Origin of the sequence: Bradyrhizobium neotropicale (assembly GCF_001641695.1) — a bacterium.
In the GTDB taxonomy this organism is placed as follows: domain Bacteria; phylum Pseudomonadota; class Alphaproteobacteria; order Rhizobiales; family Xanthobacteraceae; genus Bradyrhizobium; species Bradyrhizobium neotropicale.
This window is the reverse complement of record NZ_LSEF01000049.1, coordinates 1-53398: the sequence shown is the minus strand read 5'-3', so window position 1 is coordinate 53398 and position 53398 is coordinate 1. Positions and strand designations below refer to the sequence as shown.

50 protein-coding genes and 2 pseudogenes are annotated in these 53398 nt (G+C 61.9%); 37 read left to right on the top strand and 15 right to left on the bottom strand.

Features of this window, described 5'->3' with window-relative positions; genetic code table 11:
* From AXW67_RS16605 to AXW67_RS16590, 4 genes are all read left to right on the top strand, one after another.
* The coding region (locus tag AXW67_RS16605; RefSeq protein ID WP_063678744.1) for a DUF7146 domain-containing protein at positions 1-963 on the top strand (963 nt) is incomplete at its 5' end.
* Between the two features lie 335 nt (positions 964-1298).
* Entirely contained in the window at positions 1299-2222 is a 924-nt protein-coding gene (locus tag AXW67_RS16600) for a DUF2493 domain-containing protein (RefSeq protein ID WP_063678743.1), read from the top strand.
* A 139-nt stretch (positions 2223-2361) separates the two neighbouring features.
* Entirely contained in the window at positions 2362-2838 is a 477-nt protein-coding gene (locus AXW67_RS16595; RefSeq protein WP_063678742.1) for a hypothetical protein, read from the top strand.
* Between the two features lie 562 nt (positions 2839-3400).
* Complete coding sequence (locus tag AXW67_RS16590; RefSeq protein ID WP_063678741.1) at positions 3401-3721, top strand: DUF736 domain-containing protein; 321 nt, start codon at positions 3401-3403, stop codon at positions 3719-3721.
* 274 nt (positions 3722-3995) lie between these two features.
* Here the strand turns inward: AXW67_RS16590 and AXW67_RS16585 are convergent, their stop codons facing one another.
* The gene (locus AXW67_RS16585) at positions 3996-5111 is read right to left on the bottom strand and encodes a LysR family transcriptional regulator (protein ID WP_145927665.1); all 1116 of its coding nucleotides are present in this window, start codon (positions 5109-5111) and stop codon (positions 3996-3998) included.
* Positions 5112-5132: 21 nt separating this feature from the next.
* On the opposite strand from AXW67_RS16585, the gene AXW67_RS16580 reads away from it, so the two are divergent.
* Together AXW67_RS16580 and AXW67_RS16575 are read left to right on the top strand one after the other, a co-directional pair.
* Entirely contained in the window at positions 5133-6206 is a 1074-nt protein-coding gene (locus tag AXW67_RS16580; RefSeq protein ID WP_063678739.1) for an aromatic ring-hydroxylating dioxygenase subunit alpha, read from the top strand.
* Between the two features lie 9 nt (positions 6207-6215).
* Complete coding sequence (locus AXW67_RS16575) at positions 6216-7229, top strand: PDR/VanB family oxidoreductase (RefSeq protein WP_063678738.1); 1014 nt, start codon at positions 6216-6218, stop codon at positions 7227-7229.
* Positions 7230-7641: 412 nt separating this feature from the next.
* Here AXW67_RS16575 and AXW67_RS16570 read toward each other — a convergent pair whose 3' ends face one another.
* A complete protein-coding gene (locus tag AXW67_RS16570; protein ID WP_063678737.1) occupies positions 7642-7893 on the bottom strand; it encodes a helix-turn-helix domain-containing protein in 252 nt (83 codons plus the stop codon).
* 156 nt (positions 7894-8049) lie between these two features.
* Here AXW67_RS16570 and AXW67_RS40555 point away from each other — a divergent pair, with 156 nt between their 5' ends.
* The 6 genes from AXW67_RS40555 to AXW67_RS16545 all read left to right on the top strand — a co-directional run bounded on the left by AXW67_RS40555 (position 8050) and on the right by AXW67_RS16545 (position 10769).
* Positions 8050-8325 carry a DNA -binding domain-containing protein gene (locus tag AXW67_RS40555; RefSeq protein ID WP_082907918.1) on the top strand — a complete coding sequence of 92 codons (276 nt, stop codon included), beginning with the start codon at positions 8050-8052 and terminating at the stop codon, positions 8323-8325.
* Between the two features lie 163 nt (positions 8326-8488).
* Positions 8489-8677, top strand: coding sequence for a transcriptional regulator domain-containing protein (locus AXW67_RS44095; protein WP_082907916.1), 189 nt, complete (start codon positions 8489-8491; stop codon positions 8675-8677).
* A 127-nt stretch (positions 8678-8804) separates the two neighbouring features.
* Positions 8805-9260 carry a DUF2285 domain-containing protein gene (locus AXW67_RS16560; RefSeq protein WP_347336752.1) on the top strand — a complete coding sequence of 152 codons (456 nt, stop codon included), beginning with the start codon at positions 8805-8807 and terminating at the stop codon, positions 9258-9260.
* A 122-nt stretch (positions 9261-9382) separates the two neighbouring features.
* On the top strand, positions 9383-9661 hold the full coding sequence (locus AXW67_RS16555) for a helix-turn-helix transcriptional regulator (RefSeq protein WP_063678734.1): 279 nt from the start codon (positions 9383-9385) through the stop codon (positions 9659-9661).
* Between the two features lie 137 nt (positions 9662-9798).
* Positions 9799-10263, top strand: coding sequence for a DUF2840 domain-containing protein (locus tag AXW67_RS16550; RefSeq protein ID WP_063678760.1), 465 nt, complete (start codon positions 9799-9801; stop codon positions 10261-10263).
* Positions 10260-10769: a S26 family signal peptidase gene (locus AXW67_RS16545; RefSeq protein WP_201723676.1), complete on the top strand. Its 510-nt coding sequence runs from the start codon at positions 10260-10262 to the stop codon at positions 10767-10769. The genes AXW67_RS16550 and AXW67_RS16545 overlap by 4 nt, the downstream gene beginning before the upstream one ends.
* Positions 10770-11085: 316 nt before the next feature.
* Here the strand turns inward: AXW67_RS16545 and AXW67_RS16540 are convergent, their stop codons facing one another.
* Entirely contained in the window at positions 11086-11319 is a 234-nt protein-coding gene (locus tag AXW67_RS16540) for a hypothetical protein (protein ID WP_063678733.1), read from the bottom strand.
* A 355-nt stretch (positions 11320-11674) separates the two neighbouring features.
* A complete protein-coding gene (locus AXW67_RS43175; protein WP_201723675.1) occupies positions 11675-11833 on the bottom strand; it encodes a hypothetical protein in 159 nt (52 codons plus the stop codon).
* A 316-nt stretch (positions 11834-12149) separates the two neighbouring features.
* On the opposite strand from AXW67_RS43175, the gene AXW67_RS16535 reads away from it, so the two are divergent.
* The 3 genes from AXW67_RS16535 (at position 12150) to AXW67_RS16525 (ending at position 13968) form a co-directional block, all read left to right on the top strand.
* Positions 12150-12938 (top strand): hypothetical protein, encoded by a 789-nt coding sequence (locus AXW67_RS16535; RefSeq protein ID WP_063678732.1) that lies wholly within the window; start codon positions 12150-12152, stop codon positions 12936-12938.
* 84 nt (positions 12939-13022) lie between these two features.
* Positions 13023-13538: a hypothetical protein gene (locus AXW67_RS16530; protein WP_063678731.1), complete on the top strand. Its 516-nt coding sequence runs from the start codon at positions 13023-13025 to the stop codon at positions 13536-13538.
* A gap of 160 nt (positions 13539-13698) precedes the next feature.
* Entirely contained in the window at positions 13699-13968 is a 270-nt protein-coding gene (locus AXW67_RS16525) for a hypothetical protein (protein ID WP_063678730.1), read from the top strand.
* A 343-nt stretch (positions 13969-14311) separates the two neighbouring features.
* Here the strand turns inward: AXW67_RS16525 and AXW67_RS16520 are convergent, their stop codons facing one another.
* Positions 14312-16012, bottom strand: coding sequence for an outer membrane beta-barrel protein (locus AXW67_RS16520; RefSeq protein WP_082907913.1), 1701 nt, complete (start codon positions 16010-16012; stop codon positions 14312-14314).
* A 1690-nt stretch (positions 16013-17702) separates the two neighbouring features.
* On the opposite strand from AXW67_RS16520, the gene AXW67_RS16515 reads away from it, so the two are divergent.
* From AXW67_RS16515 to AXW67_RS16505, 3 genes are all read left to right on the top strand, one after another.
* Positions 17703-19430, top strand: coding sequence for a relaxase/mobilization nuclease domain-containing protein (locus AXW67_RS16515; protein WP_063678728.1), 1728 nt, complete (start codon positions 17703-17705; stop codon positions 19428-19430).
* A gap of 90 nt (positions 19431-19520) precedes the next feature.
* Positions 19521-21497, top strand: a complete 1977-nt coding sequence (locus AXW67_RS16510; protein WP_063678727.1) for a conjugal transfer protein TraG — start codon at positions 19521-19523, stop codon at positions 21495-21497.
* 10 nt (positions 21498-21507) lie between these two features.
* The gene (locus AXW67_RS16505; protein WP_063678726.1) at positions 21508-21957 is read left to right on the top strand and encodes a hypothetical protein; all 450 of its coding nucleotides are present in this window, start codon (positions 21508-21510) and stop codon (positions 21955-21957) included.
* A 201-nt stretch (positions 21958-22158) separates the two neighbouring features.
* Here the strand turns inward: AXW67_RS16505 and AXW67_RS16500 are convergent, their stop codons facing one another.
* The 7 genes and pseudogenes from AXW67_RS16500 to AXW67_RS16475 all read right to left on the bottom strand — a co-directional run bounded on the left by AXW67_RS16500 (position 22159) and on the right by AXW67_RS16475 (position 28817).
* A complete protein-coding gene (locus tag AXW67_RS16500; protein ID WP_063678725.1) occupies positions 22159-22773 on the bottom strand; it encodes an SGNH/GDSL hydrolase family protein in 615 nt (204 codons plus the stop codon).
* 24 nt (positions 22774-22797) lie between these two features.
* The gene (locus AXW67_RS16495; RefSeq protein ID WP_063678724.1) at positions 22798-23826 is read right to left on the bottom strand and encodes a TauD/TfdA family dioxygenase; all 1029 of its coding nucleotides are present in this window, start codon (positions 23824-23826) and stop codon (positions 22798-22800) included.
* 16 nt (positions 23827-23842) lie between these two features.
* Positions 23843-24603 (bottom strand): annotated as a pseudogene (locus AXW67_RS16490) (class II aldolase/adducin family protein).
* 503 nt (positions 24604-25106) lie between these two features.
* A complete protein-coding gene (locus tag AXW67_RS41895; RefSeq protein ID WP_145927663.1) occupies positions 25107-25316 on the bottom strand; it encodes a hypothetical protein in 210 nt (69 codons plus the stop codon).
* A 635-nt stretch (positions 25317-25951) separates the two neighbouring features.
* Positions 25952-26725, bottom strand: coding sequence for a phytanoyl-CoA dioxygenase family protein (locus AXW67_RS16485; RefSeq protein ID WP_063678723.1), 774 nt, complete (start codon positions 26723-26725; stop codon positions 25952-25954).
* Complete coding sequence (locus tag AXW67_RS16480) at positions 26715-27509, bottom strand: phosphocholine cytidylyltransferase family protein (protein ID WP_063678722.1); 795 nt, start codon at positions 27507-27509, stop codon at positions 26715-26717. Before AXW67_RS16480 ends, AXW67_RS16485 begins: the two co-directional genes overlap by 11 nt.
* 189 nt (positions 27510-27698) lie before the next feature.
* The gene (locus AXW67_RS16475) at positions 27699-28817 is read right to left on the bottom strand and encodes a 2-aminoethylphosphonate--pyruvate transaminase (protein ID WP_063678721.1); all 1119 of its coding nucleotides are present in this window, start codon (positions 28815-28817) and stop codon (positions 27699-27701) included.
* Positions 28818-29226: 409 nt separating this feature from the next.
* Between AXW67_RS16475 and AXW67_RS16470 the strand changes: the two genes are divergently transcribed.
* Complete coding sequence (locus AXW67_RS16470; RefSeq protein WP_063678720.1) at positions 29227-29907, top strand: class I SAM-dependent methyltransferase; 681 nt, start codon at positions 29227-29229, stop codon at positions 29905-29907.
* Positions 29908-30297: 390 nt separating this feature from the next.
* On the opposite strand, the gene AXW67_RS16465 is transcribed toward AXW67_RS16470, so the two are convergent.
* Positions 30298-30885, bottom strand: coding sequence for a recombinase family protein (locus AXW67_RS16465; RefSeq protein WP_430648719.1), 588 nt, complete (start codon positions 30883-30885; stop codon positions 30298-30300).
* A 269-nt stretch (positions 30886-31154) separates the two neighbouring features.
* Here AXW67_RS16465 and AXW67_RS16460 point away from each other — a divergent pair, with 269 nt between their 5' ends.
* The 10 genes and pseudogenes from AXW67_RS16460 (at position 31155) to AXW67_RS16420 (ending at position 41068) form a co-directional block, all read left to right on the top strand.
* Positions 31155-32357, top strand: a complete 1203-nt coding sequence (locus AXW67_RS16460; RefSeq protein ID WP_063678718.1) for a cytochrome P450 — start codon at positions 31155-31157, stop codon at positions 32355-32357.
* A 93-nt stretch (positions 32358-32450) separates the two neighbouring features.
* Positions 32451-33740: a cytochrome P450 gene (locus AXW67_RS16455; RefSeq protein ID WP_063678717.1), complete on the top strand. Its 1290-nt coding sequence runs from the start codon at positions 32451-32453 to the stop codon at positions 33738-33740.
* Position 33741: 1 nt separating this feature from the next.
* Positions 33742-34050 (top strand): ferredoxin, encoded by a 309-nt coding sequence (locus tag AXW67_RS16450; protein ID WP_027554676.1) that lies wholly within the window; start codon positions 33742-33744, stop codon positions 34048-34050.
* The gene (locus AXW67_RS16445; RefSeq protein WP_027554677.1) at positions 34037-34870 is read left to right on the top strand and encodes an SDR family oxidoreductase; all 834 of its coding nucleotides are present in this window, start codon (positions 34037-34039) and stop codon (positions 34868-34870) included. Before AXW67_RS16450 ends, AXW67_RS16445 begins: the two co-directional genes overlap by 14 nt.
* On the top strand, positions 34870-36213 hold the full coding sequence (locus tag AXW67_RS16440) for a cytochrome P450 (protein WP_063678716.1): 1344 nt from the start codon (positions 34870-34872) through the stop codon (positions 36211-36213). The genes AXW67_RS16445 and AXW67_RS16440 overlap by 1 nt, the downstream gene beginning before the upstream one ends.
* 153 nt (positions 36214-36366) lie before the next feature.
* Positions 36367-37365 (top strand): polyprenyl synthetase family protein, encoded by a 999-nt coding sequence (locus AXW67_RS16435; protein WP_063678758.1) that lies wholly within the window; start codon positions 36367-36369, stop codon positions 37363-37365.
* Between the two features lie 297 nt (positions 37366-37662).
* Positions 37663-39213: a hypothetical protein gene (locus AXW67_RS16430; protein WP_063678715.1), complete on the top strand. Its 1551-nt coding sequence runs from the start codon at positions 37663-37665 to the stop codon at positions 39211-39213.
* Positions 39210-40112 (top strand): terpene synthase family protein, encoded by a 903-nt coding sequence (locus tag AXW67_RS16425; RefSeq protein ID WP_063678714.1) that lies wholly within the window; start codon positions 39210-39212, stop codon positions 40110-40112. Before AXW67_RS16430 ends, AXW67_RS16425 begins: the two co-directional genes overlap by 4 nt.
* Positions 40113-40140: 28 nt before the next feature.
* Positions 40141-40298, top strand: a pseudogene (locus AXW67_RS44085) (type 2 isopentenyl-diphosphate Delta-isomerase); the annotation flags it as partial.
* A 179-nt stretch (positions 40299-40477) separates the two neighbouring features.
* Positions 40478-41068 (top strand): hypothetical protein, encoded by a 591-nt coding sequence (locus AXW67_RS16420; RefSeq protein WP_063678713.1) that lies wholly within the window; start codon positions 40478-40480, stop codon positions 41066-41068.
* 178 nt (positions 41069-41246) lie between these two features.
* Here AXW67_RS16420 and AXW67_RS16415 read toward each other — a convergent pair whose 3' ends face one another.
* Positions 41247-42044, bottom strand: a complete 798-nt coding sequence (locus tag AXW67_RS16415) for an IclR family transcriptional regulator (RefSeq protein ID WP_063678712.1) — start codon at positions 42042-42044, stop codon at positions 41247-41249.
* Between the two features lie 189 nt (positions 42045-42233).
* Between AXW67_RS16415 and AXW67_RS16410 the strand changes: the two genes are divergently transcribed.
* The 8 genes from AXW67_RS16410 (at position 42234) to AXW67_RS16375 (ending at position 51947) form a co-directional block, all read left to right on the top strand.
* The gene (locus AXW67_RS16410) at positions 42234-43385 is read left to right on the top strand and encodes an ABC transporter substrate-binding protein (RefSeq protein ID WP_063678711.1); all 1152 of its coding nucleotides are present in this window, start codon (positions 42234-42236) and stop codon (positions 43383-43385) included.
* 112 nt (positions 43386-43497) lie between these two features.
* Complete coding sequence (locus AXW67_RS16405; RefSeq protein ID WP_082907908.1) at positions 43498-44502, top strand: branched-chain amino acid ABC transporter permease; 1005 nt, start codon at positions 43498-43500, stop codon at positions 44500-44502.
* Positions 44429-45352, top strand: a complete 924-nt coding sequence (locus tag AXW67_RS16400; RefSeq protein WP_161491262.1) for a branched-chain amino acid ABC transporter permease — start codon at positions 44429-44431, stop codon at positions 45350-45352. Before AXW67_RS16405 ends, AXW67_RS16400 begins: the two co-directional genes overlap by 74 nt.
* Entirely contained in the window at positions 45349-46086 is a 738-nt protein-coding gene (locus AXW67_RS16395) for an ABC transporter ATP-binding protein (RefSeq protein ID WP_063678709.1), read from the top strand. Before AXW67_RS16400 ends, AXW67_RS16395 begins: the two co-directional genes overlap by 4 nt.
* Positions 46073-46780: an ABC transporter ATP-binding protein gene (locus AXW67_RS16390; RefSeq protein WP_027554684.1), complete on the top strand. Its 708-nt coding sequence runs from the start codon at positions 46073-46075 to the stop codon at positions 46778-46780. The genes AXW67_RS16395 and AXW67_RS16390 overlap by 14 nt, the downstream gene beginning before the upstream one ends.
* Positions 46781-46816: 36 nt before the next feature.
* Positions 46817-48121 (top strand): aspartate aminotransferase family protein, encoded by a 1305-nt coding sequence (locus AXW67_RS16385; protein ID WP_245315579.1) that lies wholly within the window; start codon positions 46817-46819, stop codon positions 48119-48121.
* A 92-nt stretch (positions 48122-48213) separates the two neighbouring features.
* Positions 48214-49881 (top strand): hydantoinase B/oxoprolinase family protein, encoded by a 1668-nt coding sequence (locus AXW67_RS16380; RefSeq protein WP_063678707.1) that lies wholly within the window; start codon positions 48214-48216, stop codon positions 49879-49881.
* Between the two features lie 5 nt (positions 49882-49886).
* Positions 49887-51947, top strand: coding sequence for a hydantoinase/oxoprolinase family protein (locus tag AXW67_RS16375; protein ID WP_063678706.1), 2061 nt, complete (start codon positions 49887-49889; stop codon positions 51945-51947).
* A gap of 36 nt (positions 51948-51983) precedes the next feature.
* Here AXW67_RS16375 and AXW67_RS16370 read toward each other — a convergent pair whose 3' ends face one another.
* A complete protein-coding gene (locus AXW67_RS16370; protein ID WP_063676182.1) occupies positions 51984-53333 on the bottom strand; it encodes an IS701 family transposase in 1350 nt (449 codons plus the stop codon).
* Between the last annotated feature and the right edge of the window lie 65 nt (positions 53334-53398).

Below are 53398 nucleotides of genomic sequence, written 5' to 3'. Positions count from 1 at the left end.
TGGCTGGTCGGCGACGTCCATAACACACCGGGGCGTTCGCTGTTCGTGCGGCTCGAGGAATCGCCGCAGAGGCCCGCGGGCAAGTGGACTGATGCGGCGACCGGCCAGCATGGCGATCTCCTCGACATCATCCGGGAATGTCGGGGTTTGCGCGACTTTCGCGAGGTTGCCGAGGAAGCGAGGCGTTTTCTGAAGCTACCTCGTGTCGAGCCGGACTTCGTCTCGAAACCCGAGCGTCGAGCTGTGCCAGCCGGATCGCAAGGGGCCGCCCGTCGGCTCTATGCGATGTCGGGCCCGATGGAGGGAACAGTGGTCGAGGCCTATTTGCAGCGCCGCGGGATCGCCCATGTGCACCATGGTGGCAGCCTGCGTTTCCATCCCCGCTGCTACTATCGGCCGGACGAGCACCTGCCGACCGAGACCTGGCCCGCGATGATCGCTTGCGTCACGGATCTCGATGGCAGGATCACTGGCGTACATCGCACCTGGCTCGACCCGAACGGCTTTGATCGCATTCGTCTCGGCAAGGCTCCGATCGATTCGCCACGACGGGCCATGGGCGAGCTCCTCGGCAATGCCGTTCGCTTCGGCGTGGTGGACGACGTGCTCGCCGCCGGCGAGGGCATCGAGACCATGCTGTCGCTGCGCTACGTGTTGCCGATGATGCCGATGGCCGCTGCACTTTCGGCCAATCACCTCTCGGCGATGTTGCTACCGTCTGGCCTGCGTCGGCTCTACATCGCTCGCGATGCCGATGCCGCCGGAGATGCGGTCCAGGCCATTCTCACCCAACGCGCAGAAGACTCCGGCATTGAAGCGATCGCACTGTCGCCTCGGCTCGGCGATTTCAACGAGGATCTGCACATTTTCGGTGGCGATGCCGTGCGGGCAGCCTTGCGGATTCAGCTCGCACCCGAGGATATCGCCCGTTTCCTGCATGCGTCGACCTCGGCCACGGAGTAAGTCGCAGTCGTTCGATTGCGGCGACAGGTCGATCATAGAAAAGGCGCCAATACCGGAAGAGGACGCGACCACGGCCTTCTAGAGGGCGATCGGACGGCAAGCGGAGCGGGCCGGCAATGGCTGCGTCCGGCTATTTTCCGCCGCGCGCCGGCCATGCGAGACACATTGTCGATGTCCGAATGGCGCGCTTTGCATCGCGAAGCAAAATAGCCGGCCTTCGCCATCCTCCGCTGCCGCTTCGGCCCGTTCGGGTTCTGGCCCGCTCCGCCCGCCGCCTGAGTGATCGCCACGAAGGCCGCGATGGGCGCGGCCGATCCGGCAAAGGACCTCTTCCCATGACCGACCATGACGACATCGAGCCGCCGCACGCCTCATCTCCGACCGAGCACATCCTCACCGAACTGCAACTCTTCGGCTACCGTCCGTTCGACGACCAGCCCGATGCCAGGCCCCTTCCCGAGAGCAAAATGATCACCGGCGCCGTGGCCGACATCTTCGACGCCCTCGTTGCGACGTTGGGCGACACCCGGCTAGAGCCGGATCTTGACGATCTGCTTTGGTCGACCGTCAACCTGTTCCATCGTGCTGTCGGCCGCATTGAACGCCAGCTCGACGATAACGAACAGGCGCAGCAGAAGAGCCAGCGTGAGCAGAACGGCTCGGAAGTGCGATCGGTTGAACTGGAGCGCCTGACCGTCGAGGGCATCACGCTCCTCGAGCGTCGCAACTGCCTGGAGCTCTTCCGAGATTTGGCCATCGAGCGCTTTGAGGTCCACAGTGGCGCGCCCTGGCGACCCCGGTCGGGATCATTGGTCAATCACCGCACACTGACCGCAGCGATGATCGACTCCCGCGACTTCATCGCCGCCAAGCGCCGCGCCGAGACCGAGGTCATGCTGCCGAAAGGACCGAAGGTCGCGCTCACCGGTGGGCTCGACTTCAACGACCATAAGCTCATCTGGGATCGTCTCGACAGGGTTCATGCCAAGCACCCCGACATGGTCCTGCTCCATGGCGGCTCGCCAAAGGGCGCCGAATTGATCGCCTCCAAATGGGCAAACAATCGCAAGGTGCCACAGATCGCCTTCAAGCCCGATTGGGCGAAACACGTCAAGGCAGCGCCCTTCAAGCGCAACGACGCCATGCTTGAACTCCTGCCGATCGGCGTCATGCACTTCCCCGGCACGGGGATCCAGGACAACCTCGCAGACAAGGCGAAACGGCTCGGTATCCCCGTCTGGAAGTTCGGCGGCGCGTGAGCGCCGTCCTCTCGCCTCCGACGAACGAGGCGGAGTTGCAGGTGCCGCAACTCCGCCTCGTTTCGATATTACGTCAAAGCTGCGCCGCGGTGGTGGTGGAAGGCGCGACCCGTACACCTTTGCACCGGGAGCCACCACCATGCTCACCCTTGGGCTTGTCCTCAACACCGTTGGCATCGGCTTGCTCTGCTGGCTGATCGTTGCGCTGGCGATCTACGCTTTGCCGTTTTTTGTCGCGCTGAACATCGGAGTCTTGGCGCTTCATGGCGGTGCCGGCATCGTCGGCGCCCTCCTTGTCGCAGTCGCCTCTGGCGCGCTGACGCTTGCCGCCGCTCAGTTTGCGGTCGCCTTCAGTCGGTCCCCGACCCTGCGCATCGCGATCACAACAGCATTCGCCGTTCCGGCCACCGTTGCTGGCTATCATGTGGCGCTCGCCCTATCGCAGATCGGGGGGCCTTCGCCGGTTTGGAGCGAGGTTTTCGCTTGCCTGGGCGCGGTTTGCATTGGCGGATCGGCTTGGACGCGATTGACGGTTTTCGCAGAGACACGCCGGTTGGAGCCGGCCGGGGGTGGCGGAGACTATGGCTCGACGGGTTCTCACCGCCGCATTGCATGAGAGCGTGGCTTCGTCGACACCATCTGCCGAACAAGCTCGTATTGAGCGCCACCTTGAACCGGGGATCGCCACGATCAGAAGCGGGCGGGACGCGGGGCCCTCATCCAGCGTGCTTTGACCAAGCCGCGCCAAATGCGGCCCGACCGACATAGCTGCATGGTAACGCGCGATGCTCTGGATCGTGCTTTTGCCGACGATACCGCCCCTTGCCGCCGATTGTTTCTGTTTCTGCGCCGTATCGTTTCAACCTCTTGTGCAGCCCATCCGAGAGGCGCCAACTTCTCCCGAGATTGCGGTTCAGCACGCGGACGCACGTGGCCTCTGTGATGGCTCGATCTGGCCGAAGACCGGCTGCGCCTCGATCGTCTGAGCCGCAACGCCGTTGATGCGACTTTCTTCCCCTGGGCTTACGCCCATTCCTCGCGAGACAAGAAAGTCGCTTCAACGGCGTCCTCCGCGTGCGCTCCGGCCCGAACCGGGTGCGTCGCCGATCGTCCTCGGCCTTCAGGTCGCCATCGAGGCCGCGGTGGTCGCGGGCTCGAAACACAACAGGAGAAGTGACATGGCTAACATCGGTTCTTTCAAGAAGGTCGGAAGCGATTTCCAGGGCGAGATCATCACCCTGAGCCTGCAAGCCAGGGGCGTCCGCATCGTCGCCGAGACGAACCGCACCAGCGAAAACGCTCCGAGCCACCGCGTCTATGTGGGTCGGGCCGAGATCGGGGCGGCCTGGTCGAAGCGCTCGGAAGAGGGCCGCGATTACCTCTCGCTCAAGCTCGACGATCCCTCCTTCACCGCGCCGATCTACGCCAACCTGTTCGACGATGAAGGCGGCGAGGGTTACACCCTGCTCTGGTCGCGGCCGCGCAGGAACGGCGAGTAAGCCTCGCTCCGCAAAGGCCCCGCCCGATCACTCGGGCGGGGCGCTTCTGCTCCAGTCGCCAGCAAGGTGACGCAACCGGGGCCGGCTCGGTCCCACCGGCACGACCCCGGCAACCAGAACTCGTCCGACTGCAACTGGTGAAGCCACCTCGTCCCAGCGGCTTGCCGGGAGCTGACCATCGTGAGCGGCTGTCGGCAAGCCGCCGGATCGATAACGCTCTCGAGGTCGCGAAATCCGGCAGAGACCGACCCGACCCTGTGCCGCCGGCGGAGAGTCAAGCTCTGGCCTTGGCGCTACCGCGCCTGCGATCTTGCGCTGTGGCGAGAGCCGCCTTGTACGGCAGAGTGCCGGCAAGGCGACCCATAAGTTGCCGCAGCCAGCGATGAGCGGCGGAATGATGCGTCCGAGACGTCCAGGTCATGCCGATTTGAAACGGCTCCGGGAACGGACACGCTCTGGCCACGAGGGATTTGGCGATGTTTGGTGCGATGCGGCTTGGCACCGTCGAGACCAGGTCCGTGCCGGGGAGAATGTGCGCAAGGTCGGAGATGCTCGGTATCGCGACCACCTGGTTGAGCGAGAGGCCGCGTTCATCGAGCCCCCTGAGATAGCCTGAACGCCAGGTGCCGCCATAGGTGACGACCGCGTGACTCGCTTTGACATAGTCGTCGACGCGCAGCCGCCTGCCGGCAAGTAAATGGCTTTTGTGCATCACGCACACATAGTGATCGTCCAAGAGATGACGATGATAGAAGCTCTCCTCCCGCACATCATAGGGGCCAACGAGCAGATCGGCTTCGCCCCGTTTGAGGTGCGCGACGCCCTCGGCGCCCGCCGTTCTGATATCGAGGACCAGTCGTGGGGCCCGTCGTCTGACCTCAGCAATGGCGCGCGGCAGAATGATCGATCGTTCGTAATAGTTGCAGGCGATCGTAACCGGCCCCGATGCGCTTGCCGGATCGAAATCCACAGGCTGCACGAGACCTTCGAAGACTTCGAGCAAACGGCCGGCACAGGCGACGATCTCGGCGCAGCGTGGCGTTGGCGCGATGCCGCCGCGCTGGCGTACGAATAGCTTGTCATGGAACGCGGCGCGCAGCCGGTCCATCGTGTAGCTGATCGTCGATTGATTGGTGCCGAGCGCGTCGGCAGCCTTCGAAAACGAGCCAAGCTCCGACACAAGGCGCAAGATACGGATCGCGGCAAAATCGATCGCGAACGGATCCCATTCCTTTGCCATCTTTTCAGCTCCTCCGCGGGCAAAAGCTGCATCACCTTTATCGAAAATGTAGATAGCCAATATCAGCTCTGTCCAATTGTCCGATAAGCATTGCCAATGCAATCTGCTCGAAAATGGGAGGCAAGACGGCAAGTCTGCGACGATCGACAAGCGATGGAGATACGCTGCCCCATGAACGCACTAACTTCTTTTCCGCTTAACGCCTGGTACGCAGCTGCATGGTGTCACGAGATCGGACGCGAGCTTTCGGCGCGCACCATCTGCGGCAAGAACGTTGTGCTGTACCGGCGCACTGATGGCGCTGTGGCCGCGCTGGAGGATGCCTGCTGGCACCGGCTGTTGCCGTTGTCGCTCGGACATCTCAGGGGCGACGAGGTCATGTGCGGTTATCACGGGCTTGTATTCAATTCGGCCGGTCGCTGCTCCCACATGCCGGCACAGAAAACGATCAATCCGTCAGCCTGCGTCCGCGCCTATCCCGTCGCCGAGAGGCATCGCCTCGTCTGGCTGTGGCCCGGCGATCCAGCGCTGGCAGACCTTACCAAGATTCCGGATTTTCAATGGAACGACGGTACGCAATGGGTCGGCGAGGGCGGGACGTTCTATCAACTGAAATGCAACTATCGTCTGGTGATCGACAACCTGATGGACCTCACGCACGAGACCTACGTGCACGCCGGCAGCATCGGCGACGAGGCGATCACGGCTGCACCCTTCGATGTGACCCATACCGGCGACACGGCGACGATGACGCGCTGGATGATCGACATCGAGCCGCCGCCGTTCTGGGCGCGCCAGCTCGGTCAGGCAGGCCATGTCGATCGCTGGCAGATCGTGACGTTCCTGGCGCCATCGATCGTCGTCGGCGATGTCGGCGTGGCGCTGACAAATACAGGCGCGCCGCAAGGCGATCGCTCGCATGGGGTCAACGGCGCGTTCCTGGCGGCGATCACGCCCGAGACCGAGACGACCTGCCACTATTTCTGGAACTTCGTCCGAAACTATCGCACAAACGATGCGCAGCTCACGAGGGAGCTCCAACTCGCCCACGTGAATGGCGGGGCAGGCGTCTACGATCAGGATCATCGGGTCCTGGAAGCGCAGCAGGCCGCCATCGACAAGAACCCGCGTTCGCCCTTCTACGATCTCAACATCGACGCGGGCGCGCTCTGGGCGCGACGGTTGGTCGACCGGATGCTGACCGACGAACACGCCCGTATGATGGCAAACCTTGCCGCCGAGTGACCTGAAGTCATGGCCAAGCCGATCGAATGGTTTAGCGCACGCCTTCACGCCACGCGCGAGCTTACGCCTGACGTCCGTCTCTTCGAGATCGCGCCGGAGCGCCCGCTCGCCAAGGCAACGCCGGGCAGCCACATCGACGTTCTCGCTCCCATCGACGGCCGGTTGCGGTTTCGCAGCTATTCGTTGGTCGGATCTTGCGCGGACGGACTCTATCGCATCGCGGTCAAGCGGCTCGCATCTAGCCAAGGCGGATCTTTGGGCATGTGGCGCCTCAAGGCGGGCGAACAGCTCACGATCTCGCAGCCGCGCAACAACTTCGAACTAAGCTACGGCCGGCCCGAATATTTGCTGATCGCCGGTGGCATTGGAATCACGCCGATCTACACGATGGCCCTGGCGCTGAATCAGGCGGATGCGAACTTTCGTCTACTCTACGCCGCGCGCAGCCGCCGCGACCTGGCGTTCGCGGACGAGCTTGCCAGCCACATCGGCGAACGGCTTCAGCTCTTCGTCAGTGAAGAGGGACAGCGCATCGATCTCGCCGGCGAGATCGCTCAGCTCGACCGGCGTGGCGAGCTCTATGTGTGCGGCCCTTTCGGCATGTTGGATACCGCCAAACGCCTGTGGCGCGAAGGGGGTAGGCCCGCGGCGCTCCTGCGCTACGAGACGTTTGGCAATGCCGGCAGTCTTGCAGATGCGCCCTTCACGATCAGGATTCCCCGACTGGGCCTGGAAATCGACGTCCCCGCCAACCGGTCGATGCTGGAGGCACTTGAAGATGCCGGCGTCGACATGATCTTCGGTTGCAGGCGCGGAGAATGTGGCTTGTGCGTCCTGCCGATCCTGGAGGCGTCGGCCCGGGTCGATCATCGGGACGTGTTTTTCAGCAGTGAGGAGCGGGCCAGCAATGAGAAGCTTTGCACCTGCGTGTCACGCGCGGCGTGCGGTTCACTTACCGTCGATACGCCCGATCGAACGCTGACACCCGCTCATTCTTCCACCGGTCCTGGTGCCCGGGTTTGAGCGACGCTTCCGTCGCGCGCATCGCTATTGGCCACCTCGAGGTTATTGGCGGCTCATCGCTTGATCGACTTGACGACAAGGTCCGCTGGACCGGGCGTTAAGGTTTCGGTTGGTAGGCGCCATCCGCTCTCGGCATCATGATCACCTGACCCGTGCACGTGCTCACGACAAATCCAGTCCGCCAACTTGGCTGTGATAGCTCTTCCGCAAAGCTGCCTTGAGTCCAGCAGGGCCATTCATCGGACTTCAGCCGGCTGTGCTCTCGAAGCTTTCAGATCGAACAATATTTCTGCGTGTTCAAGTCGAGCAGAAGCGCTGTCCTGGGCGGTTCGTGTTTTGGCCATCGTCGCTCGCCAGCCTGGGCCCGTTCGCCAAGGTCACCGCTTATTTGGAGCTTGATGCTTCGCCCTAGTCACTTCCGTTTGTCAGATTTCGGGCGCTCGCCTCGTTCCTCTTCGTCCGGCAGAACGAGATCGACGTGACTAACGCCTAAAGCGCTCGCAAGCTCAAAAAGAGTAACGATAGTTGGATTGCGAAGGCCTCGTTCCAAGTCGCTAATGTATTGTTGGGTGAAGCCGGACACCTCGGCGAATTTCTCCTGCGTGAAGCGCTTTCGCTTCCGCAGTTTTGCGAAATTCCGCCCGACCAACTTGCGCATGTCCATGTGCGCAAATTGCGTCTTTACATACTATCGGGTTTATCTCCTATAATGTGTATTCGAGGTCTGTCCCCCAGCCGTGAATGAGATTAAAAGTAAGACGATTGGACAGTCTCGGCCTTCAGAGAGATCAGAGCCATTTGCTGTTTTGTTGAGATGCCCATGACGAAACTGAACCTACCTGTCGTTGCGGATGTCGCTCCGAATGAGCCGACACTTACATCCTATGACGAGCAGCATCTGGTGACCTATTGGCGTCTCCTCGACGCCGAAGCCGACGGTGCCGATTGGAAAGAGGTTGTTCGGATCGTGTTGCACATAGATCCGGATCGCGAATCCACGCGCGCGCGCGATGCGTTCGACAGCCATTTGGCCCGCGCAAAATGGATGGCAGACCAGGGGTATCGTCACTTGCTTCGTGGTGGCGCTAACAAATAGCAAAGAACTATCTTCATAACTCGCAATTGCGAAAAGGAATTCTCCGGCTGATAGGGTGATCGCCTATCTGGATCACGTGATGCACAATTAGTGACTACCCCTCACAACCGGCGGCTTTATAGACGTTGGGCCGCAATCGTTGCTAACAGAGGGAATCACAGCAGTGTCCGATTTCGACTGGCGTTCACCGGAGACCTACCAGCAGGCCAAGTCTGGAGACATCACGGATTTCGCTTGGGAATGTCTCCGGCGCAATCCCTCTTATCAAGCAGACTACAGGGATGCTTTGTCGAAAGACGGCCAGGTGACGCCTGAATTCCGGAGGAGATGGGGCGTTTGCTTTCGCTCATGACCCGCAAGGGTCCTTTCACCAACAAACGATCTTTTGGGCGCCAGAGGCCTTGCCATCAGTGGTGCCGTTCGCTCGGGCTTCGGCCTCGGAAAGCGCTGCTCCAACCTTAGATTTGGTGCTCGCTGACTTGGCGTCAGGCGCCATCAGACAGGCGGATGACGGCTGGCATGCCGTATTGCGTATTGACGGAGCGCAACATCATCTGTGGTTCAGAGAGGAACCGCAGTGCGCTACGTCCTATGCAGTCGAACTGCTGCTGGATGCGGATTTTGAGATTCGCGTCCACGCTGCGTATCGGCTGTGGCGCGCAATCAATGGCCAGCCACCAGGGCCGCCGTTCCAACCGTTCTCGGCACAGCGTCGGGAGCGGCTGCGCTTTGTGCTGCGGGCGCTCGATGGCCACAGCAGCGGCGCGTCCTACCGGGCTATCGCGGAAGCGTTGTTCGGCCGGAAGCGCATTTCTGAGCGCGTCTGGAAGACCCACGAGCTGCGCAGCCGGACGATCCGCCTGGTGCAGGCCGGCTTGGAGCTGATCCACGGCGGCTATCGAGCATTGCTCCGCCCGCCATCTCGTAAGGACTAGCGTCGGGGGTGCCGAAAGTCACCTCCGCATCTTCGGCATCCCCCCAGCCGCTTCTACTCCGCCATCCTGTCCGTCGACTCGCGACAATACTCGGTCGCGCTCCAGACGACGGAGCTTCTCACATGTCCGACCCGAAGGCGGATTCGCCGCCGCGATACCTGCGTACATCCGAGGCGGCACGCTTCTTGAGTTTGTCTGGCCGTACATTGGAGAAACACCGAACATACGGCACCGGTCCGGAATATCATAAGATCGGCGGGCGCGTGGTCTATTCAGTCGCGGACCTGATGGCGTGGGCCAAACGTGGCAAAAAGAAATCGACGTCCGATCCTGGTGTCGGCACCGTCCTGCCTGCCAAGCGCCATACCCCCATTCCCTATGCGGGCAAGGAGCGACGCTGAGCCATGTCGGACGGAAAAACCTCTCGCCATGGCGGGCGTCAGTTCGCGCGCGGTCAGCGGCCTCTACTTCCTCCTCTTTCCGGGCGATCTTGCCTCGCCCGATCGGCAAGATCTTTCAACGTTTGCGGAGCATCCAGGTGAGCGATCTCACAACGGTGGAGCTCTTGTGGCTCGAAGGGCGTATTGAGAACCGGATTCGGTTCGGCCAGCCCGTCTCGGAGAAGATCATCGATGGCCAGCGTCGCGTTCTTTCCTTCGCGAGCGGCAGCATTTTTGCGTTCGTGCGCTGGACATCTAATGACTTCGGAACCGTCCTGTCTCGCGTCGATATTTTGCGCGCCGTCGGCGCAGGCCAGCGATACTCAACCGTCCCTTGCGTCAGTCCGGGCGGTGAGAGCCTGCTGCGATTGTCGGGGTGGCAGAAGGTCGAGCGCGTTCTGCAATTCGTCGATGCCGTGGAAGCCCTCGATATCAATCCTGCCGATGCAGCGCCCGATTACTGGCATCACGTTCACAACCGTCTCTCTGTCAACGAAACCCCGCGACCCTACACCCGCGCGCGCCACCAGGCATGGCTCCTCCGCAGAAGACGAGGTCTATGATGGGGCGGCTGACGATCATCCTTGCTATGTGCGGAGCGACAGCTCTCGCGCTCTCCCCGGTCGGAGACACGCCGCCGTCATACATCTGGAACCCCTCGGCGAGCGTTCCTATCGGCCTCTATCGCCTGCAACCGGCGCGGCGATTGATGGTCACTGAGCTCGTCGCCGTTCGGCCGCCCGAGCCGCTTGCGAACTTCCTGGACCTGAATGGCTATCTGCCAATCGGTGTTCCCATGCTCAAGCGCGTCCTGGCACTGCCTGGGCAAACCGTCTGCAGAAATGGTCGCGTCATTTCTGTCGACGGCATAGAGATGGGAGCAGCGCAGGAGCGCGATGGGCGCGGTCGACCATTGCCGGTCTGGCTTGGATGCCGTGTGGTAAGGGCAGATGAAGTCTTTCTCATGAACTGGCAGTCGCCGGACTCCCTCGATGGCCGCTACTTCGGGTCAATTCCGAGATGGGCCGTCATCGGACAAGCGTTACCCCTCTGGACAGAGGGAGAGTGACATTGCTCTGCCAGCCCTCCTGGACATCCATCCGCCGTCCGATCGATGGCAGTACCCTTCCTCCGTTCCGGCCAGATTTATGAACGCGCGTATCGCCTTTCGGCGACAAACTCGCCGTTAGCGACCGCATCCTCGCATCCTGAACCCGGGTGCCGACCTGCCGAATGGCGGCGGCATTTCGATTGTCGGACACACACCAGCCGCGACAGTGGAGCCGGAGTGTGCCCCGGCGAATGACATGCGGGCCCTTATCCATGAAGGGTATCTACATCTAGTTAGATTCACTCCCTTTGAAGTTGCGATACCTACCTCGATTTTAGGTCTGGGGAGGAAGCGAATGCGTGAACACGAATATGCGTTGCGGGGCGATGATCAGGCGAGCCAGATGATCGTAGAACCAGCCGACGATCCGGTTCAGTTTGGACGCGATCAGCTTGGGCGGACAGCGCACGGCGTCCATGAGAATGAGTATCTTCGCTGCTTCCTCTTTCGCAAATCCTTCGAGCACCTTCGCTTCCCGCCCGTGCGACTGGCGAAGCTGCTCCGACAACTGCCAGAACCTCTGTGCGCTCTGGGAGTATGATGGGCAGTCCTTCCGCGAGGAATTCGAGGCGCCGGATGTGACTGAGCCGGCAAAGCATTCGTGCTGAGCAGACTTCGCATTGCGCGCGCCGCCGGCGTGAACGCCTTGTTGTACGAAAACGCATACCAATCGATGTTCTCCCGGGCGCCCAAGCGATCCCGGTGAAGCTTGTCCCTGACGCTCTTCACGCTTTAGCCGTCAGCGCCGAGACCGAGCTTCGCCTCGGGATCGAATTTCTTCAAAGTTGACTTCTGCTGTTCGATGGCGATTCGATGGGCAGCGGAGCTGTCCAGATCGTTTTCCTTCAGCCAGATCGCGGAGCCTAAGCCTTCGCATATCCGACGCAGAATTCGAAGTTGAGTATGTGGACGTAGGACTCGAACAGGAGTTTGCCCCGCTTTGCGTGGGGAACGAACAGCGCGGCCTTCATCTCCAGCCCGACGAGAACGTATTTGAGATTGGAGATCAGTCGTGGCTGCACTTTCTTGATGGAGACCCGCCGGGAGACATCTCCGGATCCAGGCCTCCAATCGGACGCGGTGGAGAGATTGACGTACCTGAGGGCTGCTTGGCCAGCTCGATGAGGAAGAACAAATTCGGTCTCGGTCTCGTCGTGTCCCGCAACCGTCAGCGGAGCGCGCCTTGAGATTGCGGTCAATCTGCTTCGTGCGTCCGGTTCGCTATGCCACCGCCGCGGGATCTTCCTTCCGATGGGAACATGGTTTATCGATAAGCTTGCAGCAAGCATTTAAGTTTTGGCGGGGCGGTTCTGGTTCATAGCCTGTGGATGCCTTGGAATGATAGACACGACTGCGCAGCCTCCTGAAGCGCGCATCACTCCCTACGACGATGTTGTTAATGCCTACAACCTGACCATCCTGAAGGAGATAGGTGATTGGTCGCTGGACAGTACTGGTGATCTCGTTATGACCAGGGATGGCGATCCTCAACATGGGGACATCGCCTACAACGGTTTATTCCGGCTCGTGCAGATGTGGCGTTACAGCGAGCCCCACCTTCGCTACCTGTTTGCGACCATGGGCGGTATGCTGTCCCAGCGCAACGCGCTTGATGACGCCCTAAACGCCGTGGGGGATAAAGCGCATGAGGAAATGGTGCGTGGGCATGGGATGCCTTCTAGCGCGTTTGGCGAAGCCTTGCACAATGTGCTGGATCGACAGGCTGCAGCTGTCTTCGGCGCGGGTATCTATGCCGGTTCGCTGATGCTGATGCTGAGCACCGTACTTCTTCGCCTTAAGGACGATATCCAAGGGAAAGAGCAATGGACCACGGTGGGGCCGTTCTTCAACGGTCATTCCGTTGGGGCGATCATTGAAGCTGGCGCGAATGGCTTTCGGCACGCAGATGAGTGGGCCAAAACTCGACCGCCGACGACGCAACAGAAACGATCTCAGGACATTATAGAAGCAGCGCTATACGGGCGGCCTCCGCCTGACGACAGCAGTCCAGGAGCGTGTGTGGAACTTCTGGCCGTGCTTGGTGGCGGTACCTTTGAAGGCCTAGCCTCGAATGTATTTGCGTTCGCGCACAATCTAGCGACCGAGGCTCGCGCGAAGGTTCCATAGCCAAACCCGCAGATGGCTGGAGACGGAATCACTTTGTTTCGGCTAAACGAACCACGTTACCGAAAACCCGCATTGGAGGGCCGAATGGCGCTGAGCGAACGAATGAAGGTCTTGCAGGATGCGATGTCCCTGTACAGTGACATGACGGTCAAGAACTTCCAAACCATCCACGCGCTTGGCGATGCTGTTGTTCAACATCTGCCGATCTATCTAGGTGAGGGATCACAAGTATGGGGTGTTCCGCCTACGGGGGAGTATCGAACCGACGCAGGCGACTACAGAGATGCGAAGTTCAGCACCTACCATGAAGGCACGCTGACCTTGGCTCCCATCCAGATGGGTGTCGCTGTCGGAATCCCACATACGAAGGACGAAGGAAAGTTCTGGCCTCGCGTCGTTCTGGAGTTCGAGATGATCGGGAACGCCATAACGGTCAGGATAGGCGATAGCCCGCGCGCAATACGAGGCATCCCGCTCGAATTCGACAAGCAGGACATAGAGCAGATTTGCGAAGGGATGCACGAGTACATCCGGTCTGTGTTGGAGAACCCTGTCAAGGTCGCGACGGCGGTGGGCAAGGGCAAGTTGGGCTTCATCTAGAGCCGATGCGCGCGCAGTTGAACTGCAATAGCATGCATACCACAGCTGAACGTCGGACATCCTACTACCCAAATAGGACAAATTCCGGCGCATATTGGCCGATTAACGCCGATAATCGTCATGGCTGCAGTGCTACTATAGCAGCCGCTATGGGGACTGGATGCTCAACTCTTTTCGCAACGTGGCTATGCTGCTCGCGTTCTTGACGATCGCCGGCAGCAACCTTTTTTTCGACTTCATCAATAGCTATGTGGCGTGCGGGCTTGCGCTGGTAGCCGCATTTCTTGCAAGACTCGCTATGGAGTGGGTTTTCATCGAGCGCGCCTACCGCGAGATGATGCGGCTCCACGGGGCCGACTGGCAGACAACCGCCGGCAAGCGCGTGCAATCTGCCGCCGCGGCAGCAAAGGCAAGCGACTCGCGGAAGTGAGCGAAATTCTTCTGTAGCTCGAGGAGTTCCTGGCGCTTCCTAGGCGGAGCGTCTGCAGAAATGGGCACACAATCTCGATCGATGACATCGAGACGGACGGGGCAGCTTATTGTTAGATGGGAGTGCGGCCGCCTCATAAGCGAGGGCCAACTCTTTCGAATGAACCGGCAGTCTAGCGACTCCTTGAACCCTCGATACTTTGGAATTCTGCTCGCGTCGGCTGTCACTGGCCGCGCTTTTGAGTTGGGAGGATTGATTGCGCGCGTTTCAGGTATTGTTTGCCGCCGGGTAGTGCTTGTGAGTCGCAGGATTGCACGCCAGGCGGGCCCACGAGCGAGCATCCTCACTCAAGCTTGTACGAGGCCTCCAAGAAAGTGCCCCAGCGTTCCATGCTAAATTTGGCGCGCATATTCCCGTTAGCGATGCTGTTCACGCTCTCCCGGCCAAATCTTGAAGTCCACATGCTCCAATAACGGCCGCCGACGCCGATGCTGAAGTTTTTGGTAAGGAAGTACGACAAGACGCCTTCTATTTGGACCCCGGCACCGCCACTCCCACGCTGATCGGTGAACATCGTCTCATCGCGCAGCAGATGATAGTCCCGACCCTGGAAATTCGTCCAGGGGACGTAGGCAACATCGGCACTGACGCGCCATCGATCGAGCAATATGGTCTCGGCGCTAACACCGATCCGCAGCGCATTCCAATCGGTGTCTTGGCTGCCGATGACCCTGTCGCTCGTCACCCGGCCCGGGAGATAGGCGGAGGCGATTTGTACCAATCCCGTCGAGTCAGATGTCTGACCGTAGTGGCTCCAGCCGATGAATCCTCCGATCTTATAGGTGCTGCTGCGCAGGAAATCGTACCCGGCATCGGCCGTATAGTACGTGAATCTTCCGTTCGCCTGACCTGATAGGAAGTTGGTATAAGCGATGCGATCGCCCATCCAGACGGGAGGGCCCAGGCCCCAATCTTCATTGTTGATAGCACCGCTGTTGAAGCGTCCGGATCCGATATTTCCCTTCAGGAAGATCCCCCAAGGACTGTCAACCCGTTCGAACAACTCACCGGAAATTCCGTCCAGCTTGTGATAGATGAGTCTTGATACAAGCTCGGTTGGATCCTGGACATTCGGGGAATGGTCCCACTGAAATCTTCCTCGGCTCAGCCAGAGCCGTGTGCCGCTTTCCAGCGACCACCCTTCGGTAAAGGCAATCGGCGGCGCGCGGCGAGTAGGCTTTGTTGCATAGAACGAAGCTTCGGATCGCGGCGCATTTGGGGCGGCGTCAAAGTGGTAGTTCAGACCTAGCTTACCGATATGGTAGCTGCTGGACAGGCTGGTGACGTTTGCCGGGAGCGTGACAAACGGCGGAACCTGCAAGGTCGGAGGCGTCCGCACACTCGGTCCGCCGAACCTCAGATAGTCGTACTCGAGCGTGATCGACCATGCCGGCGTGAGCGCTTGCTCAATGCCGGCGCCGATCGTGCCTCCGACACGACCATAGTCGAAATGGGTAGCCCCCTGTGGTGCCTGACCAAAGAATTCGTTGTTGTTGACGACATCGCCGCGATTGTGCTGCCAAGCTACACCCGCCTTGAGATACGCGAGCGTGTGTCCCTGCGGACCAAATGCATACCCTAGGCGGCCAATCCCGCTGACGAAGACGTCTGGACCTGCTTTGCAGTTTGCGTTCACAACGACGCCGGAGACGGCAAGGCAAGTGCCTGTACCGTCCGAGACGGTCCCACTGGCATCCAGTTCGAGACCGAGAACCCAACGGTCTCTCTGCCAATTGTAGCCGATCTGACCTCCCGCAACGAACACCGGGGTATCGACGACGTCGCCGTAAAGCGACGGACCATAGGGATCACTGAACGAGGTTCGGCCGTAACCCCCGCCGACATGCCCACCGACATATCCTCCAGTCCAGCTCCATAGCGCCGGTGGGACCTTTGTCGCCGGCGCCAGGTCTGCGGAGTTGGCGGCCCCGCTTGCAACGAGCGCAGCTGTCGCGGCAGTCCAAAAACGAAGCTCAGATCGCATGTCACCTCATGAACACACAAATGTCTTGCAACGAAAGCCGAATGGCCGACGCCGTTGCCACGGCGCTCGCTTGTGCATGATTCAAGCCAGCGAACGGGATGCGAAATTCCCGCGGCTTGCCGATTGCCATGTCGTCTTCACAACAAGACCGGTGTGAACCTTGAAACAAGCCGCGCGTCCGATGTCGGACGCAAGAGGGGGCGCCGCACGTCGATTTACGACGGAATCAAAAGGTGGTCGCTCCCGCCCAAGCGTTCGTCTCTTGCTTGCTCGGCCATGAAGCTCTTGTCCAAAGTCTTGAAACCCACGTCGCGAGTAAGTCGCGGAATCGTCGCTGCGTTGGAGATTCGACGCCCTGGTGTCATGCATCTCGTCGGGTTGACTTTGCTTCGCCCGGTTCGAGGCCGCAAGAACAGCCGCTCGGCCGCTTGGCAACAGATCTGATCGTTCATGGTAGGTCGCACAGCGACACGATCGCGGGCCTTGGCTAACAGAACTTCTGCGGCACGCAGGCGGTTCCTCCCTTGACGGGCGGCGATTATCTGGCATTGCCCCGCGCATCATCCGGCAACGATTAGCGCAGGGGGAGCGAAACTTATCTTCGCGCCTTCGGCATCCCCCCAGCCGATTTGACGTGCCATTCTGGCCCTCGGTGCGCAAACCAGCTCGTTGCGCTCCACACGATAACGGAGCCTCTCGAATGATCGATCCGAGCGCCAGCTCGCCCCCGATACCTGTGCACGCCGGACGCCGCGCGGTTTCTCGGGATGTCCCGCCGCACGATGGAAAAGCACCGAGTTCATGGCACGAGCGCTACCTATCGCAAGCTCGGCGACCGCGCCGCTTATACACGCGAGATTTCGCTGTAATAGACGTCGATCAGCGATCTCGGCGTGGGCGAGGTCTTGCCGGCGAAGGGCCACACGCTCACTACGTATGTGGGCGCGGATCGACGCCGACCCACGGACACCAATCGTCGGCCAGGTGGCGCTGCTGCTGGGAGCGCGATCCAACTGCATCCATCCAGCTCTTCTCGGCAGCGTCACCCCACGTGGCAGGCACGGTCAAATTGCCTAGGGAAAGTCGAATCGTGACGGTCCAATCAATTTCCACTCGGCAACTTTCACAGCCAATGTTGAATCCGCGCCGGAACACGGCACGTGGACACCGAGGACCCGCCGCGCTCTTCATGAGACGCAGACCTACGTCGTTAGGCTTGCATCTTGATCGGTATTGAACCGCACGAACGCGGTACGTCGCTCGCCGGCCACACTGTTCATTGGAAGCACGCAACAGCATTCGTTGAGCGCTTCAATGACCCATCGACCGCTGGGATGAGGACATTGCAATTTCGTTGGATCAATAGAGTGAAAGGCCTCGCTGGGCAGGGCGCGTGCACTGGTGGCCCGTACGGCCGGACTGTTGGTGCAGCGATCACGCGAGCTGCAATGCCGGCGACCGTGATCGCATTTCGTCGCATGTTGTCGGAGAGTATCGCAGTATCGAGAGAGCAGGGTCTCGCCAAGCGCGGATGGCAGGATAAAAGCCGCAAGGTGCGGCCGGTCGGTCGGGGTGGGCAACACCATGAAATTTCAGCGACACCGCAAACATTGCATTTTCACGGCAAACCTTGCGACTTCCCGCAACACGTCGGTCTTGCTCGGTTTTCGGCACATTATTGGAGCATACGATGGCTGGTAACGACGATTTCCGCGTACGCCCAGGTCGGATCCGCTCGACACGCGCGCCACGAACAAAACCGTTCCTGGCGCAGGCACTTCAGGCTGCACAGAAGGCAGGGGGGCTCTCCCGTGGCGCCGGACCTCTCGGCAGCAGGTTCGGGCGGGGACGCACGGCCAGCGTTGCCGCAAGCCGGCTTCTGCAAGACCGCAGCCGCGGCGCCATGGTCAAGGCACGCGTCGTGCGGCGGATGCGTTCGCCAGGTAGCCTGCGAGCCCATATCGGATACCTGAAGCGTGACGGCGTCACCCGCGACGGTTCATCTGGCAAGCTGTTCGATGCTGCTGGCGATGAGGCTGATGGACGCGCCTTCGTCGAACGCTGTGAGGACGACAGGCATCATTTCCGGTTCATCGTCTCGCCGGACGACGCCACGGAGCTCGCAAGCTTGCGGAGCTTTACCCGTGAGCTCATGGATCAGGCAGCGCGCGATCTCGGCACGCGGCTTGACTGGGTTGCCATCGACCACTGGAATACCGAGCATCCCCATATCCACATCCTCGTGCGCGGCCGCGCAGACGACGGCTCCGACCTGGTCATCAGCCGCGATTATATCAGCAAAGGTCTGCGCGTTCGGGCGGGCGATCTCGTCACGCGCGAACTTGGTCCTCGGTCAGAACTAGAGATTCAGCGCGATCTTGAGGCGGAGGTGACGGCCGAACGCTGGACACGGCTCGACCGGGCGCTGGCCCGGGAAGCGGGAAGGGCGGATGGAGTGATTGATCTGCGGCCGGAGGGGGCGGGTGGGACCGAACCGTTGCGGCAGATCCGGATTGGCCGAATGCGGACGCTCGAGCGGCTGGGACTCGCTTTGCCCGCGGGGGCCGCCCGCTGGGTTCTGGCCGCCGACACGGAGCAGCGCTTGCGTGCACTTGGGGAACGCGGCGATATCATCAAGCGGCTGCATAAGACCCTCGCGAAGGATGGCGCTTCTCGTGCGCCATCGTCCTGGGCGCTCGAGGGTGAGCGTCATGGCGAAGCTGTCATCGGCCGCCTCATTGCCCGCGGGCTTGATGATGAGCTCAAGGGAACCGGGTTCGCAGTCGTCGATGGGATCGACGGGCGCGTGCATCACCTCAAACTCCACGATCTGGAGGCCGCGGGCGACGGTCCGATCGGCGGCATTGTGGAGCTAAGGCGCTTCGAGGATGCGAGGGGCCGCCAGCGCGTCGCGCTCGCTGTCCGCTCGGACCTCAACCTCGATCAGCAGGTAGCGTCGGAAGGGGCCACCTGGCTCGACCGGCGGCTGGTGGCTCGTGAACCGGCAGATCTCTCGCGCGCGGGATTCGGAGCGGAGGTCCGCGCGGCACTCGATCGCCGGATTGATGTGCTTGCGCAGCAGGGGTTAGCCCGCCGCGACGGCGGCAAAGTCACACTCGGTCGCAGCCTCATCGGAACATTACGCCAGCGCGAACTCGGCAGCGTCGGAAAACGGATCGCGGAAGAAACAGGGCTGGCGCATCTGCCCGCCGAGGCAGGCTCGTCCGTTGCGGGGGTCTACTGCCGAAGACTTTCACTCGCCTCCGGCCGCTTCGCCATGATTGACAACGGGCTAGGCTTCCAGCTCGTGCCCTGGACGCCGTCGCTCGAGCGTGAGCGGGGCCGGCACGTCAGCGGTATCGCTGGTCCGGGCGGGATCGACTGGAGTTTTGGACGAAAGCGCGACCTGTCCCTCTGACCCGCCCATCTCTGCGCCATGGTGCGCATCACCACGATATGGTGAGTGTTGCCGTTGCACCACGGCTCGGGACGCGCGCATCTACGGCTTATGTCCGCTACCCGTATTCTCTGGGGGCAACTGCTCTCCGTCTCGGCCCTCGTGCTCGCCTTCCTCTGGGTGGCCACCGAGTGGACGGCATGGCGTTTGGGTTTCCAGTCGCAGCTTGGGCCGGCCTGGTTCATGATCGGAGGCTGGCCCATTTACGAGCCGTTTGCTTTCTTCATCTGGTGGTTCGAGTTTGACGCCTACGCGCCGATGATCTTCCTCCAGGGCGCATGCATCGCCGTAAGCGGCGGGATAGCAGCCTTCGCCGTCTCCATCGCGATCTCGGTCTGGCGGGCAAAGGAAGCCCAGGAAGTCACGACGTACGGCTCGGCTCGCTGGGCGGATCTGCGGGAGGTTCGGCGTGCTGGACTTTTGGGAGCCGACGGGGTCGTGCTCGGCCGCTTCGCAGACCGCTACCTCCGGCATGATGGGCCGGAGCATGTCCTCTGCTTTGCTCCGACCCGGTCCGGTAAGGGCGTCGGCCTTGTCATTCCGACGCTGCTGACCTGGCCGAGCTCTGCCATCGTTCATGACATCAAGGGCGAGAACTTCCAGTTGACCTCGGGTTGGCGCGCCCGGCTCGGCCCGGTGCTGCTGTTTGACCCGACCAACCCCGCGAGCGCGGCCTACAATCCCTTGCTCGAGATTCGCAAGGGCGATTGCGAGGTGCGCGACGCCCAAAATGTGGCAGACATCCTTGTTGACCCCGAAGGCGCGCTGGAGCGCCGCAATCACTGGGAGAAGACCAGCCACTCCTTGCTTGTCGGGTCAATTCTCCACGTCCTCTATGCGGAAGCCCACAAAACGCTCGCTGGCGTTGCCAACTTCCTGTCGGATCCCTCGCGTCCGATCGAGGCGACGCTGAATGCAATGCTGGCGACGCCCCATTTGGGCGAGCGGGTCCATCCCGTGGTGGCATCGGCGGCGCGGGAACTCCTCAACAAAAGCGAGAATGAACGTTCCGGCGTGTTGTCGACAACAATGAGCTTCCTGGGACTCTACCGCGATCCTGTTGTCGCCAAAGTCACGGGGCGGAGCGACTGGCGCATTCGTGATCTGGTCGATGGACCTCGGCCCATCTCGCTCTACCTTGTGGTGCCCCCATCCGACATCGCCCGGACAAAGCCGCTGATGCGGCTCGTGCTCAACCAGATCGGACGGAGGCTGACGGAGAGCCTGGATACCGATCGGCAGCGTCAGAAGCTTCTTTTGATGCTCGACGAATTCGCAGCACTCGGCCGGCTCGACTTCTTCGAGAGCCAGCTCGCCTTCATGGCAGGTTACGGCATCCGCAGCTTCTTGATCACCCAGAGCCTGAACCAGCTCGAACGCGCCTATGGGCCGAACCACGCGATCCTCGACAATTGCCACGTCCGGATTGCGTTCTCCACCAACGACGAGCGCACCGCCAAACGTGTCTCGGATGCACTTGGGACGGCGACTGAGATGCGGGCGATGAAGAACTATGCCGGACATCGGCTGGCGCCATGGCTCGGCCACCTGATGGTCAGCCGCCAGGAGACATCCCGTCCGCTGCTGACCCCCGGAGAGGTCATGCAGCTCTCGCCGAACGAGGCAATTGTAATGGTCTCAGGCGTGCACCCGGTGCGCGCCCGCAAGGCGCGGTACTACGAAGACCCGCAGTTTCAGCGTCGAATATTGAAGCCGTCTCCTCCCACCGCAGTCACCTTGGCCGCGCAGGGCGACGATTGGTCGAGCCGAAGGCCGATTTCACCCTCGATCGAGCCGCGTGCGGGGGTAAAGCGCGCGGTCCACGATCCGAACGGCGGCATTCGCCGCGAGCCGGACCTGCCGGAACAGGAGGAGGTTGTCATCACGGCGCCACTGGCTGAGAACGAATTTGACGCTCTGGGCGATGAGGGCGATTCCGATCCTCTCCTGGCAGCGTCCGTGAACCGCTCGATGCAAGGGTTTGCGCGATCTGTCAGCCTCGATCCGGACGACCAGATGGGCTTGTGAGCCGGGTGAGATGAAGAAAGCCCAGCTCAGCATCTATCTCGACCCGGAGATATGCCGTCAGCTCGAGGCATTCGCAAAGCGTCAGGACAAGCCAAAGTCGCTGGTGGCCGAGGCTGCGATTGCATCCTTCCTTTCCCCTGATGATTCCGATCGGCGGGAAGCCGCGATCGCCAAGCGTCTCGACCGGATCGTGCGTGTGCTCGAGCGGCTTGAACGCAATGACGGTATCACGCTGGAAACGGTTGCCCTGTTCATTCGCTTCTGGTTGACGGCGACGCCGGCGTTACCGGAACAATCGAGCCCGGCCGCGCGGGCCAAGGGCGCGGAGCGCTACGATCGTTTCGTCGAAGCTCTCGGGCGACGGCTTTCCAGCGGATCGACCATTATGAAGGAGGTGAGCCTCGAATCGAACGATGCAGAAAGTCTTGAGCCGATCAAAGACAATGCCAGTTCTACGTGATGACGACACATTTCAATCGAAACTCCGTCGCATAGAGTTACAGGAGCAGGCAGTTTGCCATACGGCCTTACGAAGCCGGCGAGATCCCTAAGATAGCCAGACTGTGGCACGCCTGAATACAGCCGTTTTAGTCGGGCCGGCCGGGTCCTTTTCTCCAATCTGCGGAGTGAAAGCGGGGGTGAAGCGCACGAAGAGGCGCAGCTACATCATTCGCAAGATCTGATTCACGAGCGACGCAATCCACGTCTCGTAGCCCCGTTTGTTGAAATGGATGGCGTCCGTTAACTTGCCACCATCGCGAATTTCGGGCGCAATGAATGGAACGCCTGCTTGTTGGAAGCGCTCCCGCATCCTCGCAAGGGTCGCCGGATCATTTGTCGTCGATACGCCGACCAGATTGGGCGTGTAGGTCCTAAGAATAGTCAAGAGGCTCGAGAAGTCTGAGCCCGTGGAGCCTGCATCATTGGTGCCCAGGGCGACAACCAGCATCTTCGGTTTGAAACCATCCAGGAGCCGGGGAGCGATAACAGCGAGTTCGCTGGCTCGGATCCCGCCAATACCTGCATTGACAAGCTCGACACCTCGGAGGGCTAGAGGCAAGGCGGCCATCTCCACAATGCTGTCCCCGAGCACAACAATGGGTTCGTGCGTCCTCGCCATGGCGGCGCTGATGATGAATTGTCGCACATTTCTATGGTTGTGAATGCTTTGCTGGGCGACCTCACTAATGCGCTTGGCTTTCTGAAGCTCGGAAAGCGAGACCGCGAATGCAATCGACAATATGAGGGACAGAAGCCAGGGTAGGACACGATACATTCAACTAGATCAACTGTCTCCAGATCAAAAGTTTGCTCCTCCTTGCCGTTGGTGTTCCTGCACCGCTCGGTGTTCGCTGGAGCATTCAGAAAAGCAGGAATCCGGGATCAGATGACCAGTTGAGCAAAGATAGTTTGCGTTCAAACGGTGCGAAATCATCAGCCGTTGCAGCCAACGATCTCGACCGTCGTAATTTGGTCGAAAGGCGCTTCGGCCGTGGACGATGTGAGAGTTGTCCATAACTAGTAGATCCCCGGCGTTCAAATGCAGCCCTGTTGTATTCGCGCCGATGGCAGTCCGCAGCTTATCGAGCACCTCTTTGGCCTCGTCGTTGAGAGCCGAAAGGTCATCGACATACTGATAAATGGCGCGATTCTGGTGCTCCTGCACAATCGCATGCGGCGCCGTATAGCCAATGCCGTCCATCACGAGGCGCGGGCTATCAGTCCGAAATGCGTATAGGGGCGTCCGAAGCAGTCGTTGCGCATCGGACGGGAACTGTTCGATGATGCGACGGAGATCGCAAAAATGAGTTATGGCAGCATGGGCCGGATCGCCTCGCAAGCATAGTAGAGCGACGTAGTCGGGAGAAACGTCGCGAAACGCCTTTTCCGTGTGCATTTGGAGCAGCACATTGTTCGTCCCCACTTGCGAGGTGGCATGTTGCCGAATTGGATACTTGTTGTGAAGGAGAAGCCCTCCCTCCCACTCACGATAGCTGTACGGGTTTCCGAACGCGGAGGCGATTGAGAAGAGGAGGCCTTCGTTGCCGACGCGTCCCACGCCGGCCTCCCTGACCGGCTTGGTGGGGGTCGGCGGAAGATCGGCTGAGATCGGTAGACCGGTAACCAAGAGTACGCCGGAATATGGCGTGTTCGAGAATTCATTCAGCGCATTTTGGAATCCAAGGGGGAGATGGGCAAAACCCCTTCTGCCCTGATCAGCGGCAGCTATCGGGTCATTGTAGGGATCGGGAAAGCTCAAGGACCATTTAACAAAGCCGCCCAGGTCGAGCTGCGTAGCATCTAGACGGCGGAGCAACTTATGCGTCATTTCAGCCTCCTCGAGGCTAGTTCATGAAGTCCGGATCGGTTCGCTCCAGCAGACGTCTGAAGGCGGCCCATTCGACATCCGGCGTTTCTCCCGCTTCGATGCCGTCGTAGAAGCTTGCGTACTGTTGCGCAGCCCGGCGGGCAGTAGCCTCAGTGATCCTGCAGCTTGAATTGCCAATTGCGCCTGACAAGATCGCTCAAGGTTGCGCATCAGCTTGAAGGATTCGGCAACGGAGCGTCCGCAGGTCAGCAAGCCGTGATTTCGCAGAATCATGACGGATTTGTCGCCGAGATCGGCAACAAGTCTGGCGCGCTCACCAATATCGAGCGCGATTTTTCCATAGTCGTGATAGGCGAGGCTGTCTATGAACTGGAGCGACCATTGAGTGAGTGGCCGCAGACCAGCTTTCAGTGACGAAACCGCAACCCCGGCAATTGTGTGGGTGTGCAGTACGCACATTGCGTCTTTTCGTGCGGAATGAATCGCGGCGTGAATATTGAAGCCGGCCGGATTGATACCAAGTCCGAGGGGATCGTCGACGACCGTGCCGTCGATGTTGATCGTGACAAGGTTCGAGGCAGTCACTTCGTCAAAGCGCATCCCGAACGGATTGATCAGAATGCGTTCGTGATCGCCGGGAAGGCGAGCCGAGATGTGGGTATAGATGCTGTCGTCGAGGCCGAGCCGATGAATCAGCCGGTCGGCTGCGGCAAGGTCAACCCGAATCTGCCGCATTGTATCTGTGGCGATCGCCTGATTCGGATGCGCTGTCATCATCGGCCTTTTCGTGATGCGAGACACCGGTCGTCGCCAGTGGCAGCAGCCGCTGGGTTGGCGGCTGCAAGCTCGACATCCTCAATCGAGCAATTGCTGTGCCAGCAAACACATCGCGCGATGGCTGTGTAAGGCAAAGCCCCGGTGCAGTCGGCGCCCTGCGCGTCGGCTTTCAGACGTAAGCGTCCGAAACCGTACACAACCGGCAAAAGACCAGGTTGTCGAACGGTGGCGGCCGCTGCCGGATATCCAATCCGTCAATGATTTCCCCAAGGCGAAGGGTGAACTGACGCGGTCGGCTGACTTCAGTTAGGTCTCTGGCCGACGGCAAGATCATTGAAGCCGGTCGCTCACGCTATCCTGCAGGAACAGGCTGAGGCTTAGTTATTCTGGTCTGGCAATAACTGGCGACTCCCAATTGCCGATCGCTCCATCCTTGTCGCTTAGACCGCGGCGAGTCTCACGCGCCAATGATCTCATTGATGAGACTGGCAGCCTCATAGCAGTCATCGCCAGCCATGTTGGGCAAACCAGCTCAACAGCGCTGAAAGGGCCGCAATAAGGAGACCACTGCACAAAGAGGCCCTTCCGCCGGCCACTTGCATCGACCGCAGGTAGAGAAAGGCTCCAAGCAGCGTTCCATAGTTCTTCCTGAAATCTCCGTTGAGTTTTGAAATCACGGCAAGATCCGAATGCGTGCCGCTTCGATCAGCCATCGTGGAACTTCCCCTTCTGAGTCCGTATGCACCACATAGACCACTGTTTTGCCCGACGGCACAAGCGAAAATTCATAATTTCCGAACTCAATTTCGGGAGAAGCTGTTCGAAATGCAGGCGATGAAGAGCTGTGCGCGCGGCACGATTGGGGAGGCAATTGTGAAGATCTCAGGCGTCCACTCGGTTCGCGCGTGCGAGGCGGGCTCCGCAAAGGCCCACAGCTTCAGTGTTGGATATTGAAGCCATCCGCGCGGGCTCAATCACTTTGGCCGCACCGACGCCGATTTCCCCTCGGTCGAGTCGCGCGCGGCGGTGGAGCGAGCGGTCCATGATCCGAATGGCGGCACTCGTCGTGAGCCGACTGCCGGAGTAGAGGGGGCAGTACTGCGCCGCAGGATGACAACGGACTTGACACATTGGACCACGGGTCAATTCTGATCGGCTGCTGGCAGCATCCTTGAACCGCTCGGTGCAAGGCTCGCGTTTTATCAGCCACAATTATGGAAGCACTGTCCTTACCGTTGTTTTCCTCGAGTCTACCTGAGGAAGCCGAAGTCATCCTGCTGTTGATCTCGCTCAATCCAGCATCGGTAACCTATCCGATCAACACAGGAAAAAGTTCGTGGTGCGCGCGTCACACACGATAAGCGTAAGTCCTGTCCTTTCGTCGGGCAATATCCGGGGGATAGGTATCCCATTTGTGCAGGTAGTAGTCTTCTCTGCGGTCGCCATCTCGCAACCTATTATACGTAAGGTACATCGCGCGACGTGGACGATCGGATAAGTTTGGCTTTGAAGTATGAGGAGCGTAACTATCAAAGAAAAGCACGTCACCCGGCGACAGCTCGACCGGTATGGGAGCTCTGTTCCCTACGGCGCTGATGGGTAGCGGGCTTCCTTCTGGCCCCAAATGACCATCTTTGTGAAGACCAGGAAAGACTTCCAGGCACCCATTGGAAGTATCCGCGGCGTCAATAGCGATCAGCGCGGTGACAAACAGGCGGGCATAGCGGCTCCACCCGGCCTGTTGATCCTGATGAAGCTCAAATCCGCCGCCGCCAGGTAGCTTTAGGTTGATTTTTTCTTTGAAGAGACACACTGGCTCGCCTAGCAATTGGGCAGTGATATCGGCCAACAATGAGGACCGAACGCAATCGCCAAGCACATCATCATGATCGGCGAAGTTTTCGATTCGATTGATCAACGGCGAAGCGTCTTTTCCGCTGGACTCAAAGTAGAGCCACGGGCCGTCCACTTGGGGCTCCGCGGCTTCGATGGCCAGGATATGCTCGCGAAGTTCCTGCGCGTTCTCAACGAGACCTGCGAATTTTACAAACCCATCCTTGTCGAACGACGCTCTCTTATTCTCCAAGTCCAACGAAGTGCCGCGTGAAAGATCAGCTTTCATTGTCATTGTCTCCTCCGTCTAAGGACGCATTTCCAGACAAAGTCTCTTCTAGAAATGGAAATACATGGGTCTCCGCTCGTCGGAGATCGTCTTCGAAGTCAATCTCGATCCATGGGAGACCTGTGATGTCCTCAGGTGCGAATTTGTGGGATGCATTCAACAGAACTGGCTTTAAAGCCGCTTCGTATTCCAAACGGTCACCTCGGGCAGAGAGGAGCTGAGAACCTATCGCGCCAAGTTCGTGGCGAGCCGTCGGTCCCAGTTTGAAGAAGCCGACTGATTCGCCATACCAGTCGCCCAAATCGGTCGGCCGTTTCTCGAAATCGACGATCGTGTTTCCTCTTACGCAGAGCTTTACCGGTTCGGAGCCGACGGCGCCGTTACGATCGACGAGTACCGCATTCTGGCTCCGGGAACTGACGAGACGTTCAATGATCGCGCCATGGTAGAGCACATCGGCATCCATCAATAGGACCGTATCCGCGTCCAAAGACCCAATGTTCGCCGCCACAAGCGAAAAGAGACTTCCCTTCTCCTGCCACAAAACGGGGATTACGCGAACTGCGATGGCTCCGCACTCACCTACTAGGGCCTGGAAAATTGCGGTCGCCTCATAACCGACCACAATGTCAATCCGCGTGACTCCGATTCTCCTGAGCGATTCAATGTGACGAGACAACAAGCTTTTCGATCCAAACCGCAGCAGCGCCTTGGGTACTCCCTTCATACCCAGTCGGTTGCCGGCACCAGCGGCGAGGATGACTGCGTGAGCGCTTGTACTCATCTCCGGCCGCGGGCACCTCTCAGGATTTGGTGCTTTGAGGGACTTATCTACGAGCTGTCGGCGGCGGACTACCATGACCTGAGGCTTGCGATCTCCTGCAAGAATTGGTGGGTCCATCACCGGTCACGGTAGGAAGACGGAATCGGACGACGGTCCGGCTCGCTAGGGCGAAGCAGACGCTTGGCCGCGCTAGCTGTGGCCTCTCTTGAGGCTCACAATCTCGCGACAAGCGTCAACCAGCGCCTCAAAATCGCTTGGTACAACGGCGCCTATGCAGCCAATACGGAAGCTATCTCTCATCGTCAGCTTCCCCGGGTATATTGAAAAACCTCGAGTTTGAAGCGCGACAAAAAGATCGTCAGATCGAAGATCTAGGTCGTCCAACGGCAAGAACGTGGCGATGATCGGTGCCTGAACTGCCGCATCAAGAAACATCCGGAAGCCGAGCTGCTCCATCCCAGCTCGGAGTGTAGAGAAATTTCGCTGATACCTCTTAAGACGCTCTGCGGGTCCCCCTTCTTCTTCCAGCAGACGCAAAGCCTCGACCAGTGCCGCAACGACTTGCACGGGTGGCGTGAATCGCCATTGGCCATTGTTCTCGAATCCGCGCCATTGATCATATAGATCAAGAGACAGAGAAGGGATGTTGTCCCGTTTGGCCGCAGCGATCGCTCTCTTGTCTACAATGGAAAAGCCGATACCCGGTACGCCCTCGAGACACTTGTTGCTGGAAGCAACGGCGGCGGTAATTGGAAACTTCGACAGGTCGATCGGGAGTGCGCCGAAACTGCTCATGGCGTCCAATATCAAGCCGCGTCCGTGACCGAGTACGATGGAAGCGATTTGCTCAAACGGATTGAGTATTCCCGATGTTGTTTCGCAATGCACGAGCACGACGTGGCTAATTGTCGGGTCCAGTGCAACTGCCTTGTCAACCTGCTGCAGGTCGATGGGCAGGTGTTCTGGCCAATGCAAGGCCAGAAATCGTCGGTTCAGGCGTCGCGCAATGTCGATCATGCGCTCCCCATAGGCGCCGTTCGACAGTATCAGTATCTTATCATCAGGCTTGATCAGAGAGGCGAGTGTGGCTTCGACCGCGAAAGTACCGCTGCCTTGGAGTGGTATTGCAACATGGGTCGGCTCGCCATTGACGATCTTCAATAGCCGTTCGCGCAGCTGTCTCGTCATGTCGACAAAGGCAGGATCGCGAGATCCCCAGTCCTTCAGCATGGCCGAGCGAGTTCGCGATTGCGTGGTTAACGGTCCCGGCGTCAAGAGAAGTGGTGTTCTGGTCAGATCGGCGGTCATATGAATTCGGGCCTGCGGCTCTCAAGCAAATTCGAACATGCGCGAGTGAGGTGCCAGGACATCCAGGTCTCAATCCAACCGGATTTGATCCGGCCACCCAGAACTTTGCATGCTACGTGCCAAGAGGAGCGTCGTAGAAGGGTTACGGAGCTGTCGCACATAGCTCCACGTGAATAGCCGACAAGTTGGCGCCACGAAGCAGCGGCGCGGCCATCGTGGAATGGCGACCTGCGTCAAGCTGCTTATCGATCCCACGGCAGCACGCTTCGGAGACGCCACACTGGCGCCATCTGCGAGGCGTAGTCTCTCTTCTTGACGCGGTTAGGTGTTCTACTGGTCGGCGGCAGACGTTTGAAAGGCGACAACGGTTGTAGCGATGCGTACACATCTCGACGACGCCACAAGATCCATGGACGAAATCGCTAGCGATTTGCGCTCACTGTCCGATGAGCTCGACCATCGTCATCGTCAACAGCGCAAAGTGCAGTTTCTGTTGGATATTCGCGGTTATCTCGCGATGAACAGATTGGTGGGAGACTACGTCGAGTTTGGACTGTTTCGTGGCGAGATGATGTTTAGTGCCCACCACATCCTGGATCGCTTGGGCGTAATCATGCGGTATGTCGGCTTCGAAAGCTTCGCAGGGGAGCCGGAGATGACGAAACAAGAGCGGTCAATGTTACCCTTTCTGAAGCCGGGTGATTATTGTGCGGACGAACAAGCCACTCGTGAGTTTCTTGAAAAGAACATCGGGCCCGAGCGGTTGCGCATAGTGAAGGGTGACTTTCGCAACGAATCAACAAGAGGAGAAGAGCCGAGCCAACCCGTGGCCGTCGGTGTGATCGACTGCAATCTTCCGTCATCAATTGAAGCTGCATGCAGCGCGTTGCTGCCCCGGATCGTACCAGGCGGAGTATTATTCTTAGATGATTACTTCCTGAACATCGGCAAATGGGGCCTCTGGCACACGCAAGCGCTTACGGATGTCGCAAGGCGGTCTGACCGGCGGCTGGTCTATTTTCAGACCTACCCACCCTGCGCGCGAGCCTACATTGCCTTCGATGCACCCGAGCGAAATCGTCCGTGCTGAGCAAGGAGGGTTTGCCGTCGTGCGCGGCGCTAGATCCGCCGTTCCAGGCACAATGGGCCGATCTGGTCATGTCGTCGATGTCATCGATGTTGCCACGGGCGCCAGGCAACCGGATGAAGCAGAGGGAGCCATCGCGGTGTTATCACCCGATCCGGCGATGTTCTCGGCTACTGGAATAATCCTGAAGCGACGCGCGAAAAGTTCGTAGAAGGTCCTGATGGCAAATGGCTCCTAACAGGAGATCAAGGAATACACAATGTCAATGGCCGGCCCCGCTTTCAAGGACCGCAGCGAAGACGTGATTGGGTCTGCCGGCTACGGAATTGGTCCGGCAGAGATTGAAGATTGCTTACTCGACTCACGAGGCGGGTCGTATTGTTGGAGTCGTGACTAAACTTGATCCGCTTCGCGGGCGCCACGGGAGCCCATCCAACCGACCCGTGCCAGGATCTCGATCAGCGTGGTTCGCTTGACGCCGAAGCTGCGACATACCGCCGCTTTGGACATGCCGCCGTCCAGCGCGGCGATGATGGCGTCCAGCTTCTCGCCGGTGATCGCCTGCGGCCGGCCGCGGATCCGGCCGCGTTTGCGTGCGGCGGCCAGGCCGGCGACGACACGCTCCTGGATCAAAGCGCGCTCATACTGCGCGAGCGCGCCGAACACCTGGAACAGGAATTCGCCCGAGGGTGTCGTAGTGTCCAGGTTCTCGGTCAGCGAGCGGAACGCCACCCGATTGTCCTTGAGCGAGGTCACGATGGCGAGCAGGTGCGACAGCGAGCGGCCGAGCCGCGCGAGTTTCCACACGACCAGCACGTCGCCGGGCCGGACGAATTCGAGCGCCCGCGCCAAGCCAGTGCGGTCATCCTTCGCGCCCGAGGCGTGATCCTCGAACAGGTGAAGCGGATCAACGCCGGCGGCGAGCAGCGCATCGCGCTGCAAGTCCGTGCTCTGGCGGTCGGAGTCCGGCGACACGCGCATGTAGCCAACCAACATAGGCGGATACCCATCGGAAATAGGTTTCCGCGTGGCGACAGAGTTTTCCGCAAATTTTTCGTCACCAGGCGTTTAGCTTAGGGGGCTACTACAAGATTCGGTAGTTGGCTAAAGCCAAATTGAGGCCCTAGGGTCCGGCCGCCTTCCCCGCCGCTCGACGAACAGAAGTGAACGCAAGCGCACGTAAAGCCGCTGCCCGCAGCGCCTGCCGGTCACCTTCCGGCCTTCCATCGCTTAGAGAGTGAAGTGCCACCATGTCTGAACAACCCTTGCCGACGCTGCCGATGTGGCGCGTCGATCACATCGAGCCCTCGCCCGAGATGTTGGCGCTACGCGCCAACGGTCCGATCCACCGCGTGCGCTTCCCGTCCGGGCACGAAGGCTGGTGGGTGACAGGCTATGACGAGGCCAAGGCGGCGCTGTCCGACGCGGCGTTCCGGCCCGCGGGAATGCCGCCGGCGGCATTCACCCCGGACTCGGTGATTCTCGGTTCGCCGGGGTGGCTGGTCTCGCACGAGGGGGGCGAGCATGCGCGGTTACGCACGATCGTGGCGCCGGCCTTCAGCAACCGCAGGGTGGAGCTACTCGCGCAGCAGGTCGAGGCGATCGCCGCGCAGTTGTTCGAGACGCTGGCGGCCCAGCCCCAGCCCGCCGACCTGCGGCGCCACCTCTCCTTTCCGCTTCCGGCCATGGTCATCAGCGCTCTGATGGGCGTGCTCTACGAGGAGCACGCGTTTTTCGCCGGGTTGTCCGACGAGGTGATGACGCACCAGCATGAAAGCGGCCCGCGCAGCGCGTCGCGCCTGGCCTGGGAAGAACTGCGCGCCTACATCCGCGGCAAGATGCGGGACAAGCGCCAGGATCCGGGCGACAACCTGCTGACGGATCTGCTCGCGGCGGTCGACCAGGGCAAGGCAACCGAGGAAGAGGCGATCGGCCTGGCGGCGGGCATGCTGGTGGCGGGGCACGAGAGCACCGTCGCGCAGATCGAATTCGGCCTGCTGGCCATGTTCCGCCATCCGCAACAGCGCGAACGCCTGGTCGGCGATGCATCCCTGGTGGACAAGGCGGTGGAGGAAATCCTGCGCATGTACCCGCCGGGCGCGGGCTGGGACGGCATCATGCGCTATCCGAGAACCGACGTGACCATCGCGGGCGTGCATATTCCCGCGGAGAGCAAGGTGCTGGTCGGCCTGCCGGCGACGTCGTTCGATCCGCGCCATTTCGACGACCCGGAAATCTTCGATATCGGACGCGACGAAAATCCGCACCTGACCTTCTCCTACGGGCCGCACTACTGCATCGGGCTGGCGCTGGCCAGGCTGGAACTCAAGGTGGTGTTCGGTTCGATCTTCCAGCGCTTTCCCGCGCTGCGCCTGGCCGTGGCGCCCGAAGCACTGAAGTTGCGCAAGGAGATCATCACTGGCGGGTTCGAGGAGTTCCCAGTGCTCTGGTGATGCGCGGACGCCGCCGGGGATCGCGATCTTCTCCGCAATTTGCCGGCGGCCTGGCGCGCGCCGGTCAGATCAGCCAGCCAACAGGTAACCAAGATGGACGTGCAAGAAACCACGGCACCATGCCGGGACGCCTTCGCCGAACTGGCGTCGCCAGCGTGCATCCACGACCCGTATCCGTTCATGCGGTGGTTGCGCGAGCACGATCCGGTGCATCGCGCGGCGTCGGGCCTCTTTCTGTTGAGCCGCCACGCCGACATCTACTGGGCGCTCAAGGCCACGGGCGATGTGTTTCGGGGACCGGCGCCGGGCGAACTCGCGCGCTATTTCCCGCGTGCGGCGACCAGCCTGTCGCTCAATCTGCTGGCGTCCACGCTAGCGATGAAGGAACCACCGACGCATACGCGTCTGCGCCGGCTGATCTCGCGCGATTTCACCATGCGCCAGATCGACAACCTGCGGCCGAGCATCGCGCGCATCGTCGCAGCGCTCCTGGACGGCATGGCGCCCGTGCTGGAGCGCGGGGAGGCGGTGGACCTGCATCGGGAATTCGCGCTGGCCTTGCCCTTGCTGGTCTTCGCCGAACTGTTCGGCATGCCCCAGGACGACATGTTCGGGCTCGCCGCCGGCATCCGCGCCATTCTGGAAGGCCTGAGCCCGCACGCCAGCGATCCCCAGCTCGCCGCGGCGGACGCGGCCAGCGCAAGAGTGCAGGCCTACTTCGGCGACCTCATACAGCGCAAGCGCACCGATCCCCGCCACGACATCGTGTCGATGCTGGTCGGCGCACACGACGACGATCCCGACACGCTGTCGGATGCGGAGTTGATCAGCATGCTGTGGGGCATGCTGCTGGGCGGCTTCGCCACCACTGCTGCGACCATCAACCATGCGGTCCTGGCGATGCTGGCGTATCCCGAACAGCGGCACTGGCTGCAGGGAGACGCCGCGAGGGTGAAGGCATTCGTCGAAGAAGTCCTGCGCTGCGACGCGCCCGCCATGTTCAGCTCCATTCCGCGTATCGCCCAGCGCGACATCGAACTGGGCGGCGTGGTGATCCCGAAGAACGCGGACGTGCGCGTGCTGATCGCGGCCGGCAATCGCGACCCGGACGCCTTCGCCGATCCCGACCGCTTCGATCCCGCGCGGTTCTACGGCACGAGTCCTGGCATGTCGACCGACGGGAAGATCATGCTGAGCTTCGGCCACGGCATCCACTTCTGCCTCGGTGCGCAACTGGCCCGGGTGCAGTTGGCCGAGAGCCTGCCGCGGATCCAGGCGCGCTTCCCCACGCTGGCATTGGCCGAGCAGCCGACCCGGGAGCCCTCCGCGTTCCTTCGAACGTTCCGCGCGCTGCCGGTGCGGCTGCATGCGCAAGGGGGCTGAGATGCGCGTCGTGGTCGACCATGATCTGTGCGGAACCACCGGGCAGTGCGTGCTGACGCTGCCGGGCACCTTTCGCCAGCGCGAACCGGACGGCGTGGCCGAAGTGTGCGTGGCGACGGTCCCGCAGGCGCTGCACGCCGCCGTGCGGCTCGCGGCCAGCCAGTGCCCGGTCGCCGCCATTCGGCTCATCGAAAGCGACGCTGGCGATGACGAGCGCGCCAGCGCCGACCCTGCGCCTTCTCCGGCAGTGGCCGAGCGGCATGCCGCGAAAGACCAACGCAATCCAGGCGGACACGATGGGACGGTTTGAAGGCAAGGTGGCCGTGGTGACCGGCGCCGGCGCCGGCATCGGCAAGGCATGCGCCCTCGCCATCGCGCGCGAGGGCGGCAGAGTGGTGGTGGCCGACATTGATGGCTCGGCGGCCATCGCCTGCACCGCGCAGATCGCGGCCGAAGCGGGCCACGCGCTGGCCCTGGCCATGGACATCGCCGATGCGCAGGCGGTGGCTGCGCTGTTCGAGACGGCGGAGCGGCACTTCGGTGGGGTCGACCTGCTGGTTAACAATGCGAGCGCCATGCATCTGACCCCGCGCGACCGCGCGATCCTCGACCTGGATCTGGCGGTCTGGGATCAGACCATGGCGACCAATCTGCGCGGCACGCTGCTCTGCTGCCGACACGCCATCGCACGGATGATCGCCCGCGGCGGTGGCGCGATCGTCAACATGTCGTCGTGCCAGGGGCTCAGCGGTGACACCGCGCAGACATCCTACGCCGCGTCGAAGGCGGCGATGAACATGCTGTCGGCCTCGCTCGCCACCCAGTACGGTCATGCGCAGATCCGCTGCAACGCGGTTGCGCCGGGTCTCATCATGACCGAGCGTCTCCTCGCCAAGCTGGATGAGTGCATGCAAGGGCATCTGCGCCGGCACCAGCTCCTGCCGCGCGTCGGCCGCCCCGAGGACGTGGCCGCGCTGGTGGCGTTCCTGCTCTCCGACGATGCGGCGTTCATCACCGGCCAGGTCGTGTGCATCGATGGCGGCATGCTGGCGCATGTGCCGACGTACGCCGACGGTGGCAACAGCCGCGCCGCGCGGCCTGCCGGCGACACCGCGGCGCCGCGCTGCTGATGGACATGCTGCTCAACCCGCTGGACCGTCGGCACCGACTGCGGTGCGACATCCCGGTCGTGCCCGGCGCTTTCCCCCTGGTCGGGCATCTTCCCGCCATCGTCTGCGACCTGCCGCGCCTGCTGCAGCGCGCGGAACGGACACTGGGCAGCCACTTCTGGCTGGATTTCGGCCCTGCCGGACACCTGATGACCTGCGTGGATCCGGATGCGTTCGCACTGCTCCGGCACAAGGACGTGTCCTCGACGCTGATCGAAGAGATCGCGCCCGAATTGCTTGGCGGAACGTTGGTCGCCCAGGACGGCGGCGCGCACCGGCAGGCGCGCGATGCGATCAAGGCGGCGTTCCTGCCCAAGGGGCTGACCCAGGCCGGCATCGGCGACCTGTTCGCGCCTGTCATCCGGGCGCGGGTGCAGGCGTGGCGCGACCGCGGCCACGTAACCATCCTGCGCGAAACCGGCGACCTGATGCTCAAGCTCATCTTCAGCCTCATGGGGATCCCCGCGCAGGACCTGCCGGGATGGCATCGCAAGTACCGGCAACTGCTGCAGTTGATCGTCGCGCCCCCGGTCGACCTGCCCGGACTGCCCTTGCGGCGCGGCCGCGCCGCCCGCGACTGGATCGACGCGCAGTTGCGCCAGTTCGTCCGCGACGCGCGCGCGCATGCCGCGCGCACAGGGTTTATCAACGACATGGTGAGCGCCTTCGATCGCAGCGACGATGCGCTCTCCGATGACGTCCTGGTCGCCAATATCCGCTTGTTGCTGCTTGCCGGTCACGACACCACCGCATCGACGATGGCCTGGATGGTGATCGAGCTGGCGCGGCAGCCTGTGCTGTGGGACGCCCTGGTCGAGGAGGCGCAACGCGTGGGCGCGGTGCCGACCCGGCACGCGGACCTGGCGCAGTGTCCGGTCGCCGAGGCGCTGTTCCGCGAGACGCTGCGCGTGCATCCGGCGACCACGCTCCTGCCGCGTCGCGCGCTGCAGGAATTGCAACTCGGCCAACGGCGCATTCCCGCGGGCACCCATCTGTGCATCCCGCTGCTGCATTTCTCGACCTCGGCGCTGCTGCACGAGGCGCCCGATCAGTTCCGCCTGGCGCGGTGGCTGCAACGCACGGAGCCGATCCGTCCGGTGGACATGCTGCAGTTCGGTACCGGCCCACACGTCTGCATCGGCTACCACCTGGTATGGCTGGAACTAGTGCAGTTCTGCATCGCCTTGGCGCTGACCATGCACAAGGCCGGGGTGCGGCCGCGGTTGCTGAGCGGCGTCGAAGAAGGCCGGCGCTATTACCCGACCGCACATCCGTCCATGACAATCCGCATCGGATTCTCATGAGCTGGCATCGCATGCCCGTATGGCGAGGCAGCGGCGCCGGCGACGCGCGGCATTGCTGCGCTCGGCGCGCGCGCTCGGTGCGACGCAGGTAACACCGCGGCGGCTCGCCGCTCGCCGTGGCCGTCTGCTGTCAGGTACAAGGACATGAACAACATGCAGACCGGCTCCACGCTACACGACGACCGGACTGGCGTTTCCGCGCTCGGCGGATTGGGCGCGCAGGCGCACGGCGCATCCGGCAGGCTGCTTTCGGAGATCTGGATGCAGGACGGCGCAAAGCGGGTCGAACAGGCGCTGGCGCGTCTTCTCTGCGCCGAAGACGACGGTGAGACCGAGCTGATGGCGGCGATGCGCTACGCCACCTTGCACGGCGGGAAGCGCACCCGCGCCTTGCTCTGTCTGGCTGCCGGCGCACTGGCCGACACGCCGGCGCACATGCTCGACGACGTCGGCGCCGCCATCGAGATGATGCACGCCTGTACCCTGGTCCACGACGACCTGCCCGCGATGGACGACGACGTGCTTCGCCGCGGCCTTCCGACCGTGCATGTCAAGTTCGGCGAAGCCACTGCGATCCTGGTCGGCGATGCGCTGCAGGCGCACGCCTTCCTGACCTTGGCGAGCCTGGATGCGCCGGGCGACAACCGTATCGCGCTCGTGCGCGAACTGGCGCAGGCGGTGTCCGCCGAGGGTGCCGCAGGCGGGCAGGCCATGGATCTGTCGCTGGTTGGAAAGTACGTCGAGCTGGACAGGATCGTGGCGATGCACCGGATGAAGAGCGGAGCGCTAGTGCGCGCGTCCGTTCGCATGGGCGCGCTATGCGCCATCGCGGACGATGCCGCGCAGGCTGCGCTGTACTGTGCGCTCGATCGCTACAGCGCCTGTTTCGGCCTGGCGTTGCAGGTGGTCGACGACATTCTCGACGCGACAGCGGATACCGCGACGCTGGGCAAGACCCCCGGCAAGGACGCGGCAGCGCAGAAGCCGACCTGCGCGTCGATCATGGGGCTGCAGGCAGCGCGCCAGTTCGCGCTGGATCTGTTGCGCGACGCCGGGGAGGCCCTCGCCCCGCTGGGGCCGCGTGCGGAACGGTTGGCGCAGATCCTGCAGCGGGCCAACGCGTATCTGTTCAAGCACGCGCCATGCGCATGAGCGCCCGTCCGCATGGAGTCGCCCCTGTGCCGCTGCGATCGGGCGGCGGCAGCGGTGCATGCTGCACTGTGTCCGAGTCCGCGGCGCCGATCGCAGCGGTTGCCCAGCACGGTCGCGGCGCACGCGGCGCGCAAGCCTATGCGGCGGACCGGCGCCAGCATCGGGGCGCGTCGCCGCGCCGGAGCAGGGCGGCCGTCCGGCGCTGCCCATGCGCCGGGCCGCGACGGGCCTGCGGCGACGTGCGCGGCGTCTGCCCGATCCGGTTCTCGTCAACCGTCTGCAGAAGGAACATCCCGCGTGAACGCGCTGTCCGAACAGATCCTCTCCGAATTGCGCCACCTGCTGAGTGAGATGAGCGATGGCGGCAGCGTCGGTCCGTCCGTCTACGACACGGCGCGAGCTCTGCAGTTCCACGGCAACGTCACCGGTCGGCAGGACGCATACGCGTGGCTCATCGCGCAGCAACAGGCCGATGGCGGATGGGGAAGCGCGGACTTCCCGCTGTTCCGCCATCCGCCCACGTGGGCGGCGTTGCTGGCATTGGAGCGTGCCGATCCTCTTCCCGGCGCTGCCGACGCAGTCCAGGCTGCAACCCGGTTCCTCCAGCGCCAGCCCGATCCCTACGCGCAGGCGGTGCCGGAAGACGCGCCGATCGGCGCGGAGCTGATCCTGCCGCAGTTTTGCGGCGAGGCCGCATCCTTGCTGGGCGGCGTGGCGTTTCCGCGCCACCCGACACTGTTGCCGTTGCGGCAAGCGTGCCTGGTCAAGCTGGGGGCGGTGGCGACGTTGCCGAGCGGCCATCCGTTGCTGCACTCCTGGGAAGCCTGGGGGACGTCGCCGACCACCGCATGCCCGGATGACGACGGCAGCATCGGCATCAGTCCGGCGGCCACCGCCGCGTGGCGTGCGCACGCCGTGACACAGGGGAGCACGCCGCAGGTCGGGCGCGCCGACGCGTATCTGCAGGCGGCATCGCGGGCGACGCGCAGCGGCATCGAAGGTGTCGTTCCCAACGTCTGGCCGATCAATGTGTTCGAGCCATGCTGGTCGCTGTACACCCTGCATCTGGCCGGGCTGTTCGCGCATCCCGCGCTCGCCGAGGCGGTGCGCGTGATCGTCGCGCAGCTCGACGCCCGCCTGGGCGTGCGCGGTCTGGGCCCAGCCTTGCACTTCGCGGCCGATGCGGACGACACCGCCGTTGCGTTGTGCATCCTGCGCCTTGCAGGCCGCGACCCGGCGGTCGATGCGTTGCGCCATTTCGAAATCGGCGAGCTGTTCGTCACCTTCCCCGGCGAGCGCAATGCCTCGGTGTCGACCAACATCCATGCCCTGCACGCGTTGCGACTGTTGGGAAAGCCTGCCGCCGGCACCAGCGCCTACGTCGAGGCCAAGCGCAACCCGCACGGTCTATGGGACAACGAAAAATGGCACGTTTCGTGGCTGTATCCCACCGCGCATGCGGTCGCTGCGCTGGCGCAAGGCAAGCCCCAGTGGCGCGACGAGCGCGCGCTGGCGGCGTTGCTGCAGGCGCAGCGCGACGACGGCGGCTGGGGTGCCGGTTGCGCGTCCACATTCGAGGAAACTGCCTATGCGCTGTTCGCGTTGCACGTGATGGACGGCAGCGAAGAGCCGACAGGGCGCCGGCGCATCGCGCAGGCGGTGGCGCATGCGCTGGAGTGGATGCTCGCCCGCCATGCGGCGCATGCATTGCCGCAGACGCCGCTGTGGATCGGCAAGGAACTGTATTGCCCCACCCGGGTCGTGCGCGTGACCGAACTCGCCGGGTTGTGGCTGGCGCTTCGTTGGGGGCGGCGCGTCCTGGCCGAGGGAGCAGGAGCGGCGCCATGATCCAGACTGAACGCGCGCTGCAGCAGGTGCTGGAGTGGGGGCGTTCCCTGACCGGGTTCGCCGACGAGCATGCCGTGGAAGCGGTCAGGGGCGGCCAGTACATCCTGCAGCGCATCCACCCGAGCCTGCGCGACACCAGCGCCCGCACCGGCCGCGATCCGCAGGACGAAACGCTGATCGTGGCGTTCTATCGCGAACTGGCGCTGCTGTTCTGGCTCGACGATTGCAACGACCTTGGCCTGATCGCGCCGGAGCAGCTCGCCGCGGTGGAGCAGGCGCTGGGGCAGGGCGTGCCGTGCGCGCTCCCCGGATTCGAGGGCTGCGCTGTGCTGCGCGCTTCGCTGGCCGCGCTCGCCTACGATCGTCGCGACTATGCTCAGCTTCTCGACGATACCCGGTGCTACTGCGCGGCGCTGCGCGCCGGACACGCGCAGGCGGCAGGGGCGGAACGCTGGTCCTACGCCGAGTACCTGCACAACGGCATCGATTCGATCGCCTACGCGAACGTGTTCTGTTGCCTGTCGTTGCTGTGGGGGCTGGACATGGCGACCTTGCGCGCGCGTCCGGCGTTTCGCCGGGTCCTGCGGCTCATCTCCGCGATAGGGCGCCTGCAGAACGATCTGCATGGACTCGACAAGGACAGGTCGGCCGGCGAGGCCGACAACGCGGCGATCCTGCTGCTGCAGCGCTATCCGGCTATGCCTGTGGTGGAGTTCCTCAACGACGAGCTGGCCGGCCATACGCGCATGCTGCACCGGGTGATGGCGGAAGAACGCTTTCCCGCGCCGTGGGGACCGTTGATCGAGGCCATGGCGGCCATCCGCGCGCAGTACTACCAGACTTCGACCAGCCGCTACCGCAGCGACGCTGCGGGGGGAGGCCAGCGTGCGCCGGCCTGAACGCGCGGGAGGCGGCGGCGTGCGCGCGCTGCCGTCGGTCCGATCCGACGCAACGCCGTCGCCCGATGCGACGGATGGAGCGAGCATGAGCGACACCGCCCTAAGCCGGCGCAAGGACGACCGTCTGGACATCGTGCTGGATCGGCGAACGGCGCCAGCCACGGTCGCCGCAGCTGGGAGTACATAACGCCGCCGCGGTGAGGCAGAACCGGCCCGACGCGCATCCCTTCGCGAATATTGTCTCGGGGTCGTACAACACGACGAGAACCAGAAACCGAGGGTCATGCGTAAGACGTCGCTTACGTGGATCGCGCTGTCATTTCGGAAGGACGATGGAGCCGAAGTGGCGGACGAGACGTCGTCGAGTGCGACAGCGCGACGGATTACTCCGACTCCTGCAGCGGATCGTCGACGAGGTCGGTGCGACGGCGATGCGCGAGCTCCTGCGTGCAAGGGCCGAAGCCGCCCGCCGCGAGGGAGAGGTGCGCCAGAAGAGGGAGGAACTGAGTCGGCGCGCGAAGTCGGAGACAATCGATCGTGCGGTCTTGAGCGACGAAGCGGAAGCGCTGCGGAACGAATTGAAGGCAGCGAACATCCAGGCGGCACCGCTGTGCGATCTCATCGACGTGCGCGAGGGATTGGAGGAGTGGCGCAATGCGGTCGAGGCCGTCCGCAACGCGCGCGAGGCGATGATCCTGATGGAGGGCGGCCGCTATCTGGACGCGGTACGCGTGCAACGAAGACCGCCTTTATTGCGACGATCGGCTGACCTATGCGCGCCCACAGGTCATCGCTCCATTGACTTGAAGGCAGAGGAAAGCCTCCTACATCTGCGCAGCACGCTTATGATAGGAGGTCGCCTTGACCCACATTTTGAGCCTGCCGGAAACACCCTATCGCAGGGGATAACCACAGCTTCCCGGTCACCGGATGCGCGGCGGCAAGAAGCGATTTGATGTGGGAGTCAAGTTTATCATGGGCAGCGAGTCTTAGGTCAGTTTCGTACCCTCTTACCATCTCGGCGAGGGTCACCTCGGCATCTGTATCGGTTCGTAGGTCTTTCCCGTAAGGGGCAAACTATCAGCGCCGATCAGCGCGCATTGATGCGGCGAGAAATGCGATGCTCGCGCGCGATCATTTCGCAGCGACATCCTTTGATTTTAGCTTCTCGCCTATGGAGAGCGATTTTCCCAACACGTCGGCCACGTTGCGCAGCGCCGTCAAACGATCCGGAAGCTGCTCGTTCATAATCCGCTGCAACGGCCCCGTCATTCCCAGAGCATAAAACACGCGGCGGTCGGACAGGAAAATCGGAACCGCAATTGCGGCCAGGCCCTCGTCGATTTCGCCGATGCACGTCGCATGGCCTCGGCTCCTGACCGTGGCGAGCTCCTGTTCGATCCACTTCCGGTCATTGCGTGTGTTGGCCGTGAGGAGGGGCAGGTCGCCCGACGTCGCTTCGGCCAATACGGCCTTGCTTTGATAAGCGATGATCGCCTTGGCCGTTGCGGCTGCGTGCACCGGCATCTCGATTCCGGGCTGCACGTAGCTTCGCCAGCGCACGTCCGGTGAGATGGAAATCGCAACGACAACGCGCGCGCCGATGAGGCGTGTCAAATAGCAGGTCTCGGAGGTGGCGTCCGTGAGCTCCTGTAAATGTGCCCGCGCCAGTGCGGCGATCCATCCGTCGTCAGCGGTTGCATGCAAGAGGCGCAGCAAGCGGTCGCCCAACTGATAGGCCCGGCCACCGACACTGTCCTTCGCAAGTCCCGCTCGCACCAGACCCTTGAGCAGGCGGTGTGCAGATGTCTTCGGAAGATCAAGCAGCGAGGAAACGTTTGCCAAAGTCAGAACCCCAGGGAAGGTCGCCACGAGCTCCAGAACCTGCATGTATCGGTCGAGCGGGCCCACTGCTTCATCGAATTTTGCCACTCTAATCCTCCTCGCGTGAAAACTTTATCCATGCACGCGCCTCTCCCGCCGCTTGACTCGGCGAGCCCGAGCAAACTAGTTTTACGCAATACCGGAATAATGTTCCGGAAAACGGAACGAAAGTCAATAGCGATTGCTGGGAGCAGCCGCCGTGGTGCTGCCCCTCGGGGAAGCGTCACGAGGCACATCATGAAGATGACGAGGCAGGAGTTTCTGAAAGCGTTACTTGCGGCAACCGCGATGCCGTGGGTGGCAGCCGCACGCGCCGAGCAGGGAAGTCCGATCATCGTGGGCGCCACGGTGCCGATGACCGGACCGCTGTCGCTCACCGGCAAGCAGTATCACAACTCCCTGATGATGGCCGAAGAGGACATCAACAAGGCCGGCGGAATTAACGGGCGCAGCCTCAAGATCGTTTTCGAGGACACGCAGGCCTCCAACAGCACGGCGGTGAATGCGTTCGTCAAGCTCGCACAGGAAACCAAGCCGTCGCTGTTCTTCCTGTCGAGCTATTCAACACAGAATCTGGCGGTGGCGCCGGAGCTGAAGAAGGTGCAGGTGCCGGCCTTCTATGCTGGTGGGGCAGATGTCGTGGCCGAAGGTGGCGACGAATGGATGTTCCGCGTGCGGCCGGCCGACAGCGTCTCGGCCGAAGGCATGGTGCAGTGTGCGCTCAATGTGCTGAAGGCCAAAAAACCCGGCATTCTCTACATCCAGAACGACTTTGGCCAAGGCGGCGCCCAGACTGCTGCCGAGCGTTTCGAGGCCGCCGGCGTGAGCGTGGTGGGCACGGGCGCCTATGGTCAGAACGACAAGGATTTTTCGGCGCAACTGCTCGGTCTACGCGGCAAAGGCATCGACGTCCTTCTCATCTTCAACTACCCGCAGGACGGTGCGCTCGTGCTTCGTCAGGCGAAGATGCTCGGCCTCAAGATGCCGCTGGTCACATCTTCGGCAGCATTGGTGCCGGCGGCACTACAACTCCTGTCGGCAGCCGATCTCGACGGTGTCTGGGGCGTTGTCGACACCTTCATCGATCCATCGGTTGGCGGGCGCATGCAGGATTTCGTCGAGCGCTTCAAAGCGAAATTCGGCACCGACCCGGATCCCTACGGGCTCGCCTATTACGATGGTGCGATGTTGGCAGCTGAGGGCCTGCGCAAGGTCGGTACCGATCCCAAAGCACTACGGGACTGGTTCGCAGCCGTGAAAGGCTGGCAGGGCATCGGTCATTTCTATTCCTACGATGCCAAGGGCAACGGCGTCTTCGATCTGGCTGTGGTGAAGTCCAAAGTCGGGACCAAATCGCTGGAGTTGGTTCAGGCCATCAAGCTGAACTGACCCGCCGACTGGCGACGCTCGCGTTCCGCGCTCGGACCATCCAGCGATGCAGGATCTCTGCCCCAAAATGGCTGGGCGCTGACAGACCGGCCTGCAAGAAGATCAGGACGACATGACGGATCTCATCCAACTGCTCATCAACGGACTGGCTATCGGCAGCGTCTATGCGCTCGCCGCGATCGGCTTCGTTATCGTCTACTCCGCGACAGGCGTGGTGAATTTCGCTGCCGGGCAGTTCGTGATGTTCGGCACTTTCGCAGGCGTCGCCATGCTACTCAATGCACAATTGCCCTGGCCAGTGGGCTACGGCGCTGCCCTGCTTGCGATGGCACTGTTCGGAGTTCTGTTTTTTGCGGTGCTATACCTGCCGCTGCGCACCAGTCCGGTGGTGACAATCATCATTGGTACGGTCGCGATCGGCATTACCATGCAGAACGCGGCGCTGCTAGCGTTCGGCTCTTGGCCGTTCCGACTGCCGTCGCCGGTAGAAGGAGTGAATTTCATAATTGCAGGCGCAACGATTTCTGCCCATGCGGTCGCTGTGGTGATTGTCACGGCTTTGATGGTTGCGCTGCTGTGGCTCCTGTTCTTCCGCACCTCACTCGGCATCGGGATGCGCACCGTGGCGCAGGATATCAAAGCTGCCCGGCTGATGGGCCTTAAGGTCAATCGTCTGCTTGCGCTATCTTGGATCCTCGCTGCACTGCTCGCAGGCGTCGCCGGCTTGATGCTCGGACCGATGTGGTTCGCAGACACCAGCATGGGGGATCCCATCGCGCTCAAGGCGTTCGCAGCCACAATCATTGGCGGCTTCGGGGGCTATTGTCGGCGGCCTGTTCGTTGGCCTCAGCGAAGTTCTGGGCGCATCCTACATCTCCTCCGCTTACAAGGACCTGATCTCCTTCGGAATCATGATCTTGTTCCTGCTGGTGCGCCCGCAGGGTGTGTTCGGCGAACGCATTCAGGACCGGGGCTGATCGATGTCGATACGCTTTCCGCTCCTGCTCGGCGCCTTCATTTTGATCGCAGGTCTCGGCCTGTCGATGATGTTGGCCGACTACCACCTTCGGCTGCTCAATCTTGCCGTGATTTCGGCAATCGCCGTCATCGGGCTTAACTTTGCCTTCGGTTATGCCGGGTTGATCTCGCTCGGTCATGCGGCTTTCGTCGGGGCGGGCGCCTACGGCGTTGCGCTGCTGACCACGCTGTTGGCGTGGTCACCATGGCTAGCGCTGCCCGCCGCGGTTGCCGGCACGGCGCTCTTAGCCATGTTGATCGGCGTTCCGCTCCTGCGGCTGAAAGGCCACTATCTCGCGCTGGCAACGCTCGGGTTCAACGTCTGCTTCTCCATTGTCGCCGCCAACTGGATCGAGGTGACCGGTGGTACCAACGGCATCTCTCGCATTCCCGAGCTGCAAATTGCCGGCCACGCACTGGGCAATGAGCGCAGCTACCTGTGGTTCGCTCTGGTGGTGTTGGCGGCTTCCGCCACTGTGGCCGCGCTCATTCATGCCTCACGCCATGGGCGGGCGATGATCGCGGTACGCGATGACGAGACGGCCTCGTCCATGACGGGCATCGACGTCCCCAGGGCCAAGCTCGCCGCCTTCCTCCTTTCGTCAGTCTATGCGGCCGTGGCCGGAGGCCTGTTCGCCTGCCACATGCGCTTCATTTCGCCTGAAGATTTCAATTATGCGCACTCCATCGCTTACCTCGCGATGCTGGTGGTCGGCGGCGAAGGATCGATCGTGGGCGCCATTCTGGGCGCGCTGTTCGTGACTTTTCTACCGGAATGGCTGCGCTTCCTCGGCTCCGCCTATCTCGCGTTCTTTGGTCTTTTTGTCCTTGCCATTCTCATCTTCTTACCTTCAGGCCTTGCTGGGATTCGCCGGCCGGCCAGCTTCAGCCGCGACGGGCGTATAAAGACGTTGGCGTTGGTCGGTGCCTCAAGGGAGGCGCGCCAATGAGCCTGCTGCAGGCCACAGAAGTCGCCAAGCGCTACGGCGGGCTTGCCGCACTCTCGGACGTCGACCTGTCGGTCGGGGAGGGCGAATTCGTCGCTGTCATCGGCCCAAACGGCGCCGGCAAATCGACGCTGCTCAACGTCCTTACCGGACTTGTTTTGCCTGATGGGGGCAGAGTGTTGCTCGACGGATGGGACATGACGCGCGCCGCTACGCACAAGCGGGTTCGCGGCGGCCTCGGGCGCACCTTTCAGCACGGCCGTCCGTTCGCGAGATTGAGCGTGCTCGAAAACGTCATGACCGGCGCGGCCATCCAAAGTGGCCGCAGCGAGTTGGACCTGCGCGAGCGGGCCATGGCAGTGCTCGATCAGATGGGGCTTGCGGCGGACGCGCAAGCACCGATCGAATCCCTATCCTATGGTCACCGGCGCATGGTCGAGATGTGCCGGGCGCTCGCCTGCGAGCCCCGCGTGCTGCTGCTCGACGAGCCTGCCGCCGGACTCAATTCCGCCGAGGTTGATCAGCTGGTCGACCGGCTCACGGAATTGAGGGGTAAGCACCGGATCGCCATCGTTCTGATCGAACACAACATGGGGATGGTGATGCGCCTAGCGGAGCGGATCATGGTGCTGAACTTCGGCTGCAAGATCGCCGAGGGCACGCCATCTGAGATCCAGAGCGATCCCGCAGTGCTGTCGGCCTATCTCGGCGAAGGTTATCGTCATGCTGGCGTGTAACGATCTGACGGTCGCCTATGGCGACATCGTCGCGCTGCAGGGCGTGACGCTGGAGGTGGGCCGGGGCGAGACGGTCGCCCTTATTGGTGCCAACGGAGCTGGCAAGACCACGCTGCTGCACGCGATCTCGGGCCTGAATCCGGTCAGGTCGGGCGACATCGTATTCGAAGGCACGTCGGTGGCGCGGCTCGCCAGCGACCGCCGCGTCGAGCTCGGCATCTCCCAGGCGCCCGAAGGACGGCGGATCTTTCCCGGCCTGACTGTGGAGGAGAACCTCACGCTTGCCACGGTGAATTGGCGGCGCTGGCGCCAGCCGATTGCCGACGATCTCGCACGGGCGTTCGACCTTTTTCCACGCCTGAAGGAGCGTCGCCGGCAGCTCGGCTGGTCTCTGTCTGGAGGTGAGCAGCAGATGCTGGCAATCGGGCGGGCGCTGATGGCCCGGCCGCGTTTGCTCCTGCTCGACGAGCCTTCGCTTGGGCTCGCACCTCGTTTGGCAGAAGAGGTCTACGAACGCGTCAGACAGATCGCTGACAGTGGGCTCACGATTTTGGTCGTGGAGCAGAATACGGTCCTGGCATTGTCGGTGGCAGACCGAGCTTATGTGCTGGAAACGGGCCGCATCGCTCTTCAGGGTACCGCCGATGACCTCAAGCAGAACACGCGGGTCCGCGAAGCTTATCTCGGACGCTAATCTTTCGGACGAGGAAACAAGAAGATGTATCCTGACATGACTTCAAAGTCGAAAGCACTCTATGATCGCGCTCTGACAAGCCTACCGGGCGGCAACACCCGCACCACGGTGTTCATGAAGCCTTATCCGATCTACGCCGCGCGTGGAGCGGGGTGCCGGGTTTGGGATGTTGACGGCAATGAACTGATCGATTGCATCAACAATTTCACCTCGCTGATTCATGGTCACGCCCATCCGGCGCTGATCCAGTCGGCGACGCGGCAGTTCGCGCTCGGTTCTGCCTTCGGAATGCCGACGGAGTCAGAGATCGACCTTGCCGAGCTACTTGCCGCGCGGCTGCCGTCAGTCGGCCAGGTCCGGTTTGCCAACTCCGGCACGGAAGCCGTGATGATGGCGCTGAAAGCGGCGCGTGCGTTTACTGGGCGCCCGAAGATCGCCAAGTGCGAGGGCGCCTACCACGGTTCCTACGATTATGCCGAGGTCAGTCTCGATCCGAAGCCGGCAGACTGGGGCAGCAACGCGCCAGTCTCAGTTGCCTATGCCAAAGGTACACCGGACAAGGTGCTGGCCGACGTCGTAACGATTCCCTTCAACGATATCGATGGCGCCGTCAGCCTGATCCGGGAGCATGGTCGCGATCTCGCCTGTGTGCTGGTCGATCCGATGCCGAACCGCGCAGGCCTCATACCCGCCGACAAGGCCTATCTCGAAGCGCTGCGTCAAGCGACGCGCGAGGTCGGTGCGCTGCTGGTCTTCGATGAGGTGATATCCTTCCGTCTCGGCTATCACGGCGCCCAGGGAATATGGGACATTGATCCTGATCTCACCACGCTTGGCAAGATCATCGGCGGCGGGTTTCCGGTCGGCGCAATCGCCGGCAAGAAGGAGGTCATGGCCGTCTTCGATCCGCGCCATGGCAAGCCGGCGTTACCTCATGGCGGTACGTTCTCGGCCAACCCGATCACGATGCGGGCCGGGCTGGCAGCTATGGAGCTCTTGGATCAGAGCGCATTCGCACGGCTGGATGCGATCGGCGAGGCGGTACGAAAGGGCATCAACGACGCATTCCGTCGCCATGGCGTACCGGGCAGCGCGGTCGGTCTTGGATCGCTCTTGAAATTGCACTTCGCCGAGCGCCCGATCCGCGACTATCGCTCGGCGTACATGACCGAAGGCGAGACCAAACGACAAGGTGTGTTCAATCTCGCGTTTCTCAACCGCGGCATTCTCGCCGCCGGCTACGGGTTGATGGCGCTGTCGCTGCCGATGACGGACGCAGATATCGAGAGCATCGTCCGCGCGGCCTCGGATGCTCTGGCGCAGGTTGCGTCACAAACCTGACGCGCCCATGAGTCTTGAAGTTGGTAAGTCTCGCGTGGGGCCATTAGGGTCATCACGCCGCGAAACACTATTTGTCTGAAACAGGTGCGAGAATGGCCCACAAGGTTGATCCCATTACGCGGTCCGTCGTTCAGCATCGGTTGACCTCGATCGTTGCGGAAATGGGCGAGGCGATGCTTCGCACATCCTATTCCCAAATCCTCAACTCGAGCCGAGACTTCTCGTTAGCGATCTGCGACGTCCAGTCCCGCCTGATCGCCCAGGCCGACCACATTCCGGTCCATGTCGGCGCGCTGCCCTGGGCGACGCGGGCGGTGGAGGAGCGCTTCAAGGGTGTCGCGCCCGGCGACGTCATCCTGATGAATGATCCCTATCACGGCGGCAGCCATTTGCCCGACCTGACCGCATTCGTGCCGGTCTTTGACGGCGGCCGACGGCTGTTCTGGAGTATCGTACGCGCGCACCAGAGCGATATCGGCGGCGCAACGCATGGCGCCTACAACCCCGCCGCTACCGAAATCTGGCAGGAGGGGCTGCGCATCCCCCCAATCAAGCTCTACGAGGCTGGCCGGCTGCGCGAGGACATTCTAGACATGTTGGCACTGAATGTGCGCAACGCTCACGATTTCCGCGGTGATCTTGCCGCCATGATTGGAGCGGCGCACATGGGCGAGCGGCGGATGGGGCGGCTGTTCGCCGAATTTGGCGCGCCAGTGGTCGGAGCCGCGATCGAATCCATCCTCGATGCCGCCGAACAGCAGACGCGCGCGGTGGTCTCGACCTGGAAGGATGGCGTGTTCTACGGTGAAGCCTTCCTTGATGACGACGGTCACGGCCGCAGCGACATCCGGATCGCGGCCAAGGTTACGAAGTCAGGCGACCAGATCGAGGTCGATCTGTCGGGGTCAGACCCGCAGAGCACGAGCTTTGTCAATTCGTCGCACGCCAACATGCATGCAGCAGTCGTGATGGCCTTTGCCTATCTGATCGACGCCGAAATTCCCAAGAACGCTGGCGCGCTGCGGCCGCTCACCGTCGTTGCCAAGCAGGGCACGATTGTATGGGCGGATCCCGGTCGGCCAGTGACGCTGTGTACCAGCCATCCATCCAACGAGATCGTGGAGGCGGTGGTCAAGGCGTTGTCAGGATCTTGTCCGGATCGAGCCATGGGTGGCTGGAGCCGACGCTTCCGCATCGCGGTGCAGGGCGAGGATCCTCGCGACGGGCGCGGCTTCATCTGGCATATGTTTCAGGCGCGCCCTGGCGGTGGCGCTTCTTCTCGCGGTGATGGCTGGTCGTCGATCGGCGAATGGCACACGGTCGGTGGCCTCAAGTTCGGCAGCATCGAGGTTGCGGAGGCGCGCTTCCCCCTTCACTTCCGTCATCATGAATATCGGCCCAATTCCGGCGGCGATGGTCAATTCCGAGGCGGTCTGGGCGTAAACCTCGATCTCGTCTTCGAAACCGAGAAGCCGGCGCTTGGCAACACCGCAGGTGATGGTGCCCGGCATGGCGCGTGCGGCATGCTGGGCGGCAAGGACGGGGCGCCGCATCACTACCGCCTGGTGTCGGCCGGTCGGCCGCCGCGCGTGCTGCGAACCAAAGAGGTCGGAATTGAAATCCACCCGGGAGATTGCCTCGAAGTGCGCTCCGCCGGTGGCGGAGGATGGGGCCCACCCGAGCGACGCACGCAGCAGGCCCGTCAGCGCGATGAGGAGCAGGGTCTCGTAACTCCAGACGCAACGACAGAAGTGGTTTAGTAAAGATGTTGACGATTGGCATTGATGTTGGCGGCACGTTCACCGATCTGGTCGCGATCGACGCGACCGGACGTACCGTGTTCGCGAAATCTCCTTCCACGCCGCAGGACCAGTCGATCGGCGTGATGAACGGGCTCAACGAGCTCGCGCAGCGCCTCGACATGCCGCGCGCCGATATGTTGGTGGCGACGCAGCGGCTGGTGCATGGCACCACGGTCGCGACGAACGCGCTGCTCGAACGCAAAGGCGCGAAAGTCGCGCTGCTGACCACGCAGGGACACCGTGACGTCATTGAGATGCGTGAGGGATTGAAGGGCAATCGGTACGATCTACGGACCCCGCCGCCGGAGCCGCTGGTGCCGCGCGAACTGCGCTTCGGCGTTCGCGAGCGGCTGCGGCCGAACGGCGACGTGCTCCTGCCGCTCGACGATGGTTCGCTCGGCGAGGCCATCGAGTTGATCCGCGCCTCTGGCGCCACTTCGGTCGCGATCTGCTTCCTGCATGCTTATCGTAATCCGTCCCATGAGATCGCGGCAGCAGAGCGGCTTGCACGCGAGCTGCCCGGAGTGAGTGTGTCGCGCTCCAGTGACGTGTTGCCACAGATCAAAGAGTACGAGCGCGTCTCCACCACGATTGTGAATGCCTATGTCGGTCCTGCCGTGCGGCACTATCTGACGCGGCTCGAGCGGCGCTTGGCCGAGGCGGGGTTCGCGGGGAGCTTGTTCATCATTCTCTCCCATGGCGGCATGGCGCCGGTCGAGGAGGCGGGGCGTCTCGCGGCGGCGACCGTGCTGTCGGGGCCTGCGGGCGGCATCTCCGGTTCCCGCCGCTGTGCGGAGCTGCTGGCGCTGCCGGATCTGGTGCCCTTCGACATGGGCGGAACGAGCACCGATATCTCCTTGATCGCGGACAGACGCGCGACGCTGTCGGCTGACGGCGGGTTGGCGGACCAGCGCATCGCGCTGCGCAGTCTGGACATCGCCAGCATCGCGGCGGGCGGGGGCTCTATCGCCAGTGTTGATGCCGGCGGCATCATTCGCGTCGGGCCCGAAAGTGCCGGCGCGATGCCGGGCCCAGCCTCTTATGGCAACGGCGGTACAGAGCCGACCGTGACCGATGCAAATATCTTGTTGGGTTATCTCGATGCGGCGGCATTCATGGGCGGACGGCGTCCACTCGATCGGGCCGCGGCGGAGGCGGCAATCGATCGCCTCGCAGCTACGCTCGGTGTGACACGCATCGAGGCCGCTGCCGGAATCTATCGACTGGTCAATCTCAAAATGGCCGACGGCATCCGGCTGATGACCTTGCGGCGTGGCGTCGATCCGCGGAAGTTCGCGCTCCTAAGCTTCGGTGGCGCCGCAGGTCTGCACGCTGCCGAGGTAGCGCGCGAGCTCGACATCAAGCGGATCATAGTGCCTACGGCCGCCTCGGTGCTGTCGGCCTGGGGTATGCTGACCAGCGACCTGCGTTACGAGGTGAGCCGCACTCATTTTGAGGCAGGCACCCGTACGACCGCCTCAGACATTCGCGAGATTTTCGCTGATCTGGAGGAGCAAGCTGCCAAGCGGTTGCGCAGCTGGTTTGATGGGCCGGTCGTGACCGAACGCTCCGCCGAAATGCGGTATGGAGAGCAGGTGTTCGAGGTCGACGTACCGCTCAGCGACGTCAACCTCACCGCGCCAGCGCTGGTCGCTGAGGTCGAAGAGCGCTTTCATCGTCGCCATGAGGAACTTTACACCTACGCCTCCCGCGATCAGGAAGTCGTGTTCGTCAATGCGCGGGTCGCTGCTGTTGGTGCGGTTCCTCGAAGTGAGGGAGTCAACACGCCGACGCCGGCGACCGAGCCAAGCGCGCCGCCTGCAAGCAAACGGCAGGCCTTCTTTGGCACTTGGTGTGAGGTTCCGGTCTACGCGCTGGAAAAATTGCGTCCAGGCCATGTGCTGGAGGGCCCAGCGATCATCGAGGCCGAGACGACGACGGTCGTCATCAACCGCGACGATCGTGCAATGGTCAATGCGTTGGGATGGCTCGATATTGAGCTCGGGATTTGCAAAGAGGACTAGCACTACTTTGGCAGAAGCTATTTGCGCCAGTGTTTTTCAAGGATTTGTTTTCGGCAGTATGGGCACCGCTGAGACGGCGGCCGAAGGATGAGATCGACGATGGCGTGACGTACGGCGGGCATGGTTGGCTGAGGCGGAGGTCCGTTGATTCTTTTTTTTCCGCCCCGCGTGTGCGAGGCGACGATGCTGCAGGAAGGCGTAGGCAATCATTGTCATCAGGGCGTGGCGATGAAGACCCTGCCATGATCGCCCCTCGAAGTGATCAAGTCCGAGCTCCTCCTTCAACTGCTGATGCGCCTGCTCACAAATCCATCTTGCCTTGATGGTGGCAGCTAGTGTGCGCAGATCCGTCGCCGCGGGGAGATTGGCAAGATAGTATTTCTTCTCCCCTGAGGCACGTTGCTCGCCAATGAGCCAAGCTTCGTCGCCCGGGAGATGCTGCTGACCCTTATCCCAAATCCGCTGAGGAGGGCCGTCGGCGGTGCGGACACGGAGAGCAGCAAATCGGGCTTTCAGCCGACCTTTCGTCCCGCTGCGCCAGCTCACGGCTTTCCATTTGGCGCTGGCCAGCATTTGTTCTGCCGCAATCGATAAGACATCGGGCACGTGGTGCTTTCGTGGTTTCCCGCGGACCTTGGTAATCGGCCAAACGAGCTTCACATCGACCGGATACACCTTCAGGTGCCGAGGGATGCCGACAGCCCAGGCCAGCCCGCGCTCTGTTAGCCCTTGTCGAAATGGTGCGCTAAGTCCGTATCCTGCATCCGCCAGCACACATCCAAAGCGCACGTTGGCTGCCGTCGCGCGGTCAATCTCGGCCAAGGCAATTTCCGGCTTGGACCGTGGCGTTCGGTGTTCGACTGGCACGCGAGCGCGCTTCAAACGAGACACGTCGCTTGTCCAACTGTCAGGCAGAAAGAGACGTAACGCGACCATCACTGGCACTTCGCCGCGCGCGAGCGTCAAAGACACCAGCGTTTGGCAATTTGCCGTTTTGCCGAGAGCCGATGCGTATTGAGCCGCAACACCAACCGAGCGTTCGCCCTTCTTCGGCAGTGAGGTGTCATCAATAACGAGCACCGCATCCCTGCCGCCGACAAGTCGGTCCGCCTGGTTGAGCAGCTCCGTCTCCAGCGGCGTCGCGTCCCAGACACCGTCCGCAATGAAATGGTGCAGCTGATCGTAGTTGCCCGAGGCAAGGCGCTCCGCCATCGGCTGAACGCTCTTGCGATCGCCAGGACCAATCAGTCCCGCAACATACAGAGGACACATCCGCTGCCGAGTCTTATGGCCCAGCCGGTCCAAGAACGGCATCAGCCAGCGTTCAAGTTCGTCTTCCCATCCCGCCATGGTCAGCCCTCCAAGAGCCGACCACCCATGAATCATTGAAAAATTGATTCGGGAATCCTATAAAGCACAGCAAAACCGACAATCTGCCAAAGTAGTGCTAG

What these genes read in the sequence shown, in the direction of transcription:
- AXW67_RS16465 (WP_430648719.1), bottom strand. Translation starts at nt 30,885, where the DNA reads ATGCGCGTGTCGCCGGACTCCGACCGCCAGAGCACGGACTTGCAGCGC.
- AXW67_RS16535 (WP_063678732.1), top strand. Translation starts at nt 12,150, where the DNA reads ATGATAGACACGACTGCGCAGCCTCCTGAAGCGCGCATCACTCCCTAC.
- AXW67_RS16555 (WP_063678734.1), top strand. Translation starts at nt 9,383, where the DNA reads ATGTCCGACCCGAAGGCGGATTCGCCGCCGCGATACCTGCGTACATCC.
- AXW67_RS16595 (WP_063678742.1), top strand. Translation starts at nt 2,362, where the DNA reads ATGCTCACCCTTGGGCTTGTCCTCAACACCGTTGGCATCGGCTTGCTC.
- AXW67_RS16575 (WP_063678738.1), top strand. Translation starts at nt 6,216, where the DNA reads ATGGCCAAGCCGATCGAATGGTTTAGCGCACGCCTTCACGCCACGCGC.
- AXW67_RS16460 (WP_063678718.1), top strand. Translation starts at nt 31,155, where the DNA reads ATGTCTGAACAACCCTTGCCGACGCTGCCGATGTGGCGCGTCGATCAC.
- AXW67_RS16400 (WP_161491262.1), top strand. Translation starts at nt 44,429, where the DNA reads ATGATGTTGGCCGACTACCACCTTCGGCTGCTCAATCTTGCCGTGATT.
- AXW67_RS16370 (WP_063676182.1), bottom strand. Translation starts at nt 53,333, where the DNA reads ATGATTCATGGGTGGTCGGCTCTTGGAGGGCTGACCATGGCGGGATGG.
- AXW67_RS16385 (WP_245315579.1), top strand. Translation starts at nt 46,817, where the DNA reads ATGACTTCAAAGTCGAAAGCACTCTATGATCGCGCTCTGACAAGCCTA.
- AXW67_RS16515 (WP_063678728.1), top strand. Translation starts at nt 17,703, where the DNA reads ATGGCTGGTAACGACGATTTCCGCGTACGCCCAGGTCGGATCCGCTCG.
- AXW67_RS16530 (WP_063678731.1), top strand. Translation starts at nt 13,023, where the DNA reads ATGGCGCTGAGCGAACGAATGAAGGTCTTGCAGGATGCGATGTCCCTG.
- AXW67_RS16405 (WP_082907908.1), top strand. Translation starts at nt 43,498, where the DNA reads ATGACGGATCTCATCCAACTGCTCATCAACGGACTGGCTATCGGCAGC.
- AXW67_RS16455 (WP_063678717.1), top strand. Translation starts at nt 32,451, where the DNA reads ATGGACGTGCAAGAAACCACGGCACCATGCCGGGACGCCTTCGCCGAA.
- AXW67_RS16485 (WP_063678723.1), bottom strand. Translation starts at nt 26,725, where the DNA reads ATGAAAGCTGATCTTTCACGCGGCACTTCGTTGGACTTGGAGAATAAG.
- AXW67_RS16590 (WP_063678741.1), top strand. Translation starts at nt 3,401, where the DNA reads ATGGCTAACATCGGTTCTTTCAAGAAGGTCGGAAGCGATTTCCAGGGC.
- AXW67_RS16570 (WP_063678737.1), bottom strand. Translation starts at nt 7,893, where the DNA reads ATGGACATGCGCAAGTTGGTCGGGCGGAATTTCGCAAAACTGCGGAAG.
- AXW67_RS16390 (WP_027554684.1), top strand. Translation starts at nt 46,073, where the DNA reads ATGCTGGCGTGTAACGATCTGACGGTCGCCTATGGCGACATCGTCGCG.
- AXW67_RS16445 (WP_027554677.1), top strand. Translation starts at nt 34,037, where the DNA reads ATGGGACGGTTTGAAGGCAAGGTGGCCGTGGTGACCGGCGCCGGCGCC.
- AXW67_RS16480 (WP_063678722.1), bottom strand. Translation starts at nt 27,509, where the DNA reads ATGAGTACAAGCGCTCACGCAGTCATCCTCGCCGCTGGTGCCGGCAAC.
- AXW67_RS16520 (WP_082907913.1), bottom strand. Translation starts at nt 16,012, where the DNA reads ATGCGATCTGAGCTTCGTTTTTGGACTGCCGCGACAGCTGCGCTCGTT.
- AXW67_RS16510 (WP_063678727.1), top strand. Translation starts at nt 19,521, where the DNA reads ATGTCCGCTACCCGTATTCTCTGGGGGCAACTGCTCTCCGTCTCGGCC.
- AXW67_RS16395 (WP_063678709.1), top strand. Translation starts at nt 45,349, where the DNA reads ATGAGCCTGCTGCAGGCCACAGAAGTCGCCAAGCGCTACGGCGGGCTT.
- AXW67_RS16425 (WP_063678714.1), top strand. Translation starts at nt 39,210, where the DNA reads ATGATCCAGACTGAACGCGCGCTGCAGCAGGTGCTGGAGTGGGGGCGT.
- AXW67_RS16440 (WP_063678716.1), top strand. Translation starts at nt 34,870, where the DNA reads ATGGACATGCTGCTCAACCCGCTGGACCGTCGGCACCGACTGCGGTGC.
- AXW67_RS16505 (WP_063678726.1), top strand. Translation starts at nt 21,508, where the DNA reads ATGAAGAAAGCCCAGCTCAGCATCTATCTCGACCCGGAGATATGCCGT.
- AXW67_RS16500 (WP_063678725.1), bottom strand. Translation starts at nt 22,773, where the DNA reads ATGTATCGTGTCCTACCCTGGCTTCTGTCCCTCATATTGTCGATTGCA.
- AXW67_RS16600 (WP_063678743.1), top strand. Translation starts at nt 1,299, where the DNA reads ATGACCGACCATGACGACATCGAGCCGCCGCACGCCTCATCTCCGACC.
- AXW67_RS16545 (WP_201723676.1), top strand. Translation starts at nt 10,260, where the DNA reads ATGATGGGGCGGCTGACGATCATCCTTGCTATGTGCGGAGCGACAGCT.
- AXW67_RS16375 (WP_063678706.1), top strand. Translation starts at nt 49,887, where the DNA reads ATGTTGACGATTGGCATTGATGTTGGCGGCACGTTCACCGATCTGGTC.
- AXW67_RS16435 (WP_063678758.1), top strand. Translation starts at nt 36,367, where the DNA reads ATGCAGACCGGCTCCACGCTACACGACGACCGGACTGGCGTTTCCGCG.
- AXW67_RS16470 (WP_063678720.1), top strand. Translation starts at nt 29,227, where the DNA reads ATGGACGAAATCGCTAGCGATTTGCGCTCACTGTCCGATGAGCTCGAC.
- AXW67_RS16580 (WP_063678739.1), top strand. Translation starts at nt 5,133, where the DNA reads ATGAACGCACTAACTTCTTTTCCGCTTAACGCCTGGTACGCAGCTGCA.
- AXW67_RS16450 (WP_027554676.1), top strand. Translation starts at nt 33,742, where the DNA reads ATGCGCGTCGTGGTCGACCATGATCTGTGCGGAACCACCGGGCAGTGC.
- AXW67_RS16380 (WP_063678707.1), top strand. Translation starts at nt 48,214, where the DNA reads ATGGCCCACAAGGTTGATCCCATTACGCGGTCCGTCGTTCAGCATCGG.
- AXW67_RS40555 (WP_082907918.1), top strand. Translation starts at nt 8,050, where the DNA reads ATGACGAAACTGAACCTACCTGTCGTTGCGGATGTCGCTCCGAATGAG.
- AXW67_RS16475 (WP_063678721.1), bottom strand. Translation starts at nt 28,817, where the DNA reads ATGACCGCCGATCTGACCAGAACACCACTTCTCTTGACGCCGGGACCG.
- AXW67_RS16525 (WP_063678730.1), top strand. Translation starts at nt 13,699, where the DNA reads ATGCTCAACTCTTTTCGCAACGTGGCTATGCTGCTCGCGTTCTTGACG.
- AXW67_RS16410 (WP_063678711.1), top strand. Translation starts at nt 42,234, where the DNA reads ATGAAGATGACGAGGCAGGAGTTTCTGAAAGCGTTACTTGCGGCAACC.
- AXW67_RS41895 (WP_145927663.1), bottom strand. Translation starts at nt 25,316, where the DNA reads ATGGCTGATCGAAGCGGCACGCATTCGGATCTTGCCGTGATTTCAAAA.
- AXW67_RS16495 (WP_063678724.1), bottom strand. Translation starts at nt 23,826, where the DNA reads ATGACGCATAAGTTGCTCCGCCGTCTAGATGCTACGCAGCTCGACCTG.